The sequence below is a fragment of the Sphingobacterium sp. genome, from assembly GCF_032065005.1.
Lineage (GTDB): Bacteria > Bacteroidota > Bacteroidia > Sphingobacteriales > Sphingobacteriaceae > Sphingobacterium.
In genome coordinates, this window is the sequence record NZ_DAMBMM010000001.1 from 236,766 (window position 1) to 294,436 (window position 57,671).

Annotated in this window: 45 protein-coding genes (2 of these 45 cut by a window edge); 15 read left to right on the forward strand and 30 right to left on the reverse strand. The window is 38.7% G+C overall.

Going from position 1 to position 57,671, the window contains the following annotated elements:
* Positions 1-424: the start of a ligase-associated DNA damage response exonuclease gene (locus RT138_RS01045; RefSeq protein ID WP_313189132.1), read on the reverse strand. The gene continues 581 nt to the left of window position 1, outside the view; 424 of the gene's 1,005 nt are visible here — the first part of the coding sequence; the start codon lies at positions 422-424; the stop codon falls past the left edge of the window.
* 19 nt (positions 425-443) lie between these two features.
* Positions 444-905, reverse strand: coding sequence for a MaoC family dehydratase (locus tag RT138_RS01050; protein ID WP_254527532.1), 462 nt, complete (start codon positions 903-905; stop codon positions 444-446).
* 421 nt (positions 906-1,326) lie between these two features.
* Between RT138_RS01050 and RT138_RS01055 the strand changes: the two genes are divergently transcribed.
* The gene (locus RT138_RS01055; RefSeq protein WP_313189133.1) at positions 1,327-1,785 is read left to right on the forward strand and encodes a hypothetical protein; all 459 of its coding nucleotides are present in this window, start codon (positions 1,327-1,329) and stop codon (positions 1,783-1,785) included.
* 43 nt (positions 1,786-1,828) lie between these two features.
* On the opposite strand, the gene RT138_RS01060 is transcribed toward RT138_RS01055, so the two are convergent.
* Together RT138_RS01060 and RT138_RS01065 are read right to left on the reverse strand one after the other, a co-directional pair.
* Positions 1,829-2,227, reverse strand: a complete 399-nt coding sequence (locus tag RT138_RS01060) for a hypothetical protein (RefSeq protein ID WP_313189134.1) — start codon at positions 2,225-2,227, stop codon at positions 1,829-1,831.
* 137 nt (positions 2,228-2,364) lie between these two features.
* Positions 2,365-2,571, reverse strand: a complete 207-nt coding sequence (locus tag RT138_RS01065; protein ID WP_313189135.1) for a PLDc N-terminal domain-containing protein — start codon at positions 2,569-2,571, stop codon at positions 2,365-2,367.
* 198 nt (positions 2,572-2,769) lie between these two features.
* Between RT138_RS01065 and RT138_RS01070 the strand changes: the two genes are divergently transcribed.
* On the forward strand, positions 2,770-4,071 hold the full coding sequence (locus tag RT138_RS01070) for an esterase-like activity of phytase family protein (protein WP_313189136.1): 1,302 nt from the start codon (positions 2,770-2,772) through the stop codon (positions 4,069-4,071).
* Between the two features lie 1,126 nt (positions 4,072-5,197).
* Here RT138_RS01070 and RT138_RS01075 read toward each other — a convergent pair.
* The 7 genes from RT138_RS01075 to RT138_RS01105 all read right to left on the reverse strand — a co-directional run bounded on the left by RT138_RS01075 (position 5,198) and on the right by RT138_RS01105 (position 16,936).
* Complete coding sequence (locus RT138_RS01075) at positions 5,198-5,488, reverse strand: hypothetical protein (RefSeq protein ID WP_313189137.1); 291 nt, start codon at positions 5,486-5,488, stop codon at positions 5,198-5,200.
* 155 nt (positions 5,489-5,643) lie between these two features.
* The gene (locus RT138_RS01080; RefSeq protein ID WP_313189138.1) at positions 5,644-6,879 is read right to left on the reverse strand and encodes a DUF3883 domain-containing protein; all 1,236 of its coding nucleotides are present in this window, start codon (positions 6,877-6,879) and stop codon (positions 5,644-5,646) included.
* Positions 6,879-8,870 carry a hypothetical protein gene (locus RT138_RS01085; protein ID WP_313189139.1) on the reverse strand — a complete coding sequence of 664 codons (1,992 nt, stop codon included), beginning with the start codon at positions 8,868-8,870 and terminating at the stop codon, positions 6,879-6,881. The genes RT138_RS01080 and RT138_RS01085 overlap by 1 nt, the downstream gene beginning before the upstream one ends.
* A complete protein-coding gene (locus tag RT138_RS01090) occupies positions 8,854-12,573 on the reverse strand; it encodes an Eco57I restriction-modification methylase domain-containing protein (protein ID WP_313189140.1) in 3,720 nt (1,239 codons plus the stop codon). Before RT138_RS01090 ends, RT138_RS01085 begins: the two co-directional genes overlap by 17 nt.
* An 11-nt stretch (positions 12,574-12,584) precedes the next feature.
* The gene (dinD, locus tag RT138_RS01095; protein ID WP_313189141.1) at positions 12,585-13,445 is read right to left on the reverse strand and encodes a DNA damage-inducible protein D; all 861 of its coding nucleotides are present in this window, start codon (positions 13,443-13,445) and stop codon (positions 12,585-12,587) included.
* A gap of 5 nt (positions 13,446-13,450) precedes the next feature.
* Complete coding sequence (locus RT138_RS01100) at positions 13,451-16,717, reverse strand: helicase-related protein (protein ID WP_313189142.1); 3,267 nt, start codon at positions 16,715-16,717, stop codon at positions 13,451-13,453.
* On the reverse strand, positions 16,718-16,936 hold the full coding sequence (locus RT138_RS01105) for a helix-turn-helix transcriptional regulator (RefSeq protein WP_313189143.1): 219 nt from the start codon (positions 16,934-16,936) through the stop codon (positions 16,718-16,720).
* Between the two features lie 55 nt (positions 16,937-16,991).
* On the opposite strand from RT138_RS01105, the gene RT138_RS01110 reads away from it, so the two are divergent.
* Positions 16,992-17,390, forward strand: coding sequence for a hypothetical protein (locus RT138_RS01110; protein ID WP_313189144.1), 399 nt, complete (start codon positions 16,992-16,994; stop codon positions 17,388-17,390).
* Positions 17,391-17,527: 137 nt separating this feature from the next.
* Here the strand turns inward: RT138_RS01110 and mnmE are convergent, their stop codons facing one another.
* Positions 17,528-18,904, reverse strand: coding sequence for a tRNA uridine-5-carboxymethylaminomethyl(34) synthesis GTPase MnmE (mnmE, locus tag RT138_RS01115; RefSeq protein ID WP_313189145.1), 1,377 nt, complete (start codon positions 18,902-18,904; stop codon positions 17,528-17,530).
* A 418-nt stretch (positions 18,905-19,322) separates the two neighbouring features.
* Here mnmE and RT138_RS01120 point away from each other — a divergent pair, with 418 nt between their 5' ends.
* Entirely contained in the window at positions 19,323-20,555 is a 1,233-nt protein-coding gene (locus RT138_RS01120) for an MFS transporter (protein WP_313189146.1), read from the forward strand.
* Between the two features lie 256 nt (positions 20,556-20,811).
* Here the strand turns inward: RT138_RS01120 and RT138_RS01125 are convergent, their stop codons facing one another.
* Entirely contained in the window at positions 20,812-23,472 is a 2,661-nt protein-coding gene (locus RT138_RS01125) for a DUF5916 domain-containing protein (RefSeq protein ID WP_313189147.1), read from the reverse strand.
* 2,362 nt (positions 23,473-25,834) lie between these two features.
* On the opposite strand from RT138_RS01125, the gene RT138_RS01130 reads away from it, so the two are divergent.
* Complete coding sequence (locus tag RT138_RS01130; protein WP_313189148.1) at positions 25,835-27,193, forward strand: Gfo/Idh/MocA family oxidoreductase; 1,359 nt, start codon at positions 25,835-25,837, stop codon at positions 27,191-27,193.
* 9 nt (positions 27,194-27,202) lie between these two features.
* Here the strand turns inward: RT138_RS01130 and RT138_RS01135 are convergent, their stop codons facing one another.
* Positions 27,203-28,171 carry a YafY family protein gene (locus RT138_RS01135; RefSeq protein ID WP_313189149.1) on the reverse strand — a complete coding sequence of 323 codons (969 nt, stop codon included), beginning with the start codon at positions 28,169-28,171 and terminating at the stop codon, positions 27,203-27,205.
* 7 nt (positions 28,172-28,178) lie between these two features.
* Positions 28,179-29,015 carry an MBL fold metallo-hydrolase gene (locus RT138_RS01140; protein WP_313189150.1) on the reverse strand — a complete coding sequence of 279 codons (837 nt, stop codon included), beginning with the start codon at positions 29,013-29,015 and terminating at the stop codon, positions 28,179-28,181.
* A 203-nt stretch (positions 29,016-29,218) separates the two neighbouring features.
* On the opposite strand from RT138_RS01140, the gene RT138_RS01145 reads away from it, so the two are divergent.
* The 3 genes from RT138_RS01145 to RT138_RS01155 all read left to right on the forward strand — a co-directional run bounded on the left by RT138_RS01145 (position 29,219) and on the right by RT138_RS01155 (position 31,244).
* Entirely contained in the window at positions 29,219-30,343 is a 1,125-nt protein-coding gene (locus RT138_RS01145) for an aldo/keto reductase (RefSeq protein ID WP_313189151.1), read from the forward strand.
* Between the two features lie 62 nt (positions 30,344-30,405).
* Positions 30,406-30,858 (forward strand): putative quinol monooxygenase, encoded by a 453-nt coding sequence (locus tag RT138_RS01150; RefSeq protein ID WP_313189152.1) that lies wholly within the window; start codon positions 30,406-30,408, stop codon positions 30,856-30,858.
* 146 nt (positions 30,859-31,004) lie between these two features.
* A complete protein-coding gene (locus RT138_RS01155) occupies positions 31,005-31,244 on the forward strand; it encodes a hypothetical protein (RefSeq protein WP_313189153.1) in 240 nt (79 codons plus the stop codon).
* A gap of 770 nt (positions 31,245-32,014) precedes the next feature.
* Here RT138_RS01155 and RT138_RS01160 read toward each other — a convergent pair.
* The 3 genes from RT138_RS01160 to RT138_RS01170 all read right to left on the reverse strand — a co-directional run bounded on the left by RT138_RS01160 (position 32,015) and on the right by RT138_RS01170 (position 37,454).
* On the reverse strand, positions 32,015-32,146 hold the full coding sequence (locus tag RT138_RS01160) for a hypothetical protein (protein WP_313189154.1): 132 nt from the start codon (positions 32,144-32,146) through the stop codon (positions 32,015-32,017).
* Between the two features lie 121 nt (positions 32,147-32,267).
* The gene (locus tag RT138_RS01165; protein WP_313189155.1) at positions 32,268-34,457 is read right to left on the reverse strand and encodes a glutamine synthetase III; all 2,190 of its coding nucleotides are present in this window, start codon (positions 34,455-34,457) and stop codon (positions 32,268-32,270) included.
* Between the two features lie 201 nt (positions 34,458-34,658).
* Complete coding sequence (locus tag RT138_RS01170) at positions 34,659-37,454, reverse strand: prolyl oligopeptidase family serine peptidase (RefSeq protein ID WP_313189156.1); 2,796 nt, start codon at positions 37,452-37,454, stop codon at positions 34,659-34,661.
* A gap of 99 nt (positions 37,455-37,553) precedes the next feature.
* Between RT138_RS01170 and RT138_RS01175 the strand changes: the two genes are divergently transcribed.
* Positions 37,554-38,288: an SIMPL domain-containing protein gene (locus tag RT138_RS01175; protein ID WP_185212470.1), complete on the forward strand. Its 735-nt coding sequence runs from the start codon at positions 37,554-37,556 to the stop codon at positions 38,286-38,288.
* Between the two features lie 906 nt (positions 38,289-39,194).
* Here the strand turns inward: RT138_RS01175 and RT138_RS01180 are convergent.
* The 7 genes from RT138_RS01180 to RT138_RS01210 form a co-directional block, all read right to left on the reverse strand.
* Entirely contained in the window at positions 39,195-39,590 is a 396-nt protein-coding gene (locus tag RT138_RS01180; RefSeq protein WP_313189157.1) for a PepSY-like domain-containing protein, read from the reverse strand.
* 92 nt (positions 39,591-39,682) lie between these two features.
* Positions 39,683-40,126 (reverse strand): PepSY-like domain-containing protein, encoded by a 444-nt coding sequence (locus tag RT138_RS01185; protein WP_185212466.1) that lies wholly within the window; start codon positions 40,124-40,126, stop codon positions 39,683-39,685.
* A gap of 81 nt (positions 40,127-40,207) precedes the next feature.
* Positions 40,208-41,485, reverse strand: a complete 1,278-nt coding sequence (locus RT138_RS01190; RefSeq protein ID WP_313189158.1) for a HAMP domain-containing sensor histidine kinase — start codon at positions 41,483-41,485, stop codon at positions 40,208-40,210.
* Positions 41,485-42,156, reverse strand: a complete 672-nt coding sequence (locus RT138_RS01195; RefSeq protein ID WP_313189159.1) for a response regulator transcription factor — start codon at positions 42,154-42,156, stop codon at positions 41,485-41,487. The genes RT138_RS01190 and RT138_RS01195 overlap by 1 nt, the downstream gene beginning before the upstream one ends.
* A gap of 61 nt (positions 42,157-42,217) precedes the next feature.
* Positions 42,218-44,302: a TonB-dependent receptor domain-containing protein gene (locus RT138_RS01200; protein WP_313189160.1), complete on the reverse strand. Its 2,085-nt coding sequence runs from the start codon at positions 44,300-44,302 to the stop codon at positions 42,218-42,220.
* A gap of 37 nt (positions 44,303-44,339) precedes the next feature.
* Positions 44,340-45,629, reverse strand: a complete 1,290-nt coding sequence (locus RT138_RS01205) for a BamA/TamA family outer membrane protein (protein WP_313189161.1) — start codon at positions 45,627-45,629, stop codon at positions 44,340-44,342.
* A 99-nt stretch (positions 45,630-45,728) separates the two neighbouring features.
* Positions 45,729-46,619, reverse strand: coding sequence for a pyridoxal-phosphate dependent enzyme (locus tag RT138_RS01210; protein ID WP_313189162.1), 891 nt, complete (start codon positions 46,617-46,619; stop codon positions 45,729-45,731).
* A 64-nt stretch (positions 46,620-46,683) separates the two neighbouring features.
* On the opposite strand from RT138_RS01210, the gene RT138_RS01215 reads away from it, so the two are divergent.
* Together RT138_RS01215 and RT138_RS01220 are read left to right on the forward strand one after the other, a co-directional pair.
* Entirely contained in the window at positions 46,684-47,715 is a 1,032-nt protein-coding gene (locus RT138_RS01215; RefSeq protein ID WP_313189163.1) for an RluA family pseudouridine synthase, read from the forward strand.
* Between the two features lie 15 nt (positions 47,716-47,730).
* Positions 47,731-48,588 carry an aminotransferase class IV gene (locus RT138_RS01220; RefSeq protein WP_313189164.1) on the forward strand — a complete coding sequence of 286 codons (858 nt, stop codon included), beginning with the start codon at positions 47,731-47,733 and terminating at the stop codon, positions 48,586-48,588.
* 2 nt (positions 48,589-48,590) lie between these two features.
* On the opposite strand, the gene RT138_RS01225 is transcribed toward RT138_RS01220, so the two are convergent.
* Together RT138_RS01225 and RT138_RS01230 are read right to left on the reverse strand one after the other, a co-directional pair.
* On the reverse strand, positions 48,591-49,049 hold the full coding sequence (locus RT138_RS01225) for a DUF1572 domain-containing protein (RefSeq protein ID WP_313189165.1): 459 nt from the start codon (positions 49,047-49,049) through the stop codon (positions 48,591-48,593).
* Between the two features lie 148 nt (positions 49,050-49,197).
* Positions 49,198-49,788, reverse strand: coding sequence for a YceI family protein (locus RT138_RS01230; RefSeq protein ID WP_313189166.1), 591 nt, complete (start codon positions 49,786-49,788; stop codon positions 49,198-49,200).
* A gap of 349 nt (positions 49,789-50,137) precedes the next feature.
* On the opposite strand from RT138_RS01230, the gene RT138_RS01235 reads away from it, so the two are divergent.
* The gene (locus tag RT138_RS01235) at positions 50,138-50,725 is read left to right on the forward strand and encodes an ankyrin repeat domain-containing protein (RefSeq protein WP_185212448.1); all 588 of its coding nucleotides are present in this window, start codon (positions 50,138-50,140) and stop codon (positions 50,723-50,725) included.
* Between the two features lie 30 nt (positions 50,726-50,755).
* Here RT138_RS01235 and RT138_RS01240 read toward each other — a convergent pair whose 3' ends face one another.
* Positions 50,756-51,376 (reverse strand): hypothetical protein, encoded by a 621-nt coding sequence (locus RT138_RS01240; protein ID WP_313189167.1) that lies wholly within the window; start codon positions 51,374-51,376, stop codon positions 50,756-50,758.
* 270 nt (positions 51,377-51,646) lie between these two features.
* On the opposite strand from RT138_RS01240, the gene RT138_RS01245 reads away from it, so the two are divergent.
* Positions 51,647-52,303 (forward strand): suppressor of fused domain protein, encoded by a 657-nt coding sequence (locus tag RT138_RS01245; protein WP_313189168.1) that lies wholly within the window; start codon positions 51,647-51,649, stop codon positions 52,301-52,303.
* A 21-nt stretch (positions 52,304-52,324) separates the two neighbouring features.
* Positions 52,325-53,989 (forward strand): AarF/UbiB family protein, encoded by a 1,665-nt coding sequence (locus tag RT138_RS01250; protein ID WP_313189169.1) that lies wholly within the window; start codon positions 52,325-52,327, stop codon positions 53,987-53,989.
* Between the two features lie 133 nt (positions 53,990-54,122).
* On the opposite strand, the gene RT138_RS01255 is transcribed toward RT138_RS01250, so the two are convergent.
* Complete coding sequence (locus RT138_RS01255; protein WP_313189170.1) at positions 54,123-55,859, reverse strand: thiamine pyrophosphate-dependent enzyme; 1,737 nt, start codon at positions 55,857-55,859, stop codon at positions 54,123-54,125.
* Between the two features lie 162 nt (positions 55,860-56,021).
* Complete coding sequence (locus RT138_RS01260) at positions 56,022-56,921, reverse strand: DUF3078 domain-containing protein (RefSeq protein ID WP_313189171.1); 900 nt, start codon at positions 56,919-56,921, stop codon at positions 56,022-56,024.
* Positions 56,922-57,290: 369 nt separating this feature from the next.
* Between RT138_RS01260 and RT138_RS01265 the strand changes: the two genes are divergently transcribed.
* Positions 57,291-57,671, forward strand: the 5' portion of a protein-coding gene (locus RT138_RS01265; RefSeq protein WP_313189172.1) for a BT0820 family HAD-type phosphatase. 45 nt of this gene lie beyond the right edge of the window; only the first 381 of its 426 coding nucleotides appear in the window; it begins with the start codon at positions 57,291-57,293; its stop codon lies off the right edge, out of view.

A 57,671-nucleotide genomic window follows, 5' to 3' on the forward strand; every position in this document is an offset into this window, starting at 1 on the left:
GCCAATTGTAGATGGGCAGACCAAAGGTGCTTTCAGAAATGAACTCATGGCAACGGACCGGTTCAAAAGGGGTGGAGAGGCCATCATCTTGGATTTTATAGTCCCCGGAGACAACCGTCACTTTCCCCTGAAATTCCAATCGAACCTGTGCCGAACCAATTAAATGCCCTGCAGGGTGCAGAGAAACCTTTACCGAATTGATTTCGATAGCTTGGTTGTAATCCAGGGTCTGTACCTTAATATCCTGCCCTAACCGCAGTTTCAGTATCGGAGCCGTCAGTTCATGGCATAGATACCGCTTCATACCTATCCGGGCATGGTCTGCGTGTGCATGCGTAATAATGGCATAATCCACCGGCAACCAAGGATCAATATAGAAGTTTCCTTGAGCACAATATATCCCTTCTCTCCGAAATTCCAACATAGGCTCAAGGCTTTAGGTCCTAGTCTTTAAAACTGTACAGAAAGATTACATCACCTACATAGACAGGTTTGTCAGATTCCTCACTCATGAGTTTAGCTTGAATGGTCGCTTTCACCGTACCACGCAGGTTGTTGATAGACTTTACCAAAGCATGCAATCGAACACGGGTATTCACTTTTACAGCTTGTCCGAATTTAAGGTTTTCAATACCGTAGTTGATTTCCATCTTCACATTCCTGACATCCGCAATCTGCTTCCATAAATGGGGGATAAGGGATAGGGTCAGGTAGCCATGGGCAATGGTGGTTCCAAATGGGCCTTCATTCTTCGACTTCTCCTCATCTACATGTATCCATTGATGGTCCAATGTAGCATCAGCAAATAAGTTGATCTGTTTTTGGTCGATTAAATGCCATTCAGAAAGACCTAATTCTTTCCCTTCATAAGTTTTGTACTCTTCGTAATTATTGATGATTACCATAGGTATTATTAGTATATAAAAATAAGCTAGTGATTTTTTTTGATTAATTAAAGGTTTTTAATCTATGTAAATCCCAATCAGCTCAGTCAGTAGGGTTTAATTACCCTAATTTCTAACAATTGATAGCTCCATATGTTTGCATAGGAGCATAGGTTTCCCTAAATGAAATGTGAATTGTATATGGAGTTATTTGAAAATGCGTATTTCCTTTATCAATGCGTTATATAATAGACAAACTTACCTAGAGCTTCTGCTAGCTTATAGACCATCAATACAACAATCAAAGCTGCAAATCCTAGTATGATTTTTTTATTTTTCATAATCCGTTTTTATAATTGGTTATCATAATTCGGTATTCGTTACATAATTTACTTAATTTATGTAAAATTCTTTTTTCAGGCATTAATTTATCACAGATTTCATGCAATTATTCATTCCAAAAATAGAGTTAGACAGCTTAGATAAATCTGAATTGGACATCTACCAAGGTTTAGATGCTGAACCATATGGCTTGGACCTGGCGACAAAAGTCTGCAAAAAGCTAATGCAAAATCCTGGAGAGCATACAGGCCTATATTTTTCCCATCGTGATTATTGCGGACTGGGACTGTATTATATCGACCTGCAATTTATGCTGGGCGTGGTCAATGATGGTTATGGACCGGAGCCCTTGCTGGCAAGCTGCGAATCAGATCCTGATTTAGTAAACTGGCTGAGTCAAGAATCCGATCAAACCATGTCGCTATATGGAAGTCACTTTAATAATCAAACCATTACCAAGTCCCGATTGGAATGGTATCTCGAAGAAAATTATTCACCTACCTGGAATATGTACTGTTTGTATATGAATGATAGGCGGGGTCAGGGAAGAACAAGATAATATTTTGAATAAAGCCTAATCCGAAAACTAGGCTTTAATGTTATTAATTGATTTTTTTACCGACAAATAGGATCTGTTTAGTTGCTTTACTACCAAGCGTAGATACCGACAATGAGTTTTCGTCTTTGATATATACGAATACTCCCTTTGGATCATCGTCATCATTGCTCATCGTACCGTTCTGCTCATAGACATCAAAAGTTTCCGAAACACTTCCCGAAGCTGCATTTGTTGTGAATTTTAACTGGTCTTCACCCGCTTGGGTAACTGTTACGATGCTATTGTCATAACTGGTGAACTTGCCGTTAGAAAGATGAATGCTCAAATCTCCCTGATAACTCCCCACTGCATCAATAGGCTTCAAATTACTGTCTTTGCTACAAGACGTAGTTCCAATAAGACCCAATGCAATAAATAGCATAAAGTGTAATTGCTTTTTCATATTAAGTAGATTGTGTGATTTCTTGACAGGAAACAATTTCCCTGCCAAAGATAAAAATCTATGATTCCGGTAAATGGTAAAATAGGGGATATACCAAAGAAAATAAAGGAAATCGGAAATGTTAAGCTAAATATAGGCTATGCTGCTTTTTTGGAATTGTTCAAGGCTAAGTAGATAATTGAACCAAGTACATTAAAAACCAATACGACCAATATCCAGACCACTCTTTGGCCACTGGATAGGTCTCGGTTCGTGACGATATGGTAGATGGAAAAGACCGTAATAAATAACATTATTATCCAAATCGCACTAGCTAATAAACTGCCTATGAAAAGTAAGTTCATAATGATTGATAATTATGGTGATTGAAGTTATTATCATGAATTTAAAAAGAATTGTTTGGGAATCAAAATAGGGAAGGGACTATTAAGAGAGATATTTATTGGAGTGAATATTTCTAGCAATGATAATAAATTCACCATTGCTTAACATCTGTTTCATATTCAACATCTTTATTTGTGCCAATTTATTAAGCTATATTAATGATAAAACAAATTCACACACTAGCGACTGCTTTAACCTTTATTGCAGCACTAACTTCTTGCGAAAAAGATCAAGATCCCAACAAGACCAAAGTTGTAGACTATCCTGCTATGGCGGAAGTAGAAACTCCAAATGTACTGATGACGAACAAAGATGGCGTAAAAGTCTATAATGGTGGTTTTGGTTCCGCTGTAGTGGCAGACCCCCATGATCCGGAAGTATTTTATATGATGACAGATCGAGGAGCCAATGTAGCTGGACAGGCTAAGAATGCTATTATCATTGGAAAGTCGGACTTCGCTCCACAGATTGGAAAATTCAGGTTGAAGGAAGGGAAATTAGTCCTGGAGCAAGTAATCGAGTTGAAGAATGAAAAAGGTGCCAAGTTAAATGGTTTACCGAATCCAAAGGGAATGGGCTCTACGGGCGAAATTCCTTATGATCTGAATGGACAGCAATTGGCAGCATCGGCAGACGGTATCGACTCTGAAGGTTTGGTAATCGCAGCGGACGGTTCGTTCTGGATCTCGGATGAATACGGTCCGCATATCGTCCATGCCGATATCACTGGAAAGACCATTGAACGTATCAACCCTTTTGGAACTGGCTTCGGCGGCCGTAAAATTCCTGCTGTCTTTGCCAATCGCAGAGCCAATAGAGGGATGGAAGGCTTGACGATTACCCCAGATGGCAAGACCTTGGTCGGTATTATGCAATCCCCGATGTATAATCCCAGTTCGGCTGCCGTATCAGGTTCTGTCGTCATTCGTATCCTGACCTTTGACATCGCATCCGGAGCTACAAAACAATACGCTTACCTGATGGACAACCCCTCACTTACCGGTGTAAGTGAAATATTGGCCTTGAGTAATACGACCTTTCTAACCTTGGAAAGAGATGGTCTCTATGGTGCTGATCCTGCAAAACCTGCACTCTTCAAAAAGATATTCAAAATCGATATCAGCAAAGCGACTGATATCTCGGATGCCTTAAATGCTACTTCAGGGAAATTGTTTAAAGGAAAAACAGTGGAAGAACTAAAGGACCAAGCTGGACTGGCTGCTGCTGGTATTACGCCAGTTACAAAAACGCTTGCCATCGATTTATTAAAAGATCTTCCAGAGGTCTATCCACACGATAAGGCGGAAGGTCTTACCATGTTAAAAGGAAATATTCTGGTGGTTTCTAATGATGATGATTTTGGAGTTGTCGATAATGGAAATAGTGGCTTTGCCCAGAAAGTCCTTCCAAGTACCAAGAGTGTGGATAGGAATAGATTATATTTCATTAAAATGAAATAAGAAGGAGTATTGTATTTTTATAAAATAAATGAGGCCGTATCAAAATATAATTGATACGGCTTTTTTATTTTGTGGTGTGATGATGTTTTTAGAAGTGTTCAACAGTTCAATGGTACAAATTCTAAACGTCTATTATTACTAAGGTTTCCAGCTTATTTTGTGATAAGCGAAATAAACTCACCAACGATAAAACCAAATCTATAAATAGCAACTGCTGATAATAGGACTAATATTGCTACAACTAACTTACTGTTCTCGATTAATATTTCAATTGCTCTATTCATAGCCTTAAGTTATTAAGAATTGTTGAATATTTGAAGGTGCTTTCTGATTTATTCTGATCGGTGGTTACTTTTTGAACTGGTTTTTTTTACTAAAAAATTAATGGTTATCAATTAATTTTTAATGCTGATATGGATATTTCATAATCGAAAAAATTGCAAATAAAAGTAATGTCATAATTTTTTAGAATATTTTAGAGGTAATAAATTGAGAGTGAAATGTTGGGTATATTTAGGAAGTAATAACAGGGGTATGGTTTTGTTTTTCTATAATAATTTTCCGATACAAAAAGTACTTAAACCTGATTATCAGGACTTTATTTTAAAATAAATACAAATAAGAATCAAATTTTCAGGATTTTATTATTTGATAAGTCGTCTAGATATTTTAATTAAAATTGTTTGATTTTAAATCTTTGTATACTTTTCCCTTTTTAGAAAGTTGAAAAAATTTAACTTATTCATGTGAAGCTAATAAATTATCTTGACCATTCTATATTTTCATTGCATGATAAATAGTTCCAATTAATAACTTTTGAATTTTCATTAATAAAACGAAAAGTAAAGTGATAGACTTACCTGTTTTTGCAGATCCTTATATTCTTTTATTAATTCCAATCCAAATTTAACATTTGAATTCAATGATAACTCATTCCAATCTATGTAATCGAAATATTTCTTAATATTATGTACATTCCACTGTATTCTACCAGATAAAATTTTCCAGTCCATATTTTCATTAAGCAGAAAATATTCTAATAAAACTGGATGATTATTATGTAAACGACAAAATAATCATTCATCCCATGGATTGGTTCGTAGAATGTTTATACAAACTTCAAAGCCTAAACGAACTTCACATAAAAAAGACTTTTAATATCTATAAAATTACCAAATGCAGCAATAAATCTATCATCTATAACTATTTTTGATTTTATTTTATAAAAAACATTCCAATCAATTGAATTCTTTAACTCCGTTATTAATTCTACATGCCATTTAATATTTTTGTTATCCATAAAATGATAACTTTCAAAATTAATCTTATTTTTATTTGCTAAGATTTTCTCTCTTTTGAAAGGGTAAAATTTAGAAATCAAATCAATTTTTAATTGATTGTAAAAAAATAAATCCATTAATTAATATACCATATAACTATAATCAAAGTATCCATTGTTTTACCCCAATAAAATATGTACAAATTTTTTTGCTTTTCTCCATAGAAAGCAAAATTGCCATAACTAGCTACTGGTGTAAATGGAATGATATTTAATGGAATTTGTTGAATTGATTATTGTTTTACATTTATTGAAACTTTAAAATTTATAGGGGTAAAACTAATTTTACTATTTTGAGGATTGAATGGGTTTTCAATTATCCAGATTTTCGGATTGCTTGAAAGAATTTCATACACTACATAAACATAATAATTGTCTAACTCTTTGGCTGTATTCAATTCATTGATGGTTAAAAAGAAATCAACATTACCGACTTTTGCTCTTGTAGCTTTTACTTCAATATATCTCTTAGCTTCGTCTTCTTCAAAAGAAAGTATATCATAACCCAAGGCATCTGATTTTAAAGACACTCTATCAACACTTTCAGCTAACTTGTCTCTTCCTATATTTCTTAATCGTTCTCTTTCAAATTCTTCAACTATCTTTTCTCCTCTGTCACCCAATTTTTTATTCACCCTGTTTTGTTTTTCATAATCAGTTTTGCCTGATGTAGCCTGCCTTGTCGTAATATTATTAAATGTATCATTCTGTACAATAGTTAATTTAGCTTCTTCAGCAGTAGGCGTAAATGGAAAATCAAAATCTCCATAATCTTCTAATGCAATTACAATTGGAGCAGGTTTCTTTATTGGTCTTTTGGGATAAACATTGTATAGAAAATATGAAAACAAATCTGTACTCCAATTTTTCATCACAACATCATTGTTTTTAAAATCCAATAATGTTTCTCTTTTTAAAACCGGGTCTAATCGAAGTGTTTTTTTTGTATCTAAATCATAAAATTTTAGAAAATACTTCAAATGCTCGTCAGAGAACACGTTTAAGAACCTATCGGGGTAATAAACAGAAAGTATTTTGCCTTTAAACATTGGAGAAAGCCTACTCTGAAGAATAGTATCAATGTCATTACTTGCACCTGCTTCTATCAATTGTTTAATAGCAGGTATTATGTTATTGTAAGCAGTAATAGAATTGTTGCCCCAAATTTTTGTCTCTCTATATTTAACTGTGCTATCGTGCTTTGTTCTGCCATAATATATTCCAAACTTATCTGCTGTTGCTCCAATTATTCTGCCAAGACCATCTAATTCTCTTTCGATTTTATAGCAAAATGTATGTTCGCCTTTGCCTATTACATAATCTTCAACCTTTAGGTTTGATAAAGCCTTTGCACTAAACTGGTTAGCAAATGCGGTACGAAGTTTATACAAATGTTTCCTCTCCTCCAGAACATCGTCCATTCTTTTGATAAAATTTGCCTGTGCTTCTCTAAGGTCGTGTAGGTTCATTAGTTATTTATTTCGTTAATTAAAACAGCCAAACTCTTTCTATCTGCCAATGTAAAATCGCTTAGATTGATTGGGGTTGGAGGTGTGATAAAATGAGTTATTCGTTCAATTCTTTTATCCATTTTTAATTCTTCATTCTTGGCAAACTCAATCTGTGCATCAGTTTTGACTGCTCCAGTTACTACATTAGCTAAAAAAGGTGTACCATTTCTTGAATAGGTCACCAAGTTATGTTTTGGATTTGATAACCTTGGGTCTTGACCTGGTATTTGTACAGCATACAGATTATCTTTTAGAATAAATTCAGCGGAATAATTCAAAGCTGCATTTGTATAAAATAAACTAGCTCTCATACCACATAAAAGTTTAATGGTAAGCTTGGGTAAGCTGTCGAGTATTTCATATATCTCAAATGCTTTTTCAACCTCAATCTTATACAAAGGACTTTTTAAGTCGAAATGTGATGCTGGATTAAAAACAATGTCCTTAAACTGAATTAATTGATGTCTAAGAGCATCTGGAAGTAAATCTGTACAGCCATTATCATCATAATAGTCAAAAAGCTGCCTTAACTCGTGGTCTAAATCTCTGGTGGTTTTTCTCACAGTTTCGGGTAACAGTTCTTCCAACTTTTTTTCAATGGCTTTTCTGATGTTGTTCCCCGCAGAGTAAAAATCAAAGCTATTTTTGTATGCTGTAGCTCTACTAATGTAATCCAGATTTTTGTCTATAATGATAGGCTTATTGGTATCACTACAATACATTTCTTTGAGTTCCCAATTAGAAATATTATCCCATTCGTTAATCTTTAGCTTTATAAATTCAAACAAGCCTTTATCGTGGGTTAAAAAGAAAACTTGATATCTGGACAGATAATTTTTGAAAATATAATCTACTACTTTGGTACGGTTGTTCATATCCAAAGAAATCATCAGGTCGTCTAAGACCAATATTTTTACTTCTGCATCTGTAGGTCTTTTCTCTAATACTGCAAGGCGAATGGCTAAAATAACAGCAGTTAATTTTGCTTCATTAAAGAATGAATGTATTCGATGAACTTTATTCGCTTTACCATCGTAGTTTCTGTTCTTTAAAATAATGGCTATTTCCGGGGCATTAAAAGTTTTAACGCCTATAGTTTCCTTTTTTTCTTCTTTGAGTTCAACAACAAAATCAAAGTTTGGGTAACCCAATTCTTGTAGAATGATATTACCTCTGGTATTGATGTGGGTTAATAGTTTTTGTAAAGTTTCTTTTATTTTGGCTACTGCTATTTTAACGTCTTTAACCTGATCCTTTGTAAGTACGTAAGTTTTCTTTTCATTCACATCCTCCTCGTAAAATGCTCCATTCTCTAAAAATTTAATGAGTGCCTGCGCTTCTTGTACAGTATTCTCTTCCCAATCGCCAGTTGTTTCATTTTTTATCTTAATAGTACAAGGGTCATCAAACTTCACGTATGGAAATACCGTGTATCTGAAATGATGATACAAATTGATTTCTTCCGAATGTGCGTAGTTAAACGCATTATATAGTGTTCTATAATTGATAAAATCGGAAGCATAATTACTGATTTGAGCTACTTGCTTAGTACGAATAGCTACCTCATCATAAGAAATAATGTAATCTTCCGTTGCGTCATCTTTTATGCTGAACTTGATGTAGGCATTTTCTCCTTTCTTTTCATTGGGAACTGCTTGTTGGGCGGCATTAATGTTTAGCAAACTCTGCTCTCCATCGTATTCAAAATACTTTTGTATTGCTGCATCATTGGGTTTATTGGCACATTCTAGCAAAGTATATAAGGCCCAATAAAACGAAGATTTACCGCTTCCGTTTTCTCCATATACCAATAGATGTTTACCATCTATTTTTATTGGCTTGTTATCTGCATCTATAGCAGGGTAAAACTTGAAGTTAGAAATTTCTACTTCATCTATATATTTTCGAACAGCAACTTCTGGAACAGGCGGATTAATGGGTGCTGGCATTGATACGTTTTATAATGTCCGGACTTTTGATATTACTAAGCAGAATACGGTTACGAATGGGGTTGTCATGCCCTTGTAGCCAATTGTAGCAGTCGCCTATTATTTTGGCATTGGCTTCTTTGTTGGCATTATCGCTGGTATCTATGGGTTTAAAATGTTGGGTGGTATCTACAAACTGCAACACATCTATTTCCAACGCTTGCATATGTTCTTTAAAGTACAATTCGTACACCATCATATTGGCTACATCTTCAAACACTGGGGCTATGCTTGCATTATCGGTAAAGTTGTTTACAGGTGGTTGGGTAATATCGTTTAGAAATATTAAGTAATCTGCTATTGTTTCATACTTTGAAATAATATTTTTAATATTCGTTTTCGGTATTGGTAGCAGTTCAATGTACATCTTATTCCATTGATTTGTCCCTTGACCGGTGCTTGATGAAATTTTATCCAAATACCATTCGATTACTTTAGAGTTCAGAAATACAAGCAAATATTTCAAATCCTTTCCACTCATAAAATAAGATGGATTGGAAATATATGTATGCTTATTGTCGTATGCAAATGCAGGCTTGTCCGTGATTGCAAGCCACACTAACTTTTCCTCTTCTAACGATAATAAATATGCACAGTCTCGAATATTAGTCCAATGGACACCTTGATCAGATCTATCAACTAAAGTTTGGTAAGTACCATCTTCATTTCTATTTGCAAGTGGCGAATTTTTATCTTTATACTGAAGTAAGTGTTTATAAATTGCAGGATAGTCATTAGGTACATCAATTCTTGGCAAAGCCTTTACCCCTTTTTTTGTGTTTTCTTTAAGTCCATTATGAGGATAAATGGCATAATTGTCATTAAAGTGATAACCCCATCTAAATATTTCTCTTCCACGTAAAAGTCTTTTGATGATTTTCTCACTATTAGGATCTTCCTCAATTAAATCTTTACGTTTTTTATCATCAATATAAAATGCGTCATTATATCCAGTTAACATACCACGATAAAACTCAACATCCCAGTTTTTTAATTGTACACCATTCTTTTCGATTTCAGTTTTAATAATAAAATCGTCTTTACTCAAAATAATCCATCCATCATCTGAAGGTTCTTCTATTTCAATTGCATTGTTTTGAAAATACTCGTAAATATTTGTACCTAAGCTGTAATCAGCCTTTACTGCAACGGCTTTAAATGGTGATGACTGTTGGCAATTTTTACTGAGTATAATATTAGTTTCAACTGTAGCAGTTCGGAATATTTTGGTGTCTTCAAAATTTAGTAATGAAATTGTTTGCGTTTGTTTTGAAAGAAAGCTTCTAAGTAATTCACCAAATTTTGTTCGCATCCAAGTATTACTGGTGATATAAGTAAGTATACCATTAGACTTTAATAAATTAAAACCTTGTTCGTAAAACAAGCAATAAATATCACTGGTACGACTAAACGTTTTATAATTAGCTCTTTCCAATTTTCGTAAATCATCCCCCATTTTTTGCAATTGGATATACGGTGGATTGCCTATTACTATATCAAAACCTCCATCAGCAAACACATCGTCAAATAATAAGTGCCATAAAAAGTATGGCTTTGCAGTTTTGTTTTCTAATTCGTGCAGGGCTTTACGGGTATTGTTGAGGGCTTCTAAATCGCTGTGTAATTTTTCTATTTTGCGTTTGGTTGCCTGCTTAATTGTAGGGTCAGTTAATTTAGGAGCATTGGCTATTTGTATGGTTAAGGCATTTTGCCAAAGCTCTAAATTGTAATCAATATGGTTGTGTATGGTTTGGTTTACTTTTTCTTTTTTCTCGGCTTTTTTTATAGGGTCGGTTTCTATAAAAAAATCGTACATTAGCTGTTGCAAATCATTGTCCCTTAAAACCCTATTGTCGGTTAATTTTAATTGTGGGTCAATAATATTACCAAAAAGGTCTTTAGTTGGTTCGTAAATGGTAGTGGTTTTGCTAATGGTATGTACCTTGCTTAAATCTATTTCTTCAAAACGTTCTAACAAACTATTACCCTGCATAATTTTATAATCCAAGTTGGGCAAGGGTTGTGGTACTTCTTCATCCACCACCAGGCTTAGCCAAAAGCGTAAGCGAGCAATATCCACTGCACCGTTTTCTAAATCCACTCCATAAATATTGTTGCGGATTATATCTTTTTTTACCTGGGCTTTATCCAACGTAAGGTCAAGGGTAGTTTTGGCTTTAAATATTTCTTGCAACATACCCATAGGAAAAGCACCAGAACCAATGGCTGGGTCGCAAATTTTTACTTTGTCTAAAATAGCTTCAATGCGTTTGGCATTGGCTACAATAAAATTCTTTTTATCGGTACGATTGCCAATATCGTCTTTACGAATAAAGGTTTCAATGGCTTTAGTTGCTTGGCTCTCATCTTCAGCACATTCAGGCAAATGGGTACGCAAATATTGTATCAGGCTTTCCTGACACATATAATGTACAATTTCCTTTGGTGTATAAAATGCTCCTTTGTCTTTGTTTTCCTCCAACAAATTTTCAAAAATATGCCCTAACATTTCGGGGTCAATGCCTACTTCTTGCTCTTCTGGGCTGTTTTCATCAATGGTAAAATTGTATTGGCTAAAGAAATCAAACAGGTCTTTGAAGTAATCAACTGGAAAATTGAATGCATTGGTTTGAGGTAATTCATCATCAAATAAACCACCGTTTAAAAAAGGTGCTCTGTAAGCATTTGCTTTGGTAATAGGATTGGTATAATGTAATTCTTTTAGCATTACATCATTTTCCTTTCTACGGTCTGTATTCAGTATTTTAAAGAAAAGGATTGTTAAGCCTTTGCTGTAAAATGTTTGCTGAGTTGGAAAGTGACTGAATAGGTTTAGCATAAAGTTTTTATCACCACCTTTCCACACCTCATTATCAGCAGGGCAACCCATCCAACCTTTCTTTTGTAAAAAATGAAGGAATACTATTCTGCCCAACATTTTCTTTACAAAATCACGAATAGGTTTTTGTTGTTTTGTTAATTCTGTTTCTTCAGTATTTAAGAGTAATGCTGCATATTCTTGCTTGTTAGCAATGTATTCCCAAAAGCGTTTGTAATGAATATCTTTATACTTTTTGAAAAACTCATTATTTAAAGCCTCCACAGAAAATGTTTCTGTTAAGTCTTTTAAACTAATACCCTTATGTGTTTCAAAGACTTTAAATGAAGGCACTTTACCTTTTAAATCTAATAAGCGTAATGTAGCTGTAGTACAACTTTCGTTTGCTCCTAAAATGAAAGAATATCGCTTGGCATTGGTGCTTTGCTGTATAAAGTTTCCATCCTCATCAATTGTAGTTTGGCTGCTGATAAAAGACAAACGATAGTCCAACTGTGTATCGTCATCACTATGATAAAAAACCAATAAACCGTGGTATTTATCTTGGTCTATCAATTTGAAAGCAATATCTCTTAATGCAACTCTGTTTCTTGCAATTTGAATATCGGCAGTAGTTTTAATATCCAACACTGCAATATTTTTACCATCGCTTAAAGCAATAGATGCAAAACGTTCTATTGATTTGGCATTGCCTTTTTGAACAACAATTTTTTCGGTTTGTGTTTCAATGCTTATTTGTTGCCCAAATAATTGCAACAACCATTCCATCCAATTTTTTTGTTGGTAGGGTAATTGAAGATTGTATCGTAATGAGTTAAAATCCATTTTAAAAATTGTTATTTCTTTTTAGGCGAAATTTTCTTAGGCTCTTTGCTATCCAATTTTTTTTGCACTGACTTTATGCTATCAGCTACTGGCAGATTTTCAGGCATTGTACCACCAATTTCCTTGATGGTTTGGCGTACTTTACGTCCTACTTCAAGGTGAGTTTGATTGGCTTTTTGCTTACCCTTTATGTTTTCGTTGCGAAGTTTTTCCTCGGTTTGAGTAGCCCTGAAAAGATTAGCTGCCAATTCTGTACTGCCCATATGGTCTAAAATATTTTGGCTCTTTTTTAGGTTTTTATTTTTATGAATTCCTTTTGCATCCAGCCCACCATACAAACCCATATAACCGTGATTTTGAAATATGGCATAATCTAACCCATCTTGCACACCTGCATTTTTTGCAGCAGCAGCTAAGTAGGTATTATGCTTGCTCATTTCATTTCGTAAAAAAATACGCTTTTCGTCTTCAGTGCTTAGCTGGTTGTAAGCATCCATTTGCTGTATTTCCTGTATCCGGGTTTGAACGGCAAAATAGGTTTGCCCTTGTGCCACCACTTCTTTGCTGGGGTCGGCATTTTGTACAATCAAATAACACATATATCGGCTAAGTTTGAAGCTTGCATAGGTATGTGTTGCACCCGAACCCACAGCTACCACCTCGTTGGCTTCAACGAGGTGGTCTGCTACTTGCTGTCCACTTTTTTTACAGGCTTCCGCAGCTTTTTCAATTACACCAGTAAAGTTTCTAAAATCAGTATAATCCAGCGTTTTAGATAGTTGCCTCGCCATCCAAAATTCGTTTCCGTTTTCATCGGTGTTTTTGATTTGTTCAAAAACCGAAAGTCCGCTTTTACTTATTTCTTTTGCCATATAATTTAGTTATTGAAGCTTTCGCTGATGATAATTTCGGGTTTAAATTCTTTTAGGTTAAAAATGGGCTGCATTGTTTGCATACCATCATCTTCTACTGCTTGCAATGGGTATTTATTTAAAACCTTTACCACCTCTTCTAAAAGTATGGCGGGCTTTAATGGCGAAGCCTTTACCGCTTTAGCCAGTTTGTTTACATCTCTTTGTAGGTTTTGAAATTTACCAAGCCTAATGGCAGCTTTAGCATTTAACAATAGTTCTTTTTCCTGCGGATTGGCAATTTGAATATTGGTTAATGCATCTAAGAAGGATAAGGCTCTTTTTTCATTAGGACCCTGTGTGGTGTCTATTTTACGCTCTTTGCTTTTTTCTTCCTCCAATTTATTTGCAAATAATGCAATAGCACTTTTTACTTGTTCGTGGTGATGCTCATTAAGCGGGATGGCTTTCTCCGTGACTTTAGCGTAGTATTCCTTTTCGGCTTGTAGAAAAGTCAACTCGTCAATATCTCCATTTTCCTTTACCAATAAAAAAGCATCTCTTTTTTCGTTACGAATAAAAGTGATGGTAGCCCCTTTGAGTACGGGGCTTTTTCTGCCAACTCTTGCCCTCATTGGCATATTTTTTATTTGCTTAAATAAGTCGGGATTATCTCTCTTGAACTTACGCAGTTCTAAAAGTATTCTAAGCTTTTCGTCTTTCTCTTCATTTACCGTTTTATCAAACAAACCAAAACTTTCTGTAACCTCATCTTGTGAATATATTTGGCTATCCTCACCCATAGCACTATGAAAAGCCTGCAATTTCATTATGGCTTTTTTCTCCAGTTCTATATCACTATTTACTTTTGCCGTAGGGAAAAAATTAAAGATGTGAATGTTATTTGCTTTAGAACCGATACGATTTACCCTACCTATTCTTTGCATTAGTTTGGTACTATTCCACGGTGTATCATAGTTTATAATAATGTTGGCACGGTGCATATTTACACCTTCTGCCAAAACCTCTGTACTGATAACCATATTGTAATCATCCTTTTGATCTGTCAGTGGAATATTGGCATCGAAGTTGGCTTTTACAAAAGGAAATCTGTCTTTACGAGTTTTGCTATCCACCACCAATATTTTATCAAAACCAGCTTTCTTTAATTCATCAGACAAATAGGCTGTTGTTTCTTTACTTTCAGAAAAAACCACCAATTTTTCTTCCTTATTAATAGTTTTATCGAATAATTTTTTGGCAAGATATTCTTTGAAAATATCCAGCTTAGGGTCTTGTGTAATGTTTGCCCATTCGCTCACTAATTCATCCAACAGCACTTTATCTGCTTTTAAGCCAGTTAAAAAGCCAGGCTCGAAATCATCGGCATTGCAAATTTCAATCGTATGGTCCGTATCTGCTAAATCGGTTAGTAAAGCAATTAACTCTTCTTCTCTACCTTCATTGATATAATCATTTACGCCTAAATTAGGAGCAATGTAAATTCTATCGTTTTCAAACATCTGCACCATTGCATTTGTAGCGGACGAAAACCTGTTTAAAGACTGTTTAAAGGCATAAAAACTGCTATCAATACGTTTTACCAACATTGTTTTCATAATGAAAGCTAACTGCGTAGAAATCATATCTGCCTTTTGATATTTTCCTTTTTTATGAGGCTTTAAGTATTTAATGGCTTGGTAGCGATTGTAGGTAAGCCCTTTGGTTGGATGGCTCAAATATAAAATAGTCTTATCGTACACCGCATCTAAATACTCATCTAATTGGTAAAATATTTTTTCGGGTTTGTTTACAGCAGGAAAAATAACGCCTTGTTCTTTTAGGTCTTTGGCATATTCCTCGTTTTCTGAAAGGTCAGTTCTGGTTCTACGAACTGTAAGCGGTTCAATTACTTTTACTCTAATTTTTTCGTAAATACCTTTTACTCCTGCCGTAACCTTTTGAATGTCTTTTTCTGCTTTTAGTTTTTTGTAAGCATCAATTTGCCCTCTAAAAAAGTGTTGCAAATTTCCTACCTCTAAAGAAGAGTTTTTGGCATCTTGAAATAGGTAAACAAGATTGGCAATATCTTCTGGCTTATTGTTTAATGGAGTAGCCGAAATAAGCATCACTCTTTTTTGTTCGTATGTATCGTTGGTTAACTTTTTACGGGTTGGCGACTTGCAAATATTTTGAAGATGGAAATACATTTCAGCACTATCGCTTCTAAACTTATGGGCTTCATCCACAATAATCAAATCGTAATCGTGGTGTTTATTTATTTTGTGCAAACTACCTGAGGTAACAATTTTGTAATTGTGCAAACCGAATTTTGAGAGTGTATCCTCCCAGTTCTCCTTAATAGCAGGTGGGCAGATAATTAGCGTTTTTGACAAATAGGAAGGAAAACCATTTGTATAAAAAAACTTTTTGGCAATTAACGTTGCCACAATTGTTTTACCTAAACCAACAACATCAGATAAAAAAAAGCCGTGGTGTTTCATCATTTTATTAAATCCATCGGCAACTGCATCTACCTGATAAGATAGTTTTTTGAAGTCTTTTGGTAAATCTTGAATTGAATTAGGATCAAAATCAATACTCCTTCCAAAGTACTCAATAAGAAACTTCATATACACTTCTAAGGGTGTAAACTCATCGTTGAGGTAGGTTTCTTTTTTGAGTTTTTCTATAAATTCCTTTCCTATTTCGATACTTTCATTCCAAAGTTTGTCGAACGTTTCTGTGGCAAAATCAATGTCTGTATTATCCCTTAATTCTACATTAAATTCAAAATTTCTTTCTAAACCGTTATCAGTTAAATTGCTTGAACCAGTTATAACAGAACCATAGCCGTGACTATGTTTTTCCTGTTCTCTGAATATGTAAATTTTTGCGTGTAAATTTTGCTTGGGATGAACTTTTATTTTAATTTTTCCAGTAGCTAAATCTTGTATCAGCTGCAACATTCCTTCCTCTACATCTTTATCATATTCGGCTTCTTGAATATTCTTTTTTACTTCTTCAAAAAAATCATCTCTACTTTTAGCTGGGTCTTCTATAAATAGTAAGCCTCTTTTATTTGCTTCGTAAACAAGATTGTCAATATTAATACCAACTAATACTCTAATCTCTGCTGATTTTTCTACGAATGGTCGAATACGGAAGTAGCCTGATGCTCTAAAATACCCTACCAAAGCATCAAAGAAATAAATATTACGGTACTTAAATATTCCTTCAATTTTGCTTAGTAGTGTATTTTCATTTTCGTTAGTAAAAAATTTTGTATTCATCTATTTACTTGAGTTCAATAAGTCCTTAATATCTATATTTAATAACTGTGCAATTTGTACCATTGTTTCTATTGAAGGTTGAACTTCATTTGTACACCATCGCGAAATTGTAGTTTCACTTTTACCAAGCCGCTCTGCTAACCATTTGTTAGTTCTATTGGTATCAGCTAGTACTGCCTTTAATCTATTAATTTGCTTGTGTTGCATAATAATCAACATTTGATGTAAAAATACTTACAAATTATTATATTTACTGTATTAATCAATTATTAAAATGAAAAAGCAAACATTACTTAAACTTGCAGAATTAGGATTTAAATCTTTAGTAAATGGAGTACCTCTATTAGATCAATCAACCGATTCAAATAGTTATTCAATAGAACAATTATTAGAAAAAGAAGAATCTGAATATGAAAATGTAGAAATAAAAAAGAGATATTTTGGATATTGCCATCCAAAAAGTTATGGAAATAGTCTATACTTATATCATTTAAATAATTCTATTGATGAATTGAAAAGTAAACTTTTAAATATTGATGGTTATACATATTACGGGATTCTGGATTTATACGAAAACGAAATTGTAGATTACAATGATACCTTAGGGCTTGAAGAGGTAGTGGTTAGACTAACTGAAATGAGATTAGCGATTGGTATTCAATTACTTAAATAATCTTGACAATGAAAAAATATAAGGATTTAGATTGGAAACGATATGAGTTTATAACTAAATATATTATAAAACTTTTGAGAATAATAAATATTCTTTTTGTGTATCGCTATTTCAGGACTAGACATTGCTAATCTCAGTCACTTCCCGATACAAAACTTACTAAAAATATTCTCCAGCAAGTCATCCGTAGTCACCGTCCCGGTAATCTCCCCAAGATGGTGCAGCGCCTGTCTAATATCCATCGCTAGAAAATCCGATGTAATCGGGTTATCGATCCCATACAACACCTTCTCCAGCGCTTCCTGCGTATGCTGCAAAGCTTCCACATGCCTGATATTCGTCACCATGACATCATCCGTGTTGATATTAGAAAGATTCACCTGGTTCAGCAACTCATCCTTCAGTTCATCGATGCCGATTTGGTGCTTAGCCGAAATATAAAGCGGATTCAGTACCTCATAATCCTTTTTCTGTTCTTCCGAGAGAAGATCAGACTTATTGATAATGGTCACAAAGGGGATATTCAAACCTTTGACCTCATCGATCTGCTCCTGTACGGCAGAGATCTGGTCTTGGGTAGGGTCGAAGAGGTAGATGATCAGTCGGGCCTGCTTCATTTTCTCACGGGTCCTTTCCACGCCAATGGCTTCCACTACATCTTCCGTATGACGGATTCCGGCGGTATCGATAAAGCGGAAAGTCACGCCATGTATATTGATCTCATCTTCGATGGTATCGCGTGTCGTGCCGGCGATATCGGAAACAATGGCTCTTTCCTCGTTCAACAGGGCATTCAATAGGGTAGACTTGCCTACATTCGGTTTTCCTGCAATCACCACTGGAACGCCATTCTTCAGCACATTCCCCTGTTCGAAGGAACGGATCAGTTTGGCTATGACCGAGTGGATCTGTTGGATCAAGGCTTTCAGCTGGTCACGATTGGCAAATTCCACATCTTCCTCCGCGAAATCAAGTTCCAATTCGATCAGAGATGCGAAATGTACAAGGTCCTCACGTAATTGCTTCAGCTGATTGGAGAATCCACCGCGCATCTGCTGCATGGCTATCTGATGGGAAGCCGCCGAATTGGAAGCAATCAGGTCTGCAACCGCTTCCGCTTGGGATAGGTCCATTCCACCATTCAGGAAAGCCCTTAAGGTAAATTCACCGGCACGGGCCGCTCGAGCACCTTTCTTGATCAGCAGGGTGATAATGCGTTCGATGATATAGGCCGAATTATGGGTCGATATTTCAATGGTATCCTCCTTGGTATAGGAGTTAGGCCCCACAAAGAGGGTCACCAAAACCTCATCGATGATATGTTCGCCATCGCGGATGGTTCCAAAATGCACGGTATGCGAAGCTTGCTTCGTCAAATCCTTACCTTTGAAAACCTCATTGACCAAGCTAATGGCCTTGGAGCCCGATAGACGGATCACTGCAATTGCGCCATTGGCCCCAGGAGAGGTCGCCAAAGCGATAATAGTATCTTGTGAAATTAACCCTGTAGACATATCGCAAAGATAAGAATAGTCGGGAGTATTTGGAATGGAGCTTATGGATCCTGAGAGGAAACATAATTAAAAGTTTTAGAGATCCTAAGTCTGCAATTGGTTTTTACATCGTCTTGAAATCAAAAACTGTATTGCTAGTTCTATTGGGATTCAGCTTGGTCTCATTCGAGACATATTTCGAAATTTCCGAATATGTCTCGAATAAGGGTAAAGCAAGACTCGAAGAGTATTCAGAAGCAGCATCCAAGCCAAAATCCAAGATTTTTGCCCAGTCTTATTCATTAAAAATTTGAAGGAATATTGAAGGTCGGGAATTAGATTGTCAAAATTTCAATACGGAAATGCAAGTGCTCGAAGCAATCCCTACCTTTGCTCGGCTTAGAAGATTATTACACATACTTAGCCGAGCATTTTTTATATGGAAGAATCCACTAAAGCACCGCTTTCTGCATACCAGAAATTGGTGATTTTCATACTAGCTTTTACCCAATTTACCGTTGTCCTGGATTTTATGATCATGTCTCCAATGGGGGATATGCTGATGAAAGCGATCGACCTAAAGCCTTCTGAATTTGGGGTGGCCGTTTCTGCCTACGCTTTCAGTGCCGGGATTTCAGGACTTCTGACCGCAGGATTTGCCGATCGTTTCGATCGAAAGAAACTGCTGCTGTTCTTCTATACCGGATTTATCATCGGAACTTTTCTCTGTGGTTTTTCGACCAGTTATCCCATGTTGGTGGCTGCTCGGATAGTGACCGGTCTGTTCGGTGGAGTAATCGGTTCCATTTCCATGGCGATTATCACCGATGTATTCACCTTGGACCAACGTGGTCGGGTGATGGGTTTTGTGCAGATGGGTTTTGGGGCAAGCCAGGTATTGGGGATTCCAATCGGACTCTATATCGGTAATGCCTGGGGTTGGCAAAGTGCTTTCCTGATGATTGCCATCGTAGCGGTCCTGATTGCCCTATTGATCTTCCTGAAATTAAAACCTATTATCGAACATATCGGCCTGCAGAAGAAACAATCTGCCCTGCAGCACCTATGGGGGACCTTTACCCGCAAGGAATATAGGATCGGCTTTATGGCAACCGCCTTACTTTCTGTTGGAGGTTTTATGATGATGCCATTCAGCAGTGTTTTCGCCGTGAACAACCTGCATGTTACCCACGAACAGCTGCCACAGCTGTTTATGATCTCAGGAATTGCTTCTCTATTGATAATGCCGATGGTCGGTATGCTCAGCGACCGTTTCGATAAGTACAAGATCTTCGCCATCGCTACCACCTGGATGATGATCATGGTCTTGATCTATACCTCCCTAGGTCCTACGGCCTTCCCGATCGTGGTCGTATTGAACATCTTGATGATGATGGGGATCCTAAGCCGAGTAACGCCTTCTTCAGCCTTGGTGTCCGCAGTCCCTGAAAAAGAAGACCGTGGCGCCTTTATGAGTGTCAGCGCATCCCTGCAACAGATGTCGGGTGGGATAGGAGCCATTATCGCCGGCCTGATCATCGTCCAACAAACCAACGAAAGCCCAATTGAACATTATACAACCCTTGGTTACATCGTCGTTGTGATCAGTATTATTACGTTGGTTATGATGTATGGTGTGAGTAGGTATGTCAGGAATAAGAGTATTAAGTAGTTAGTATTTAGTATTTAGACGGTTGAACCAGATCATGGTCTATCCTCCCATCCCATTAATCCTGGTTCAAATGCATGGACGGGCGAATGCAATTCGCCTCTGCCAAACGTGATAATTTATACCTGAATGAAATTCTGGCAATGATCCTGTTTCCTGGTCTCGACGATCATCGAGCGAAGCCGAGATGCCGCTCGATGATCCTTCGGAATACGGTAGAGGTCATCTCGACGCCGCTCGATGAGCTTTGCAGTTGTTCCTACCAGCCGATCCAATAGTTCAGCTTCAGCATAAAGGTATTCGTCGGTGCAATTCGCCAGATATTATCGAGGTTGCTGCCCCAACCGGGTTGGTAAACAGGCATCCTTCCGGATCTGTTATGCTCCCAAACGAGGTAAAGGGTTGAACCCGGCAGGTATTCCCAGCGTGCTACCAAATTGGAACGGAATTCATTGAAACTGAAATTTGGATCCTTGAAGCTTCCTGCTTGTGCACCGGTGCCTACACTGTACATACCATCCGCATAACTGATCTGCTCCGGACTGAATTCCCGGAAACGCTCGGAATAGGTTCTGGATAGGGTATTTGTGGCGTACTTAAATCGATCGTATTGCGCTGTCGATGTAAACGGTGAGCCATAATATTGAATGGAAAGGTCAGGGGTAATGTTGCCCTGCAGCCTAAAGGTAAAGCCATAGGTTTCCTGCCGCATCCTTCCCATCACATAAGTTGATTCATCAGCATTGATGCTAGGGAGCTCACTGGTGCTTACATATTGCAGGTTATCCTTGTTCCAGGCATAGTTGAACTGCGTAACCAAATGTATATGATTACCTAAGCGGAAAGTCAGGGACGGTCTGATTTCATTGTATCTTGTTTCTCCGTCCAGGAAATGCTTGCCGTCGTAGTCAACCTTGATGAAAACACGTTTTGCACGGTCGGAGTTCATGGAGAAAGTACTCGTAAAGTTCGGGTTATAGCGAAGGTCATAACCACCGCGGAGCATGCGACTGTCAACCGAGTTCCAGCTGAAGGCTTCCTTTAGGTCCATTTCTATCCTTCGCTTGATGGTCAAGCTTCTAAAACGGACTGCAAGGTTATTGTCCATGGCCTTGCCACCGTAGTTCCAAACATTCCTTTGGGTCAAGGTAATGCCGGCAGCGCGGAAAGGTCCCCAAGGATCGGTCTTGCGGAAAGCAAGTTCCGATTCGTTCAGTTTATAGTCGGTTTGTTTAAGGTAACCGACCTCATTTAAATCAAAACCAGGGGAGGACCAGCTGAAGGTTTCAGCATAGTTCCATTGGGCATTTCCCTTTTTCCCGGCCTTGATGTATCCGCCGGTACCGCTAAGGGAAGTGGCGTCTGGATTCATGTTGAGGTATTCGGCTCCCGATTTTCGTTGGAAGAAGTGCGTAGCATTGGTCTTTGTAGCCATTAGGGCGTCTTTCGTCCCCGAAAGCGTACTGTACATGGCTTTGGTTTCCACGTAATACAGACGATTGGAGAAATACTTGGTGAAGTCTACACCAGCGGTAAAAGCATCTTTAACAAGGAACTCCTCTAGATGCGGAGCATCCATCTTACGGTTCACCGAAGTGATCATACCTCCCAAAAGGGTATTACCATCCCAGTTTTTCTGCACCCTGGCTACGGTATAGTTGGTCAATGGTTCGGTTTGGATTTTTTCTTCCCCGGAACCGAGCTGGGTCACCTTTTGGGAAGTCTTGGCGGTTATACTTTCTAAGATCCCTATGGTAAGACCTTTGCGGTTTGTTCCGGTAAGTTTCATGGCACCAAGGATGGGCACGAAATCGGTGCTGCTGGCAAAGATCTGCTGATTGTCAACCAATGGGTATTGGTATCGAGATCTGGAACCAATCCGTCGGGAATAGAACATCATTCCGCCTTCATTGTTGTCAAACTCCAAAATATGCTTTCCTTCCAAAAAGAAGGGTCTTTTTTCCTCATAGAATACCTCGTATGCTGTGAGGTTCATCACCGAAGGGTCCAGCTCCACCTGACCATAATCAGGATTGATGGAGAGGTCCATGGTATAATCCGAAATGGCGAATTTAGCATCTAAGCCGGCATTTGGCTTCCAGCGGTTACCATCTTGATAGGGACTGTTTGCAATCTTCGGTTCGCGGATCAGTTTGTTCATTATATAGGGCAAGAACTCAATCCCTTTAGGTTTTGGTAGGTCCTGCATGCCATGCATGGTTCCGAAGGAGAACACATGCCCATTGTTCTTGATCGGGATCATGGACCAGTTCTGTACCTCGTTATTTCGGCGGATTATCCGGCGGACATGCAGCCCCCAGATACCGTCATCGTTCTTTTGGTTGTATCGGATCTGGTTGAAAGGGATTCTCAGTTCTGCCGTCCAGCTGGAATCGGCCAGGTCTTGATGCGTACGGCCTTCCCAAACGGCATTCCAGGAAAGGTTGACCGATAGTTTGTCCGTTACCGTAAGGTCTGTTTTATTACCACCGAGGTTGATATTGAATTCCACGGCAGCGCGGTAATCATGGTAGGGGTCGAAAGCAATACTGATCAGGTCGCCGTTACTGTTATCGTCCCGGTTCCCGTTAAATGCGTTCATGGTTTCAGGGTGGATATCCTTGCAATAAACCCCAACATAGATGTTCTTGTCATCGTAAAAGATCTTCATTTTGGTCCAAGAGCCGGTATGAGCCCGTTCAAAGGGGATAACCTGGGAAAATTTCTCCGACCAGACCCCTTGGTTCTGCCAGAGGTCTTCATCCAGTTTTCCATCGATTTTAGGTTGATGGTCGGTGATTTTGCTGGCCTGATAATCCCGTTTGTAGGCATCCTCAAAAGATACAACAGGTTTACGCTCATCTTGACAGAAGGCAAAGCTTATATGGAAGAGTAAGATTAATGACAGTACGTATTTCATCGGTTGAGTTTAGGAAAACACGAGGTTTTAAATCGATCGTGCCAAATGTATTAAATTATTGATTAATAATAGGGGAAGGGATGTTTAATTTCTGTTACTAGGTTCAAATCTCCCAATCCTTTCCGACTCCATGTGACATTCATTGTTGATTTTTTTGTCCCTGATTATCAGTTGAATATACTTTTATTTAATATGTATATACTTATTAATTTTATTTGTATGATATTCTATGTTATTTTTGTGATATAAACGGTAAAATATTACCTATAGCACTGCTTTATACCTATGAAAATCAATAAATTACAACATTAATAAGTTTTTATTATTTTTGTTTGTCCAGTATGTTTATACAATAACGAGTTAGCGCGTTAGGACATAAACGAATAATCAACCAGTAATATTTACTGAAACCTAAGATTCTCGTTTAGTAAATTGAATTAATGTTACTTGTGGGGGATTATGAGGGTGATTCCCCATTAAGTAATATTTGTCCTTATCAAATTTTTTGAATCCCTCTTTAGCATTTTTATTCTGAACGATCAGTGAGGAATCTGTACGGTTCGCCCCCTCATGACCTTGTCATTCTCAATCGAAGATTGAGGACCCGTTCGCCATTGCCATCCGTAATTGATTAAGGCTGTAAAATTCCGAAACCCTTCTTTCGAACCATTGACAAGTTGAATTTCAAATAATTTTCTTCGTTACTTTTGAAGCCCAAAAGTAACCAAACCGACGAAGGAGCTCACGGATACCAATTCTCTTCGTTACTTTTGAAGCCCAAAAGTAACCAAAAGGCTTCGGCTCATTTAAGATGGCTTTTCGCACCATCCACTACACATGAAAAGAATGCCTTGATGTCGGGAATATCTTCCTTCAAAATTCTCCTTTTAGATGGAGAATTTTTTGAAAGCATTCCAAGGCCAATCCCATCGCACAGGTCTACGGCATTCTTTCCATTTTTCCGCCATTGGAAATGAGCCTGAGGCTAAAGGGCTTCCTTCGGAAGGATGGAGTCTGTTTTGAAAACCCCCAGCGCGGGTGAAATATTTTTCATTAGTTTTGGTTAAAAAAGAAAATAGTTCTTTCGCTGTGCTCAAGATGACAGCAATCCTAAAAAACATCAAAAAATAGATTCTTCGCTGCTCTCTGAATCCCTCTTTAGCAATTTTATTCTGAACGATCAGTGAGGAATCTGTACGGTTCACCTCTCCACGATCCTGTCATGCTGCACCGAAGGTGCAGGACCTGTTCGCCAATGCAATTTTTCTTCAAAAACAGCTGTGTAATAATTTAAATGTTTTGAAAACCCCCAGCATGGTTGGAATCTTCGTAGAAGGGTGATTTGTTCTTCGGCCAACCCACAGCGTGGGTGAAATATTTTTCATTAGTTTTGGTTAAAAAAAAATAGTTCTTTCGCTGTGCTCTGAATCCCTCTTTAGCATTTTTATTCTGAACGATCAGTGAGGAATCTGTACGGTTTACCCCCTCATGACCTTGTCATTCTCAATCGAAGATTGAGGACCTGTTCGCCAATGCCATCCGTAATTGATTAAGTCTGTAAAATTCCGAGATCTTTCTTTCGAACCATTGACAAGTTGAATTTCAAATAATTCTCTTCGTTACTTTTGAAGCCCAAAAGTAACCAAAAGGCTTCGGCTCATTTAAGATGGCTTTTCGCACCATCCACTACACATGAAAAGAATGCCTTGATGTCGGGAATATCTTCCTTCAAAATTCTCCTTTTAGATGGAGAATTTTTTGAAAGCATTCCAAGGCCAATCCCATCGCACAGGTCTACGGCATTCTTTCCATTTTTCCGCCATTGGAAATGAGCCTGAGGCTAAAGGGCTTCCTTCGGAAGGATGGAGTCTGTTTTGAAAACCCCCAGCGCGGGTGAAATATTTTTCATTAGTTTTGGTTAAAAAAGAAAATAGTTCTTTCGCTGTGCTCAAGATGACAGCAATCCTAAAAAACATCAAAAAATAGATTCTTCGTTTTACTCTGAATCCCTCTCATCAGCATTTTTATTCTGAACGATCAGTGAGGAATCTGTACGGTTCCCCCCCCCCTCATGACCTTGTCATTCTCAATCAAAGATTGAGGACCTGTTCGCCAATGCCATCCTTATCCTCGAATCCTGTTCCCTGAGCGGCGTCTCGACGAATATCGAGCGACATCTCGACTTCGCTCGATATTCGTCGAGATGTCGCTCGATGAACTGTCGAAGGGCATCCTGGTTCAAAAACACCAATCCTCACAAACCAGAAATGTCTCAAATCTCAAATCTCACTTCTCACATCTATTGTCTATTATTTAATTTTTGCCTATCTTAAAAGCTATAAACCTTAAAACCTCTATCCTTATGGGAAACATAAACCTCAATCGTAGGCAATTTATTTTTGGAACTGGTGCCTTACTGTCCATTGCTGCCTTGCAGCAGGCGGGCTTTGCAGCGGAGATATTAAAAGCTAGAACGGTAGCCTTGATAGGTGCCGGTTGGTATGGTAAAAGTGACCTGTTCAGGTTGCTGCAGGTAAGTGATGTAGAGGTGGTTGCGGTTTGTGATGTGGACAAAAAGCATCTGGAGGAAGCCGCAACGTTGATTTCCCAAAAGCAGAAATCCAAAAAGGTGCCAAAGAAGTATTCAGATTATAGGAAGCTGTTGGCAGAAAATAAGCTTGATCTGGTGTTGGTCGGTACGCCTGACCATTGGCATGCCCTGATCGGAATTGCAGCCATTGAATCAGGAGCACATGTGTATCTGCAAAAGCCCATCAGTGTGGATGTTATGGAGGGTGAAGCGGTAGTTGCAGCGGCAAGAAAGCATAATAGAAAGGTTCAGATCGGAACGCAGCGTAGAAGTACGCCGCATATGATCGATGCCAAGGAAAATATAGTGGAGAAAGGTTTGTTGGGTAAAATTTCGCATGTGGAAATGTGCTGTTACTACCATATGAAGAGCAATGCCAACCCGCCAGAAGAACCGGTTCCGGATTTCTTGGATTATGAAATGTGGACAGGTCCTGCGCCATTGCGGCCTTACGATGGGCTTCCGCATGGTGGCTGGTGGCGCGCATTTATGGAGTACGGAAATGGGATAACGGGCGATATGTGTGTGCATATGTTCGATACGGTGCGTTGGATGTTAGGTTTGGGCTGGCCCAAAAAGATATCGGCAACAGGCGGGATCTATGTGCAGAAAGAAGCGAAATCCAATATCGCCGATACGCAGACCGCTATATTTGAATACGATGACCTGAATTGCGTGTGGACCCACCGTACCTGGGGTACGCCGGCTGATCCGGAATTTCCATGGGCCTTTGTGATCTATGGCGATAAGGGAACCCTGAAAGGAAGTACCATGAAATGGGAATTTATCCCAGAAAAAGGGGAGAAGATTGTGCGTGATGTGGTCTATGAAAGAGAGCAGTATCCAGAGGACCTGAAGGAACCTCGGATTGAGCTCAATGCCGCACCAGCGACACGCGGTCAGATGCGGAACCTGCTTTCCGCCATCGATACCAATACCTTGCCGGTTGCTGATGTGCTTCAGGGACATATCTCTACAGCATCCTGTATTTTGGCAAACCTGTCCATGGAATTAAATCGTCCATTGGTCTATGATCCGGAGAAGAAGGTCTGTGTAGGAGATGAGGAAGCTACAAAGAGATTGAAAAGAGAATATAGGGCACCTTGGAAACATCCATACCAAGGCGCTTAAAAAGAGATACTATTTTATGTTGTTTTGTATAGCCTGAAAGAGTTTATTAAAGCTGTGCTTAAGCTCTTCAGGCTCTTTTATTTCTATCTTGTCGCCAAACATCATGAGCCATCGCGGAAACTCATGTTCTATGTCGCGACTTTCAAAAACCATCTCTATTTTATCCCCAACCTTAACTTCAGATACAAATCCATAAGTATTTCTTTGCCAGCGCATAAAAGGAGCGAAGTCACGGCTAACCAGAATCTTGGATTTGATCTTGGGTAGCTCGGGTGATTTCTGGTTCGACATGTATTCATCAATGCTGATATGCCTTTTGCTGAACTTGTTTTCCAGCGCTGTGACCTGTGCAATCCGATCACTCCGGAACTGCCTGAAGTCCATTCGTTGCAGGCAATAGGCAACGATATACCAAAAGCCTATCTCGTGGACAATGCCTATTGGTTCAATTATCCGTAGAATGGCTTCGTCATCCTTGATGCCTTGGTATTCAATTTGGATCTGGGTTTTATTGGCAATGGCTTCAATGGCGGTGCTCAATACATGCGGGACCTTTTCAGGGAAGATAGGTACATGCTGTTTGCGCATGATGATCTGTTCCTGCATGTTGGTCACCAGGTCTTGGTCGTTGCTCTTTAAGATCGCCTTGATTTTCATCAATGCGGAAGAGTAAAGCGAGAAACCAGCTTGATCAAGGTATTTCTCGGCTAATTTTTCCGTAGCGACAAAGCAAAGGGCTTCTTCCTTACTGAATGAAACCGGCGGAAGACGGTAGCCGTCCATAATACTGTAGCCCATTCCAGCTTCGCCAATCAATGGAACGCCAGCCTGTTCCAGGCTTTTGATATCCCTATAAATGGTACGAAGGCTGACATCAAATCGATCGGCCAATTCCTGCGCCTTTACAATCCTTTTAGATTGCAATTGAATCAATATCTCAACAATACGGTCGAATCTTTTCTTGATATCTACGGACATGAATAGCTTAGATTTCGCTTAATTTAAAAGTGTCTTTCAGTCTAATTCCTTTTTCGGTGTACTGCAAGGTTGCGCACTCATTTACGGAGTCATGCTCGAAGAACATGATATATTCATTATCAACGATCTCTTTCCAGTAATCTTGTCTTTCCTGCATGGTTACCAGTGGTCTCACATCATAGCCCATGACATAGGCAATTGGAATATGTCCAACAGAAGGCAGTAAGTCCGCCATGTAGAGAATGGTTTTTCCTTTGTATTGGATCTGCGGAAGCATCATGGCTTCGGTATGGCCATAGGCAAAGCGCATATGGATCTCAGTGTCGTATTGAGGACTTTCGATATCGATAAAGTTCAGTTGCCCGCTTTCTTGGATCGGCATAATGTTCTCCTTCAAAAAAGACGCTTTCTCCCTTGGATTAGGATTAACTGCCCACTCCCAATGGTCCTTATTGGACCAATATCTTGCATTTTTGAATGCCGGCAATAGTTTTTCACCTTCTCTTTTAATGGCATCACCACAATGGTCAAAATGCAAATGGGTCAATATTACGTCGCTAATGTCATCACGGTGGAATCCAAGTTTAGCTAAGGACTTATCCAGCGTATCGTCGCCATGCATATGCAGATGGCTAAAGAATTTTTCATCCTGCTTGTCACCGATCCCTGTATCGACCAAAGTCAATCGCTTTCCATCTTCAATAAGCATCAAACGGTTAGCCCAGGTACATAAGTTCTTATCGTCAGCAGGATTCGTTCTCTGCCAGAGGCTTTTTGGTACAACACCGAACATGGCGCCACCATCTAATTTAAAGAATCCAGTATCTATACTATGTAGTTTCATTTGTGATTGCTTTAACGGTTCCCAACTTGGCAGATCAGCCAAGTATTATAAAAATGATGTTTTAAGTCGGCTAAATCAAGTATAATTTAAGATTTCCGGCATAATTGCACATATATGTAATTTTGGTATTTAATTCTGTAATCCATATAAGCTTTTAATTGTTTATTGTACAGACCTTTGGAATACACTAAACAAAAGAGAAAATGAGAACAAACAATCGCAGAGAATTCCTAAAGAGTGGTGCCTTGGCCGGATTGGGACTGATCAGCTCCAATGTTTTATTTGGCAGTACGACCATGGAAACGAATATGAATAGCAATTCTAATCTCCAAGAAAAGGGAATGCGGATTTTAGGTTCGGGAAAACATCAATTAGCGGTGTCCGCATTTGGCTTAGGCTGTATGGGCATGAGTTATCACCGCAGTTTTGTTCCTGACCGTCAGATGAGCATAAACCTGATTAGAAAAGCAGCAGAATTAGGCTTAAATTTCTTCGATACCGCCGAAGCTTATGGTCCGCGGATCAATGAAGAATTAGTAGGAGAGGCCTTACAGCCTATTCGTAAGGATATATTGATAGCAACTAAGTTTGGCTTCGTGGACGGGGTTCCGGCCAAAGGCTTGGACAGTAGACCAGAAACTATTAAGAAGATGGTTGAACAATCCTTAAAACGCTTGAAGACAGATTATATAGATTTGTTATATCAACATCGGGTTGATCCAAATGTTCCGATGGAAGATGTTGCCGGAACGGTAAAGGAATTGATCGAGGCAGGGAAAGTCAGGAACTTTGGCCTGAGTGAAGCAAGTGCTGAAAATATCAGGAAAGCCCATGCTGTGCAACAGGTAACGGCCTTGCAAAGTGAGTATTCCTTGGTTACTCGCCAACCTGAAACCACAGTGATACCTGTTTGTGAGGAATTGGGAATAGGTTTTGTTCCTTACAGTCCATTGAGCCGTGGATTGATAACGGGTTATATCAATGAACGGACGAAATATAATGCCGATAATGATAACCGTCCAGCCTTGCCACGCTATCAAAAGGATGCCATTATTGCCAATTGGCCTTTGATCGATGTGCTTAAGGATTTTGGAGATCATAGAGGGCTGACTGTAGCTCAGGTGGCATTGGCATGGATATTGGCCCAAAAACCTTTTATAGTTCCCATTCCAGGTACCACTAAACTGGCACACCTGAAAGAAAACCTGGATTCTCGGGAGTATCAATTTGATCCGACTGAATTAAAGGATTTGACAGCAGCACTGGATAAGATCAAGATTGTAGGAGAAAGGGCTGTCGGTCAGCAGGCAAGTCAGATTAATAATTAAGAATTGCAGGCACAACAATATTGCTACTTTTTTGATTATTATTAGTAAAAAATAGTCATGCTATGGAAATGAAAGTTTATTTGAGGAGTTTTTTGGTTTTTTTAATGCTTTTTAGCTGTGGAAATCTCTTTTCTCAAGAAAAATCTGGGGATTTAGTTGGAAATAAGCAAATTCACTTGGTCAGGATAGCAGAAATTGATGTAATTCCAGAATATTGGGAAGAATATAAGGAGATTGTTCTGTATGGAGCTAGAGAGTCCGTAGAGAAGGAGGAAGGGGTCATATCGATCCTTCCCATGGAGATCCAAGCCGAGAAACATAAAATCAGGATCCTGGAGATCTATAGGGATCAAAAAGCCTATGAGGACCATATCAAGTCCAAACATTTTCAGCATTATAAAACGTCGACCTTAAAGATGATCAAGGATTTGAAACTGGTAGATATGAATGCCTTGGATGTTGGACTTATCAAGAAGATTTTTATTAAAGAAAATATCAGGGAGAAGAAAAAGTAACTACCGTAATTGTGGTATCTAATACCGTAATAAGTATAAAAATAACAAGGCTAAAAGCGGGATATTTGAGGAGTTAGTTTGTTATTTTATTAAAGAATAGCATCAATTGAGGGGAAAGGGAAATTCCCCTCTTTTTTTGAACCAGGATGCCCTTCGGCGCCCCCCTCGACTCCGCTCGGGGTACAGCTCAGGGTATGGGATGGGGGGATGGACCAAGAACCGGTTTTGAACCAGGATGCCCTTCGACGCCGCTCAGGGAACGGGATTGGAGGATGGACCAAGATAATTCCGATGGTCGAGCGGAGTCGAGACCCGGCACAGGATTGTTGATTTGGGATTGGTTTTTCAATATCGATACCGCATACGCTCACCACTTACAAACCTAAAATAATTTCAATCATAGGGTGAATAAAACCTTTATCCAAACCTTAAAATCGACAAAAAATAGTTTTCTCATCTTACGATTTCGAAATGACAAAATCTTCCTAAAATAAAAACAATAGATTCTTCGTTTCACTCTGAATCCCTCCCTGTAAACTTCCAATTCTGAACGATCAGTGAGGAATCTGTACGGTTCTCTATAAAAAATGTCTGTCATTCTTTACTGAAGGTAAAGAACCTGTACGCCAATGGAATTATGGTTTGTATCGTTCCGAGATCGTTCCTTCGTCACGATGACACCGGAAAGGGAATGAACCGGGGGCTAAAGGACTTCCTTCGGAAGGAGGGACGTTTGTAGAAAACCCACAGCGTGGGTGGAATCTTTATAGAAAATAGATGGACGAAAAGACCAACCCACAGCGTGGGTGAAATATTTTTCAGTAGTTCTTGTTAAAGAAAGAAAACAGTTCGTTCGCTGTGCTCACGAAGACATCGATCCAAAAAATAAGAAAATAGATTCTTCGTTTCACTCTGAATCCCTCCCTGGAAACTTCCAATTCTGAACGATCAGTGAGGAATCTGTACGGTTCTCTATAAAAAATGCCTGTCATTCTTTACCGAAGGTAAAGGACCTGTACGCCAATATAATCGGCAATATTTATTCAAAATACGCCCCTACGCATTTTGCCGCCTTTTCAGGAGGAGTAAGGCCATAATCATGGTCCATCCTCTTATCCTTGGATCCTGGTTCAAAACCAGTTCTTGGTCCATCCTCTCATCCATTCCATCCTGGTTCAAAAAGCGGGCGTATGCCATACGCCCCTACGCATTTTGCCGCCTTTTCAGGAGGAGTAAGGCCATAATCATGGTCCATCCTCTCATCCTTTCCATCCTGGTTCAAACCCATATCCAATAAACCCCTACGAAAGTGTCTAAAAACTGAGTTTTGTTCCCTCTTTTCCCCACAAAAAAGGGGCAATCTTTTCAGATTACCCCTTAATGGTTATTGTTTCTTGTTTAGTTAATGCTTAGTGGATGAAAAGCAATTCGCGTAATTTTGGCAATGGCCATTTAGCGTCATCAACGATTTTTTCAAGTTTGTTGACGTGGTAGCGGATTTCGTCGAAGAATGGTTTTACAACCTCGTCGTAAGCGATCGCTTTTTCACGCATGTCGTCGATGGTATTTGCTTTTTTACGGGCTTGACGCATTTCCTCTGCTTGTTCAAGGATAATGTTCACGTGCTTGGATATACGCTCCACATAGTTTAGTTGTGAACTGTATGCTTCCTTGCTCAGACCTAAGTCCTTAAGACCTTTTACGTTTTCAATCAATTGGTTTTGATAGATCAAACATGCAGGGGCAATCTGACTGGTTACTACATCACCAATTACACGAGCCTCGATTTGAAGTTTCTTGAAGAAGTTCTCCAACAAGATCTCATGTCTAGCTTCAGATTCACGTCTTGAGAAGATACCTAAAGTTTCGAAAAGCTCTAGAGATTCTGGTTTCACATAGATATCTAGGGCTTTTGGTGTAGACTTGATGTTAGAAAGTCCTCTGCCTGCCGCTTCAATTTCCCATTCTTCACTATAGCCATTTCCTTCGAAACGGATTGCTTTTGAATCTTTGATGTACTTACGGACAACATTTAGGATCGCAAGATCTTTCTTAATTCCTTTTTTGATCTGTTTGTCGACTTCATTTTTGAATTCAATCAATTGCGTAGCAACGATTGCATTCAAGATGGTCATTGGCAATGCTGAGTTTGCAGAAGATCCAACTGCGCGGAACTCGAATTTATTGCCGGTGAAGGCAAAAGGAGAAGTACGGTTACGGTCGGTGTTATCCAATTTCAAATCAGGGATTTTTGGAATACCGTGCCATAGGTTTGCATCAGCCTTAACTTTTTTGGCAACGCGAGCAGATTCTACCTCTTCTAAGATTTCATCCAATTGAGACCCTAAGAAGATGGAGATAATCGCTGGAGGAGCTTCGTTGGCACCTAGGCGGTGGTCATTGGAATGACTTGCAATAGATGCTCTCAATAGGTCGGCATGCTCATAAACAGCTTTGATGGTGTTGACGAAGAACGTCAAGAACATCAAGTTGTTTTTAGGAGTTTTTCCTGGCGAAAGCAGGTTCACACCTGTATTGGTGATCAAGGACCAGTTATTGTGTTTTCCGGATCCGTTTACACCGCTATACGGTTTTTCATGTAGTAACACCTTGAAGTTGTGACGAATGGCAACTTGTTCCATTACGTTCATCAACAATTGGTTATGGTCGATAGCCAAGTTGATCTCTTCAAACATAGGAGCACATTCAAATTGAGAAGGGGCAACCTCGTTGTGACGAGTTTTCAAAGGGATACCTAATTTCAGGGCTTCGTTTTCAAGGTCCACCATGTAAGCTAATACACGCTCTGGAATCGCACCGAAGTAATGGTCCTCTAATTGTTGTCCTTTAGCTGACATGTGTCCAAATAAGGTTCTTCCTGTCAATTGTAGGTCAGGACGAGCGTTATATAAGGCAAGGTCAACCAAGAAATATTCTTGTTCGATACCCAAAGAAGCATTTACTTTGGTAACGGCTTTATCAAAATATTGAGCAACATCAGTTGCAGCTTTGTCAATAGAAGCGATTGCTTTTAATAAAGGCGCTTTGTAATCTAGGGATTCGCCAGTGTAAGAAACGAATACGGTAGGGATACATAAGGTTTTGCCAGCACCAGTTTCAAATATAAAGGCAGGGGATGAAGGATCCCAAGCAGTATAGCCTCTAGCTTCGAAAGTATTGCGGATACCGCCGTTCGGGAAAGAAGAAGCATCCGGTTCCTGTTGTACCAATGCATCCGCGTTGAATTTCTCGATTGCGCTTCCATCCGTGTCCGGTTCAAAAAAAGCATCGTGTTTTTCAGCAGTTGATCCAGTCAAAGGTTGAAACCAGTGGGTATAGTGCGAAGCACCATTTTCTAGGGCCCAAGTTTTCATGGCTTGCGCGATGTAGTCCGCTAATTCTCTGCTGATCTGTTTTCCTTCGTCGATAGATGATTTTAATTCGCTAAAAGTAGACTTTGAAAGGTAATCTCTCATTTTAGAGATGCTGAACACATTTTTATTGAAAATGTGAATTGCGCGTTCTGAATTTACCTCAGTTGTTTCGTTGAACATGTGCTTTGAGGCAGTTTCAACTGCGGCTAGTCTGGAGTTTAACATGCTGTTAATATTAGATATACTTAAGTTTTTGTTGATTACTGATTTTTTCTTCTAAATTTTTATCAAAAGTATAGTAAAAACATTTTACTTGGATAAAAATTTTGAAAAAAAATGTAAAAAAGTACGTTTTTTAGTGTTTTTTAACAAAAACAGGCGGTAATTCTTGAAAATTACCGCCTGTTTTGAGTTTCTATTGTAAAATTAGTTGACTTCAAGTCCCCAATCTATACCTTTTTCTGTTGCTTTGACTCCTTTCTTGATCCAATTTGCTGCTGGTTTTCCTTTTAGGAAGTGATCGAAGAATTGAGCTTCGCGAATTTGGATGTCTTTTCGGTTCTGTCTTTGGATTAGGTTGTGGTCATCGCCGTTATAGTTCAATAACCAAACCGGTTTATTCAATCTTCTCAATGCTGTAAAGAATTCAATCCCTTGGTACCAAGGCACAGCTCCGTCATTGTCGTTGTGCATGATAGCTACAGGTGTGTTGACCTTATCCATAAAGAACAGTGGCGAGTTCTCTATATATAAATCTCTAGCCTCCCAAAGTGGTTTTCCGATTCGGCTTTGGGTATTCTCATATTGGAACTGTCTGGACATTCCCGTTCCCCAACGGATTCCACCGTAGGCTGAGGTCATGTTAACAACGGGAGCACCAGCCCATGCTGCGGCATACATATCGGTACGGGTAATCAGGTGTGCAACTTGATAACCACCCCAGCTCTGTCCTTGGATTCCCATTTTGGTAGAGTCCACCCAATTGTTGTTTCTAGCCAAATGATGCATACCCGAATTGATAAACTCTTCAGCTGATCTTCCTGGATAGCCAGTTTCATAACGGATGTCCGGTGCGAAGACCAAATAGCCATTACTTACGAAATAAGGGATATTCAAACGGGATGGAGTAGGAGCCGGCGCTTGGTAGCCATATAACCCATCTGATAGCGTTTCGTAGAAATAGGCAATAATAGGATATTTCTTATTCGGATCGAAATCTTCAGGCTTATAGAGGATACCTTCCGATTTATAGCCTTTTGGCGTGGTCCAATGTACCAATTCAGCCGTTCCCCAGTTATAATTCGCCTGTTGCGGATTAATATCAGATAGTCTGGTTTCGTTTTTGAAGTTTGCTAATAGATATAAATCCGGTGAATGCTGATAATCCTCTTTTGTATAAATAAGCTTATTCAATTTTTCATCAGCATTAAGCATTCTATAAGTATGCGGACCAGACCATAGTTTGCTGATCTCTTTTTTGCCTAACTTATAGAGACCTTGGTTTTTGTCGATTTTATTGAAACCATTTAAGAAAACAGTCTTAGATTCATCGATCTGGTTGTAATTGATCCTTGGGTCATCGTTCCTATACAGGTTTTCCATACGATAGACCATTTGGTTTTGTCTTCCAAGGCCGTTGGTTAAGTTGGTTTTGTTCTTGCCATCAAGGCTTAACTTCCAGATATCATATCGATCATTGATATAGATGTATTTGCCATCCTTTGACCATCCAGCGATTCCATAGGGACCTGGAGCGGCAGGGACATCATTTTCTTCATCCACAAAGCTGACCTGCAAGCCTTCATTCAGTTGCTTCGTGCTTTCAGATGCAATATGGAAGCTGTACCAATTGCCATTGCTGCGGTTGAAATAAACGATATAATCGCCATTCGGTGCTAATGCTGCATATCCTGAGTTGGATTTTGTGACCAATTTATTTTTGCCTGTCAGGGTTGAGATTGCGTAGATATCAGAACGCATGCCACCTTCCCATTGGGTTTCTATCCTGTATTCCTTGTCGGAAGTCGCCATTGCCCATTCGTTGTCAGCATCGCCAGTCAAGGAGATTCTGTTGAATGTTTCATCAGATAATGGGATCACATTTCGATTGGATGCCAGATTGACCATTGCGGTATAGTTCCTGGAAAGGTCCCTTCTTAGGTTAACCAATTGCATAGGTTGCAGGTAATCATCTTGCCAGTGCCAGATATCCACTTTGGCATGTTCGAATTCCACCAAGGTGGTGTCCTTTACCCTTGGAATTGGAGCCAATCCGAAAAACAGTCTTTTTCCAGATTTGCTAAAGGTTAAGGAGCCATCACCTGATACAAACCAGTTTTGAGGAATCCCATTGGAATTTCTATCAGCCAATATCACGGCTGAGTCTTGATTTGCGGTATAGTAATAAAGCTTATATTCTTTAAGCAGGGATTTTTCAGGAGTCTTGTCTGCCAAGAAGCTCAATTGCTTCGTAGCATCATCAAACTGAATGTTCTTATAGGTCCCTTTCCCTGAGCTTATTTTCTTTTTAGATTTGTTGGCCAGGTCCATAATAAATAGACCGGATTCATTTAAAGAGTCTTTTTCTGGGCCCTTAATGGAATAGACCAAGAATTTCCCGTCATCACTCCATTCGTAACTATCGGCTTTTAAGATATTGCTTGTGTCAGCCGTATTTAAGTTGAGGACAGTTAAGGTAGGGGTAGGTTTTTCTTTTTTGGATGCAGATTTCGTTTTACTGCTGTCCGAGCTTTTGGGGATGATGGTTTCGTGCAGGAAGGCGACGAAGTCATTTCCATCCTTTGCGATTTTATAGGATTTAACCTGTGCAAATTTGCTGTACTGGTTTTTCGCGATATTAAAGACCAAAAGAGAGTCCTTTGGCATTTCATCAGGTTTCTTCTTCTTGATCTTTGCCTGTCTTACTTCCTGAAAAGGGGCTTTAATTAAGCTAAGCAAATGTTTTTCATCCTTGGTCAGCTTAAGGTCTGCACCTCTAGGGATTTGAAGCAGTTGTTGATTGTTTGCATTTTTTAAAATGGAAGTCGCATCACCTTCTTGTGGAGTAATGCTATAATAAATCAGATTTCCAGATTTGCTGATCTCAGGTTTATTGATAACATTCCAGGAATCATAAACAGTGTGATCAATTGGTTTTTTCTGTGCATAAGTTAGTGAAATTGCACTTAAACCAAATAGTATTAAGCCAAATTTACGTTTCATATAATTTGATGTTTGGAATTTCAATAATACCCAAAATTTGTTAACTTAGGTTAGGTTAAAAGATAACAATTTTAGTATAATCGCATTAATTCACTTTATATGAAAAATACAGGTATTATAATCAGTATTATCGCCGGCCTATCCATCATTGTATTTGCCATGATCTTTGGTAATGCCTATAAGTATAAGTACAGAAATTCCAATACGATTAATGTGACCGGTAATGCGATGACTAATTTTGAGTCTGATATCGTGAAATGGTCTGCAGTGTTCAGCCGTAAATCCATGGATTTAAGTGAAGCCTCCGAACAATTGAAGCGAGATCGTGAATTGGTGAAGGATTTTTTGGTTCGCCAGGGAATCAATGAAAAAGAGATTCTGTTCAATGCCGTTAATATTGCCCGTGACTTTACCTACCATACCGACCAAAACGGAAATAGCTTCAATACCTTTACCGGATATAGCCTTTCGCAAAATGTTTCCATTGAATCAAAAGATTTAGATAAGGTTGCCAACGCTTCGCGTGAAATCTCCACCTTGATCTCGCAAGGGGTAGAGTTGGCCTCCAATGCTCCTAACTACTATTTCTCTGGTCTTGAAGACTTGAAATTGAAGTTAATCTCTGAAGCTTCCCAGAACGCAAAGGTAAGGGCAGAAAACATCGCTAAAGAAGCCGGTTCTTCCTTAGGCTCCCTTGTGAAAGCCGATTTAGGGATCTTCCAGATTACCGGTCAGAACGAAAATGAAGAATATTCCTATGGTGGTGCCTTTAATGTGACCTCAAGAAAGAAAACCGCGAATATTACGGTGAAGACTAGTTATTTATCTGAATAGGATTTAGTATAAAGTATTTAGTATTTAGACTTTGTTGGACTTGGATATTGAGATAGGGCAAGCCAATGAAGGTTGATTGGCTAGAAACTGGGCTTGATGCCGCTTGGGGTACCTCATCTTCGGTTAGCACCCTGGGGTCATCCTGACGCAGGAAGGGTTTTGGAATATTACATACCAAATTTTGGGAATAATTGCATTGGGGAATATTTTCTTCATCTTCGGTTAGCACCCTAGGGTCATCCTGACGTAGGAAGGATCTCGGAATATTACAAACCTTAGTTTCTGAAGAATTGCACTGGCGTACAGGTCCTTTACCTTCGGTAAAGGATGACATGGGGGTGGAGAGGTGAACCGTACAGATTCTTCACTCACTGGTCGTTCAGAATCAAAATGTGCTAAAGAGGGATTCAGAGCGAAGCGAAGAATCTATTGTTTTTATTTTTTTAGGATCGTTGTCATCTTGAGCACTGCGAAAGAACTGTTTTTTTTCTTCAAGAAGATTTATTGAAAAACATTTCACCCCCGCTAGGGGTTGGCCATTACACACAACCTATTTCTACAAAGATTTCACCCAAGCTGTGGGTTGACATAAAGCAATAGTTTATGGATAATATTGAGGTTTCTCTGAATTATCTCAAAATACATAACTCCAAAATCAAATATATCAGCTTTTGCATTGACGTACAGGTCCTTTACCTTCGGTAAAGGATGACATGGGGGTGGAGAGGCGAACCGTACAGATTCTTCTCTGATCGTTCAGCCTTAAGGGTGACACGGAGAAAATAAAATAGAAGCATTGAACGGAGGTAGGTTCTCGGAAAAAATAGATATAAATAGAAGGTCCTTTGAATAACCAAAGGACCTTTTTTTGTCTAAATACTAAATACTTTCTACTAAATACTCCTTCTAAGGATCTATTCTAACGAATTTACCGTCTTTGTCGAAAACCAGGTCTAATCCGTTTGTTAGTTCGACATCGTAGCCGTGTTTTTCTTTTTCAATGCTATTGATGCCAGCATTAGCATAGTTTTGTTTTACATAGTCTCTGATAGCTGCAGGGATCAAATTATCTGGTAATGTTGCTGTATCGGCTTTTGCGTCGATATCTAACCATTGACCATTTTTGTCGAATTTGATCTCGATTCCGTTATCAAGGAGTACATCAAATTCTTTTCCTGAAAGGCCTTCTTTTTCTTCAACTACGGATAAGATTTTCACGCCTTTGAAGTTTTCGTTTAAGAATTGATTTGCACTTTGTGGAAGCTGATCCTCAGTAACTACGGACTCTTTATCACAAGACATCGTTAAAGTAGCGAATGATAGAAGAACAGTTAGTGCTAGAAGTAATTTTTTCATTTTAAAGTTTTATTAAGATTATTGTGTGAGTATTTCAATTAGTCATCAATCTTGATGAAGTCTGCATTTTTGTTGAATTTAACTTCGATTCCGTTGGTTAATTCAACCTCATATCCCTTTTTTTCTTTTTTGATCTGTACGATATTGTTGTCAGGGAAGCTTTTCTGAACATAAGATTTGATTTTTGCAGGAACGATGTCTTGAGGTACTGCAACAGTATTTGCATCTACTTCAGTCCATTCACCTTTGCTATCAAATTCCACCTCAGTTCCACTAGCAAGCACAACCTTGTATTCAATAGGGGATAATGTTTCCTTTTCAGATTTTGTCAAGGCAACTTTATCATTTGCATAATGCTTTTGAAGGAAGTTTTGCGCTGTTTTAGGCAAGTTTGCAACTTCAATTACTTTTTCTTGAGCCATTGCTTGGAAAGATGATCCAGCAATAAACAATAACATCAGTGTTTTTATTAGATTTTTCATATCGTTTAATTTTTTGTTTAATCAAATTTCTATGTCAAATCTGGAAAGAATTGGGAAAAAGGGGATTATTTTGGAATTATTTCAAATTTTTAGTTTAAAATGTTGTTCTGCTTGGGCATATCCGTATTCAATTCGGATATGAGGGTATTTGTCCAGGATCGTCTGGACGATCGAAAGACCAAGTCCATTGGATTGGCTGTCCTGATTGCCTTTATGGAAGCGTTTGAAGATATACTGAGGGTTTAAAGCTCCATTTTCGCTGCTATTGGCAAAATCAATCTCTCTTTTGTTTACCGTTATTCGGATAAACCCTTCTTTATAATTGTATTTTATGGCATTCCTAAGCAGGTTGGAAATCAAGATATGGGCAAGGTCAAAGTTGAGATTAGCAATAAATTGATCATGCTGGATAAAATCGACTTTCAGTTCCTTGAATTGAATGAAATCCTCCAGTTCTTCCAGTTTCCTTTTGATCAGGTCATTGAAATTGACCTCGGTGCTGCTGCTGTATTGATTGTTTTCGATCCTGGAAAGCATAAGCAAGGATTTATTCAGGGCCACCATCCGGTGAAGAGCCTGTTTAGCTTCTGCAATTTTAATGGTTTTTTCCTCAGGGAGGTCACCTTCTTGCAGGAGTAGGTCTAATTTGCCTATAGTAATGGCCAAAGGTGTTTGAAGCTCATGGGATGCATTCTCTAAAAACAGCTTTTGTTCTTCGAATAGGCCTTCATTGCGGTCAATCATTTGCTTAATCTGGGTATTTAGCTCTTCAAACTCCTTGACCTTAGTGACGGTAGGTTCGAAGGTCTTGCTATGACCAAATCGGTAGTTGCTAAGGTTTTTTAAGATATTTTGAAATGGTTTCCAGCCCTTGCTCATCACGAAATAATTGATGATCAATATGCTCAAAACGATTACGAGGTATAAAACTGCAAGTGCTATAGCGAGATTGATCAGGTAATCATCCTCTTCGACTGTGGATGTTCTGATGTCCAGGCCATAGGCTATCCGATCTTTTGAGTAGAAGCCCGTTTTTAAGATTCTGTATGGTTCATCTTCATCATCATAGGGCATATACATAAATTCCCTTGAAAAATGGTTTTTGTCGATATCTTCCTTGGCTTCAATGGGGTAGATCTTGAACTGGTTTATCCCATATTCCTTGTTATTATTGATAATATCGGGATTGTTGTAGGCTTCACGGATAATTTCTAACTTTTGATTCTTTAGGCCATCATCGATGTTGTCATAGACTTCATCCATCAGGAAGGCATAGAACAGCAATGCCCAAACTGCCATAATGATCAGGATGGCAATGGCCAGAAACTTATTGGTGTAATATTTTATTGAAACCGACATTATACTAATTTATACCCGACCCCATAAACTGCCTGAATATCCATGTCCGCAGCCGATTCTTTTAGCTTCTTGCGGATATTTTTAATTTGTGAATAGATGAAGTCCAGGTTGTCCGCTTGATCGGTATGGTCTCCCCAAACCGACTCAACCAAACTGGTTTTTTCCAGTAACCTGTTAGGCCTTAATAGGAAATAGTGAAACAGGTCAAACTCCTTACGGTTAAAGTTGATGGGGCTTTCGTTGATTTGGACAATTCTGCTCTCTGGATTAAGACTAACATTTTTATATTTAACCCATTGTTCACCCTCATTGGAATTCCTGCGGATAATGGATTTCACCCTAGCCAGCAATTCAGCAAGGTGGAATGGTTTGGCGAGATAATCGTCCGCCCCAATCTCTAATCCCAAGACTTTGTCCTCAACAGAATCTTTCGCTGAAAGGATCAGCACCGGTTGCTTTTTATGCTCCTCCTTAAGTGCCCGCAGAATATCAAGTCCACTGCCACCGGGGAGCATGATATCCAGCAAAATGCAGTCATATTGATAGTTCATTGCTTTTTCTAGGGCTGTATTGTAATCTGTTGCTGATTCAATTAGGAAGTTTTCAGATTTAAGGAATTCTTCCATGGTGAGCAATAGCTCTTTCTCGTCTTCAATAATTAGTATCTTCATCTTATATCAGTTTACAATAAAGCCAATAGATTCTGGAAAGAATCTGGAATAAGCAATAACCTTACAGAATTACTTTGACTCCGGCATAGAAATTCCGAGTAGGTGCGGCATTAAAATAACGGTTACCCATTGCATTTATGTCATTTCCGAGGCTGTATTTTTCGTTGAGGATATTATCGGCGCCTGTGAATACCTGTAATTTATATCTACTGGAGATAGGGGTTAGCCAAGATATTTTGGCTTGCAATACATGGTATTTAGATGCTGAAACTGTATTGGCATCGTTTAATGGAATGCTTGAGGTGAAATTGTGCAATATGTTTAAATCTATATCCTTTATGAACTTGAAGGATAGTGTATTTGCCCATATCCAATTCGGAACGGAGGTAACTTTGTTTCCATTAAAATTGTTATCCCCAATCACATACTCCTTGAATTTATAATCTTGGTAAGTTAGGTTGCTGGAGAGAATCAAGCCATTTAAAAATGCTGCGTTTTCATTGGCTATCAGCTGAGTCAGTACCTGTGCTTCGACTCCTTTTTGATCAATACTACCTGCATTTTGGAAAAATTCATTTCCAGCATCGTTCAGTTGTCTGATGATACCATTTTTCATTTGGTAGTTATAGGCAGCAAGATCTGCAATAAATCTACGGTCATGGGTTTCGAAACGAATTCCAGCTTCATAGTTTACACCGGTTTCTGCGTTGAGGTTTTGGTTGATCTGATTGTCTGAGGATCTTACTTCGGCAATAGTAGGGGTTGAGTATCCTTTTGAAATGGAAGCCCTGATAGCGAAGTTATCTGTTGCGGCATAGGATAATCCCAATCTAGGCATCCAGCTCTTGTCAAAGTTGATTTCTCCATTTACATTGACCTCGCCTTCAGCTGTTTTCTTAAAGTTTATATCGTTAAAGTTCAAACCAATAGATGCCTCTGCTGTAAGTTTTTGATAAAGTTTGGTTTTGAATCTATAGAAATAGAAATGTTGAAAGTTTTCTAGCTTGTCATCATCAGTTAGGTTACCAATTTTTCCCAATTTATTGCTGTAATTCTTGACATTGTACCAGCCTTTTTGTCCTTCGCCTCCTAATTGCATCTCCCATTGGAAATCTTGCTTATCGATATTTTCGTAAGAGAAGTATGTCCTAAAACCTAGGTTTTTCTCAATTCTGGATTCGTAATTGGTAATAAATGGATTCTCAAGGTCGGTATAACTACCAAATATGGAAACCACATTTTTCAATCTATTTGTTATTTGGTATTCATTGGTAATACCGCCTATAAATGTTTTATTGTAAATAGCAGCTTTTTGATCTTTAGCGCTTTGGAAAGGTCCGCCAGCTGGCCTGAACTGTGTTGGATCCTCATCATATTGTTGTTGGGTCAATGCGCCAGGAGTTTGATAGCCCATGTCGGTATAAAGGGCGAATCCCTTTAATTTACCTTGGGTATTGTATTTCCATTGATGCGCTGTCTGGAAAAACAATTTATCCATTGCGGTATGCTGCCGATAGCCATCTGACCGTAAATAAGCTTGGTCAAATGAGAAGTTATAGTTTTCATTGACCTGATGGTTAATCTGCAGTTGTTCATGGAATAAACCGAAGGAACCTCCAGAAAGCATTAAGGATTTTTCATTGTTGACCTGTCCGAAACCTTCAGGAATAAAGCGGATGACACCCCCTGAATTTGGACCATATAATGAACCATCTGGACCTTTAATGATCTGGATGCTATTGATCCCTACAGGATCAAGGATATTTAGATAGGTGTTCCCGCTTGCGTCGGTAAAAGGGATTTCATCTAAATATATCTTGGTGTTCCTGACTCCAAAAGGAGAGCGGAGCATACTTCCCCGAAGTGCTAGACGGTAGCTACCGGGTGATCTTTCTTCCATCCTCAATCCACTGGTCGTATTGATTGCACTCAAGAAGCTGCTAGGAGCCTGAGATTCTATCAATTTTTTGGATACAACCTTTGCGGAGGTCGTTAGATCCAACATGGCCTGTGAATTGAAATGGGCTTTTATTTCAATAGGTGCAATTTCGTTGATACTGGTATCCTTTGAAATGGTTTGTGCATTTGCCGATAAGAAAGAAATGGTCGCTGAAAGGCTGATTAAGCCAAATTGTTTAAAATACATGAAGGTTAATATTGTTAAAATATTAATATATAAATAATTAGAATGCTTCGTTTAAACCCAAGAATAAACCATGCTGCCCAAATTTACCAAAAGCATAATCAATACAAAGGTTAGTTCGGGTCGCTTTGTTAAATAATAGTCTCAGGCCGGCACCAGCAGCTGGTTGCCAAGTCTGGAAAAGCTTGGTTCCCATTTTATCATTTGCAGTTTGGATATTTGCAAAGACGACACCGCTTAGGAACTGGTTCCTTAAAATTGGGTATCTATATTCTACTTCAGAGTAAAAGAAGGAAGTTCCTTTGAAATATCCCATGGTATATCCTCGGCCGCTACGGGCGTAAGTGTCTTTGGCAGTACCGGGAAGATCGATATATGGAAGTTTGCCGCCTAGGTTATAAGATCCAAAGTTCCAAAAAGCAATGACATGGTTGGGTCTATCCGTAGATAATTGCCAATATTTTCTGAAATCTGTCTGTAATTGATAGGCATTATGTGTGCTCCCCAGCCAAGTTTGGTTCATGCGAAGGACCATATCTACATAATAGCCTTTGTAGGCAGAGTTAGGGTTATCTCTGGTCATATATTGCATATTGACCATAAAACCGTTGTTGTTTACGCGGGTGGGATCAAAATCATTCCATCTGCTGTAAATTTCTACAGGTGACATGTTTTCTTGGCTCCCAACCGTACTTAACTGTCTTTTTAGTTCGAAAAATACACCAACACCAACGAAAGCTCCGGGGAATAATTGTTTATACACCCGCTCATTGATGGTGTAAGCCATATATTTATTGACATATCGTTGTCTTTCCGGGTTGTTCAGGATGAGTTCTTCTTCAGTTGGGTTCTCTAATGTTCCGCCAATTCCGAGTCCGTAATCAAGTCCTACCGCTTTTGCTACCATGGCCCCGCCCTTTATGTTCCATTTGTTGCCAGGGGTGTAGATGTCATGCAGGAGATAGCCCACGATAATACCACGGGTAGTAGCGCTTAATGCGGTGGCAGCAATGGACATGGTGGTATTGGGTTCATTACCGAGTACTTTTCCACCAACAGCTTTTATTCCAATTTGGGCGCCGATAGAAGGGTTGTAGTTAATGTTGGGAAGGTAGGAAATTGCAGATCTTTTACCAGAAGGTTTTTTGTTGTCTTTTTTGAAAGGATTGATATCCCTGAATGCATCGACAATATCGTATAAATGGGCGGTAGGGAGTACACTGTCCCTTTGTTCTTTCGTACTAACCGTATCGTGGATTTGTATTTGAAGCGCGAAGGATGGTGATAGAGCTAAGACAAATAATAGTAGTAATAACAGCTTTATGCGCATTTTATTTTTTTATTATTGGTTGATTTAGTGGTAAATGCTGATCCATTTGGCCGTAAAAATATTATTAATAAGTGATTTCACTTTAAGATTAATGTCATTTTACTTGTTAAAAAGATCGAGGTATCCCAATAGACCCGTTATTCCACCTGTATGAATAACCAATATTTTGCTTTTCGGTTTGAAATAATCTTTCTCCATAAGATCATAAACCGCATACAGGAGCTTTCCCGTATAGGTAGGTTCGACCATGATTCCAGTGGAGCTGACAAATTTTTTGATAAAGTCGATCAATTCTGGTTTGGTCTTCGCATATCCAGAGAAATGATAATCCGGGTGCATGATAATCTTTTCGGTCGGCACATTCCATTGTGAGAAATCTGCCAACAAGCCATCGGCTCCTTTTAAAATAGGGACAGAATGGATTTGGGATTTGAGTTTTTCTTTTTCAATCCCTAGTTGAAGTCCAGCGACCGTAGTGCCTGTTCCTGAGGCTACAAAGATATGTTCGTATTCTTGTTTGAGTTCCGTGATTAGCTCCGCACAACCTAATAGTCCGCGTTCGGATTTTCCACCTTCATCAATAAATAGACTGTTTAGTGGGTCGTGGTTTTTTGAGAAAAACTCGGCTTTGTTTCTATAAGATTCTCTATCTACGAAGTTGAGCTTGAGGCCGAATATTTTGCACATATCCAAAACGGGATTTCGTATTTCCTCGCCACGGACGTAGGCGGTTGCCTGGAAACCGAAAGTTGCAGCTGCAGCAGCACAGGCCAAGAGATGGTTTGACCAAGCGCCTCCAAAAGTCACTAAATGATTGATGTCTTTTGATTTAGCATATTCCAGTTGATATTTTAATTTTCGCCATTTATTCCCCGAAATAAAGGGATGAATTTTATCATCACGTTTGATAAAAAGACTGATTTCTTTTTCTTGGAATCGGGAGTCGGATATTTCTTCTTCGGGGCTGAAAATTTGAAATGGCAAATGCATGGGATAAAATTATGCTTTTTTCTTGCAGGAAAAAGAATGATTATAAAAATGCTATTTTTGCAGCATGACAGATCATTTGGATAACGAGCAAGAGGAGCAGGAGCTCTATGAACATTTAAGAATTGTTGCGGATAAAGGGCAGGCCTTGTTGCGCATCGATAAATTCTTGATGAATAGGGTTGAAAACACTTCACGCAACCGGATTCAAAATGCAATAGATGCTGGAACGGTGAAGGTCAATGATAACGTCATCAAGGCAAGCTATAAGGTAAAGCCTTTTGATGTCATTACCGTGGTATTGCCCGATCCGCCAAGAGATACCGAGGTATATCCAGAGGATATACCCTTGGATATTGTTTATGAAGATGATGACGTATTATTGGTTAATAAAGAGGCTGGTATGGTCGTTCATCCTGGTTTTAATAATTACACCGGTACCTTGGTCAATGCCTTGACCTTCCATCTCAACCAGTTGCCGACCCTTCCGGGAAATACCGGACGTCCTGGATTGGTCCATAGGATTGATAAGGATACTTCGGGACTTCTCGTCATTGCCAAGAATGAATGGGCGATGACCTTTTTAGCAAAGCAGTTTTTCGAACATAGCATCACCCGAAAGTATGTAGCCTTGGTTTGGGGGGATATTGTTGAGGACGGAACCGTATCAGGATATATTGGTCGGAACCTAAAGGATAGGAGGATCATGGATATGTACGAGGATGAGGAGAAGGGGAAATGGTCAGTTACACATTACCGAGTTCTGGAGCGTTTAGGCTATGTTACCTTGATCGAATGTCAATTGGAGACAGGTAGGACTCATCAGATCCGTGCCCATATGAAATCCATTGGTCATCCACTATTCAGTGATGAATCCTATGGTGGTGATAAAATCTTAAAAGGTACTTCATTTTCTAAGTACAAGCAGTTTGTTGAGAATACCTTTAGCTTACTTCCCCGTCAAGCCCTGCATGCCAAGAGTTTAGGATTTATTCATCCAAAATCTAAAGAATTTTTGCATTTTGAGGTACCAATGCCGGAAGATTTCCGTTTAGCATTAGAGAAATGGAGAAGTTACAGCTCAATTAATCAAAGTTAGATTCTAAAAATATTTATGCCCACACATTTTATTAACTACAACGGTACTGTGGTACCTCAAGATATGGCTATACTAGACGCTGATAGCCGCGCATTCCGTTATGGAGATGGTATTTTTGAAACCATGTTATGGAAGGATGGAGATGTCCGTTTTCTGGACCTCCATTTGGAGCGCTTGGCTGAAAGCATGGGGATGCTGCATTTTGATGATGCCGACCAATTTGATTCCTTTTTTATCCGCAGTAAGGTGGAGGAGTTGCTTCGCAAAAATAATATGGTGGGACAGCAAGCCCGCGTTCGCCTTATCGTCTTCAGGCAAGGGGGAGGGCTGTATAGTCCGGAAACCAATAAAGCGGCCTATATTCTGCAAGTAGAACGAAAACCAGAAACCTTAAGGGATAAAAAAACGGGTTTAATCATTGATATATATACCGAGTACAAAAAGGCTTATTCAGAGCTATCTAAGATAAAGTCCAATAATGCCTTGATCTATGTGATGGCAGGTCTTTTCAAGAAGAAAAATGCCTTTGATGAAGTCTTGATCCTTAATCAATCTGGTAACCTTTGTGAGGCTTTAGCCTCCAATATTTTTATCTATTATGACAAAGTGCTCTATACGCCAGCACTATCGGAAGGATGTATTGCAGGGGTAATGCGTCGCGTAGTGATGGATATGGCGCAGGAGCAAGGTATAGAGGTTGTTGAGGCTGAAATAAAACCTGATATTGTCAAAGTAGCGGATGAGATATTCTGTACCAATGCCGTTGAAGGGATTCAATGGGTGATGGGTTATAAGCACAAACGCTATTTCAATAAGATTTCAAGGATTTTCCAAGATAGGTTATTGTCTTGGTCCTATGAGACTGAGGAGTAAGATCACATTAGCATTTTTTTGAGGAGGATTACTTGTCCAAGGTGATAATAGGCATGTTCAATCTGTCCATCGATATTTCTTAAGTAGGAGCCATATTTTTCATCGAAGAAATCTTGCTGCAGTTGTGCATCATTGATTTCCTCAATGGATTTGGCGAGGATTTCAGATTGATAGAATAGATCGTCCTTTAATGTTTGCCATTCTTCATTGTTTTTTAAATCAACCTTGGGAAAGCTAAGTGAATCCTTAATATCCAAGTTTCCGCTTTGGAAAAACTGGTTTATCCCCTTGATATAATAATGGACATGGAAACTGAGGTCATATATTCGGTTGATATTGGGGATTTTTTTCATGGCAAGTTCGAAATGGATACCACTCAATTCTTTTTGCCAATTGCTGTTCGCGATCCAAGTCCCGGAAAGCATGACTTCCCTGAACCTATTTGCTAGGTACTTACACATAAGGAGGTTTATTGAATAGCTTAAATGCTGTTTATGAGCCAAATATAACAAAGAAAAAGGGATAGTTTTTGCTATCCCTTCCTAATTAATATATAGTTATTTGTGATTCAAGGCTATAATCAACGTGGATTAATTTTCCCCTTAAGAGTTAGTTCTTTACCAATTCCACATTTACTGTGATGGCTACTTCAGGAGCGACTGCGTCGATTCCTGCAGCGGTTTTGTCTGCATATTTAATATTGTAATCAAAACGGTTGATTGAGGTGGTAGCTGTAAATCCAGCTCTAGTTTTTCCCCATGGATCTAGGATAGTACCATTGTTTTGGATCACATCAAAGGTTACATTTTTTGTTACGTCTTTAATTGTTAGATCTCCTGTCAGTTTGAATTTACCTTTGCCAGCTTTTTTAAGTGTGGCATTCTTAAGGGTCATTTTTGGGAATTTCTCTGCACTGAAGAAGTCATCGCTTTTCAGGTGCTTGTCCCTAGCTTCAATTCTAGTATCAATGCTGTTCACATCAATATCAAATGAAACAGTAGCATTGTCAAAGTTCACAGAATCTTTAGATTCTACTTGACCTTCCAATTTGGTAAAATCTCCATCAACGAAAGAGATTCCTAAGTGTTTGATTTCAAAACGAGCATTCGTATGTGCAGGGTCAACAGACCATTTTGTTTGTGCGAATGCAACGTTGCTAACTAAAATCAGGGCTGTAAAAAAGCTTAATAGAGTTTTCATATTCATATATTTTTAATTTCGTTTTTGTTTATTACTGCAAATTTTGGGATAAAATTATACTTGCACATTGATCTATGATAATAAATGAAAATAGATTAAAAATGTTTTATTTGACTAGGATTTGAAGCCGATTAGCTACAATAAAATATAGATTGGTTTAGGCTGTGATGTAATGTAAAAATTAAATATATTTATTGTGATTTCAGGTAAGAATGAGCTTATTATTGAAGTTAATAAATTCAATGAAGATTGGGTTGATAGAGACTATTTAATAGAAGGTTTTGAAATATTAATAACTGGCAATAAAGTTGTTTGTTCAAAATCTGAAAAAATACAATGAAAAGCAAAGATGAAAATAGGATCAGAGATTGAAAGTGCAGTAAGGCGGGGAGATACTGTCTACCTTGAAAAGAACCTCATTGATAGCCAAGTTAATGACGTTAATGAACAGTCGCAAAACCTATTAATGATTGCGACTTATCAGAATGATTATCCAACGGCTGCTTTTTTGGTTAAGCGGGGGGCGGATCCCAACCAACAGGATGAGCTGTTGAACAGTCCCTTTCTATATGCGGCAGCATCAGGATATTTAGATTTAGTGAAATTATACCTTGCCTATGGGGCGCGTTTTGATGTTTTTAACCGATTTAACGGTACGGCATTGATTCCTGCTGCTGAAAAGGGATATGTTGATGTAGTTCGGTTATTATGTCACACGAAGAACTTCCCGATAAATCATATTAACAAATTAGGTTGGACTGCTTTGCTAGAGGCAGTTATTCTTGGGGATGGTAGCAAGGATTATGTGGATATTGTAAACATACTTTTGAAAGGGGGAGCAGATAAGTCTATCGCTGATAAGGATGGTGTTTCTGCTTTGGAGCATGCTGAACAGAAAGGCTTTTCTGATATCGTCGAAATATTACAGATGTATTAATCATATATAAACATTGATAAAAGGGTTGGATCATGATTTTTTCTTGATTACTTTTTCGACTCTTTTCCGTTTACTGTCTTTTTCGATTTCATCTAATCTGCCCGATAAAGTTTCGATAAATTTCTTGGAATATGCAGATGTTATTTTGGGACTGACCAGCTCAGCATACATTGCTAATTGGTTAGTAGGGCACTGCAATAATTGTTTGATGACTGCATTGAAAGCAAGCTCCTGGTACCGTGAGAGGCTTAATATATTGGTTAAAATAGTAACATAATTGTCCCTGGTAATCACAGAACCTTGTTCTGCTGCATTTTCAAGTTTAATGAGGTTATTGACGATATGGTCGGGCTCGAGTAGGGATATTGTTTTTAATGCCGTCATAGCTCCCCATTGAAGTCTGTTATTTTTACTGCTAAGGGCTTCCATAAAATCATTCCAATAGGCAGAAATCAATTGAGGGGATGTTTCTCCTATCTCATAAAGAACTTTGATGCTGTCATTCTGTAGGTCTTTTTGTTTGCCTTGGATAAGATGTAATAGTTCCTCAATTGCATTTTTATCCTTATTTTGAACTATTTCCTGAGCCAATTGAATGTTTGGTTCTTCATCGCGTCTACCTAGCACAGATGCTAATCTATCTTTTATCATGTTTTCAAGGTTTGATGATGTAATATACAAGAAAACGGAAGTGATTTCCATAAAAATTGAAAATCTCAATTACTGAAAATCCTGTTAATTTTTGGATTATGATTTTCGATTATTAACTTATAACCAATTGAAAACTGAACATTTTTTAAATTATGCATTTTAATGAATGGCTTGATTTTAGATGTATTTCAATGAATAATCAGGGGGAAAGCATTCCTGTTTGTAAATAAGCCCAAACAATTGCGTGAAATAAATTATTAAATAAGCAATATGACTAAAGAAGAATATTTATCGAAATATAACGAGGAAGATACGGTAGGTTGGACAGCAATCGATGAACAGCTGGCGAAAGTGTATCCTGGAATTGAACCTAGGCATTATGGACCTTTATGTGGATTGCATTTTGCTGCAGGCGGAACTGATCCTATTGACGGTATAAGCGTTTATGATAATAAACAAGATCCAGCACATTTACATTTGGTAACATATGGGATGAGTGAGCTTTACTATAATCCTGAAATGGCGAGTAGCGAATTTAGTAAATGGGGTTTTGAATTCACCTTTAGATTGGTGCCTTTTGCTGAAGATCAAGGTGATCCAGGATGGGCGATGCAGGTTTTCAATAATCTTGCCCGCTATGTTTATCAGAGTGGAAGATGGTTTGAAGAGAATCAGTTCATCCCTGCAAAGGGTCCCATTCGATTAAATACGGACACTGCAATTGTAGGTTTTGTTACCACACTTGACCCTCAATTAGGACGAATCATTACGGCGCATGGGGAAGTCTCATTTATCCAATTGGTAGGAGTTACGCAAAAAGAACTTGACTTCCTGATGGAGGCAGCTTCAACCCAAAAGGTTGCTGATTTTATTGGTGAGATGAAAACGGGTAACCCATTGTTGGTTACGGATTTAAATAGGAAATAGAATGGTATCCTAAATTTCAATATGAAGCATATCAATGGTTTTCAAAAGATTAAGCGTGTTGGACAAATTCTAAAAATCCTTTCGAAACATGGATTTGATGAAGTTGTCTCCAGATCCAACCTAGACAGGATATTACCGGATAGTTTCTTGTTCTGGAATAATCATGCTCGAAAGGTATTTGAGGAAGATTTTAATGTAAGGGTCCGGTTAGCAATCGAAGAATTGGGTCCAACATTTATTAAGTTGGGACAATTGCTGAGCAATCGCCCAGATATTATTCCGAAAGATCTGCAGGAGGAGCTTATCAAACTGCAGGATGAGGTTGCTTTAGAAGGTATTGATATCCGAAAAAGGTTGGCAGATGAATTAGAGGTTGATCTTGATGAACATTTTATCTCCATCGATGAAGTTCCTATCGCTTCAGCCTCAATTGCTCAGGTATATCGAGCTACTTTAAAAAATGGTAAAGAGGTCGTATTAAAGGTTAAAAGAGAGGAGATCGATGAAGTTATTCAAGCAGACCTGGATTTTATCAAAGATTTAGTCAAGCTACTTCAGCGGAAATATGAGGTAGTCTATAAAATGAACCTTTATCAGATCGTGCTTTCTTTTGAAAGTTCCTTGTTGAATGAACTTTCGTTCACCAATGAAATAAATAATATCGAGCGGTTTAGAAGAAACTTCAAAGAGAACAAGGATGTTTATGTTCCTAAAGTTTATAGGAAATATAGTACAGATACCTTGATCTGCATGGAGTATATAGATGGGGTAAAGGTTAATGATCTAGAGGGATTTAAGCGATATGGGTTATATCCAAAGTCGGTATTACAAAATGTATTAGATCTTTATTTGGAACAGGTATTGATGCACGGATTCTTCCATGCCGATCCGCATCCTGGGAATGTTTTTGTCAACCATCGCGGTCAGATTGTTTTTATAGATTTTGGTGCCATGGGGTTTATGATTCCAGAGGATAGAAAGATCATAGAAGCGATGGTCCTTGATTTTTTGGCAAACGATGCCAAAAGCTTGATAAAAAACATAAAGAAACTTTCTGTTGCCCACCATATCGAAGATGAAAGGCGGTTGGAAAGGGATGCTTATGAAATATTTGAGATGATCAAACAAAATGCACTTGATGACATTGATATTTCAGTGATGTTGCAAAAATTAAATATCGTTTTGCAAAGTAATCATATCCTATTGCCAGATTTTGTTTACCTCTTACTTCGTGGAGTTTCAATTTTAGAAGGTACAGGTCGACAATTAGATGCAGACCTGAATGTCCCTGAAAGTATTGAACCCTTTGCGAAAAAGATTGCAGCTGAGAAATTTTCTTCAGAATACATTTTAGGGCAATTGAAGGAGAAAGCCAAATTTGCCAAGGATGTCCTGACAGAAGTGCCTTTGGATCTGTTGACCATTCTAGAAAAGGTAAAAGAGGATAAAATCACCGTAAACCACAAAATGCAAGATTTTGATAATCTTCAATTGATCCTACATAGGATGGGGAATAAATTCCTGTTATCCATTTTGGCCATGACCTTTGGAGTAGGAGCAAGTATCCTTGCACATGGTAGGGTTGGTTATCTGATCTGGGGAATTCCTGTACTTTCATGGTTTGGCTTTATCATGAGTTTTATCTTATGTTTCGCCTTGTTGAGCCATTTGTATAAGAGTAAATAGGTATTAGACATGAGACATAAGACAAAAGACATAAGACAAATGTCCATTTTCCATCCCTAAATAGGGTTGACCGTTTTTAAACTTTTTGAAAGATAGTAGGATAGGGCAAACTGATAGTTTGCCCTATTTATATTTAGAATATGCTTTTTAAGTGTTTATAGTTTGATTTGATGGTTTCAAAGACTTCGTCCATTCGGCCTCCAAGGATGAGTTTTCCCATACTTTCTGTCATGCCCACGACTTGATTTGCACTGATGTGGGACGGCATTGCCAGTGCACTAGGGTTGGTGAAGATGTTCAATAGGAATGGACCATCGACGCGTAGGGTTTCCGCGATGACCGAACCTACCTCTTCAGGCTTGTGGATATTCATAGCTGGAATGCCGAAGGCTTCCGCCACTTTAGCGAAGTCTGGGTTTTGCATATCAGTTTGGTTATCAACCAATCCAGCTACTTGCATTTCAAGTTTTACCATACCTAGAGCTCTATTGTTAAAAACAATAAGCTTTACGGGTAGATTATATTGTTTTATGGTTGCTAAATCCCCTAACAGCATCGAAAGGCCACCATCGCCACACATAGCTATGATCTGTCTTTCAGGATGGGCTAAAGCCGCTCCAATAGCCATAGGCATGGCATTAGCCATGCTGCCATGGTTAAAGGATCCAAGCATCTTACGGTCGCCGGTTTGCTGTATATACCTAGCACCCCACACACAGGTCATTCCAGTATCAAGGGTAAAGATGGCATTAGGACTTGCATGCTTGTTGATCACATCGGCAACGAATTCTGGTTGAATGGCATCATTTGTGCCAATATCGTCCACATACTCATGAAGGTTTTCCTGTACTTTCTTTGCAAAATTGCCCAATGAGTCCAGAAAGGCACTGTCCACTTTTTCTTTTAAAAGCGGTAATAAAGCAAGGATGGTTTCTCGGATATCGCCTACAGCTGCAAGGTCGAGCTTACATCTTCTGCCGAGCCTTTCTTCCGCTGTGTCAATCTGGATTATTTTGTTGTCCGTAGGCATGAAATCATCATAAGGCATATCAGTACCTAACAATAGCAGTACATCCGCTTCTTTCATGGCTTGGTAGCATGACGGGATGCCTAAAAGGCCAGTCATTCCCACATCATAGGGAGGAGGCAGCTGTGCATTCATTTTTCCCCGAAAGCTATAGCCTACTGGAGCTTTTAGTTTCTGTGCCAGGAGCTGTAATTCTTGTCTAGCACCTATTGCTCCAATTCCAGCATAAAGAGTGATTTTCGATCCTTTATTTAGGAGGTCAGCGATTTTTTGAAGTTCATAGTCCGAGGGTCTTATTATTGGGTTACATCGGAAAATTTGAGTTGAGGTTATTGATTCTTTGGCCTTTAATTCAGAAACATCGCCAGGTAATCCGATGACACTAACTCCCTTTTGAGAAATTGCATGTTGAATTGCAGATTGAATGATACGGGGAGCCTGTTCCGCCGTAGTAATCAATTGGTTGTACCCGCTACAGTCATCAAATAGTTTATAGGTGTTTGTTTCTTGGAAATAACCGGTTCCCATTTGATTGGTTGGAATAGTTGATGCGATCACTATCATAGGTACATGCGCTCGATGGGCTTCATAGACCCCATTGATTAAATGCACATGCCCAGGTCCACAGCTTCCTGCACAGCATGCTAAACCATCCAACTCTGCCTCAGCGGCAGCGGCATAAGCACCAACCTCCTCATGCCTAACATGGATCCATTGAATTCTACCATCTTTTCTAATTGCTTCATTGAAAAAGTTCAAACTATCACCTGTTACTGCATATACTCGTTTAACTCCCGCTTCAACGAGCATTTCTACCAATTTTTCTGCAACTATTTTAGCCATTTTGAATAAGATTTTATGTTTTGTTTCCTTTATTAAACAACAGGTTTTCAGTCTTTTGGTTTCTGGCAACTTGAAAATATTCGAATTGAAAGAAGGGGAAGGGCACAAAAAAAGCGGCCTATTAGCCGCTTTTAATAGATTTATTAATTTTCTGTAAGATTCTTAAAACTTATAAGTGACACCCGCTCCAAGAATCTGTCTAACTTGTAGTCCTGGGCCTTTAGTGCCGTCGCTTTTCGGAACATTCACGTTGTCATCATATACCAGTTGAACGGCCGCATTTACTGTAATGAACCTATTTACCTGTAGATTTAGGTTTGCCAAATAGTCAACATCAATATTTTGAGGATCCTGAAGGTAATTTGAATATAATTTCAAGATGTTTTCAAATGTAATGTTTTCCATTAGTCCGACTTTATAGTAAGCATCTAAAGCTGCACCAAATTCATTTCTTGAGAATTTATCAGGGTCAACACCGTAATCCGGTCTTAGGCTTTCAGCTCCCACCATCACAAACCTTGCAGATGCCGGAGAGATATTGATTTTGAAATTGTCTGATTCTTTGAATGCCATACCTGGACCGAAGCTTAAATATGCAGGAGCAAAGGGAGCAGAAATCTTTCTGCCTCTAGTTTGACCCTTATATTCATAACCATTTGCAAATTGGGTGTTGAAGTTCATGAAAAAGGTGTAATACCATTTTTCAGCAGCTTGGTAGCCTAGTAAACTGTTAATAGCGAAACGGTCATCGTTTTTTCTCCAATCTGTTTCTTTTTGGTAGGTCTGTCCATAGGCAGCGATCAATTTATTATCCCAATTCCATTTGTCTTTTTTGTAATTGAAATCGTAATTGAAAATTAGATTTCCCGCCAAGGAGTTTACACCACCTGCAGCCCAGTTAGAAAAGGAGCTTTGGTTTAATAGGAAGGTGTTTTCACCCATGATGGTCCAAGTTTTGGTTGTGTCGATCTCTAGGATTTCCTCACCTTCAGACTCTTGAGCTGAGACTTGCAAACTAAGGAAGGTAACAGCAGATAAAAAAGCAACTTTTAATACTTTCATGATTGATAATTATTTTGTGAATAGTTGTGAAATTTGCGGCGCTAAATTATTAAAACTTAATTTTTATCCAAGGGATAGCTGTGGGGGAAGGGGATTCGGCTTATTAAGGTATTTCAGGAAATTAAAGGATAAGGTTGATTTAAATTCAATGAGAGTAGTTTATTAGGTTTTTAATGGTTGCCTAATTAAATTTTGAAAAAATTGAGCTATTGTAACTTTTACAAAATTATATTTTGAATAAAAGGATTTTTCATTATGAAAAAACGACCTAATTTGTCTCGAATTAGTCTTAAAAATCTGTATATGTGTTGGCTGAATTCAGTAAGATTTGGACTGGAATTTGTTGTAATAGATAAAAAATATTGAAAGATGGTAATTGCGGTTGATTTTGATGGAACCATTGTTGAACATAGATACCCAAGGATTGGGAGACCCATTCCTTTTGCAATAGATATTTTGAGGCAATTACAGAATGAGCATCATATATTGATATTGTGGACGGTGAGGGAAGGTGAATTGTTACAGGAGGCCATTGATTATTGTAAAGATCAAGGTTTGGAATTTTACGCTCATAATTCGAATTTTCCTGAAGAGGACCGGAGTAAAGGTCCAAGAAAACTAAGTGCAGATTTATTTATTGATGACCGAAACTTTGGTGGTCTACCAGATTGGGGGGTGATTTATCGGGCAATAACTAAAAAAATGGCACATGATCTAGCGTTTGATACCGATGCGGTTTTCGAAGAAGGC

Bases quoted from the DNA above. Each gene is read 5' to 3' on its own strand.
- RT138_RS01050 (WP_254527532.1), bottom strand. From the start codon at position 905: ATGGTAATCATCAATAATTACGAAGAGTACAAAACTTATGAAGGGAAA.
- RT138_RS01055 (WP_313189133.1), top strand. From the start codon at position 1,327: ATGCAATTATTCATTCCAAAAATAGAGTTAGACAGCTTAGATAAATCT.
- RT138_RS01060 (WP_313189134.1), bottom strand. From the start codon at position 2,227: ATGAAAAAGCAATTACACTTTATGCTATTTATTGCATTGGGTCTTATT.
- RT138_RS01065 (WP_313189135.1), bottom strand. From the start codon at position 2,571: ATGAACTTACTTTTCATAGGCAGTTTATTAGCTAGTGCGATTTGGATA.
- RT138_RS01070 (WP_313189136.1), top strand. From the start codon at position 2,770: ATGATAAAACAAATTCACACACTAGCGACTGCTTTAACCTTTATTGCA.
- RT138_RS01075 (WP_313189137.1), bottom strand. From the start codon at position 5,488: ATGGATTTATTTTTTTACAATCAATTAAAAATTGATTTGATTTCTAAA.
- RT138_RS01080 (WP_313189138.1), bottom strand. From the start codon at position 6,879: ATGAACCTACACGACCTTAGAGAAGCACAGGCAAATTTTATCAAAAGA.
- RT138_RS01085 (WP_313189139.1), bottom strand. From the start codon at position 8,870: ATGCCAGCACCCATTAATCCGCCTGTTCCAGAAGTTGCTGTTCGAAAA.
- RT138_RS01090 (WP_313189140.1), bottom strand. From the start codon at position 12,573: ATGGATTTTAACTCATTACGATACAATCTTCAATTACCCTACCAACAA.
- dinD (WP_313189141.1), bottom strand. From the start codon at position 13,445: ATGGCAAAAGAAATAAGTAAAAGCGGACTTTCGGTTTTTGAACAAATC.
- RT138_RS01100 (WP_313189142.1), bottom strand. From the start codon at position 16,717: ATGAATACAAAATTTTTTACTAACGAAAATGAAAATACACTACTAAGC.
- RT138_RS01105 (WP_313189143.1), bottom strand. From the start codon at position 16,936: ATGTTGATTATTATGCAACACAAGCAAATTAATAGATTAAAGGCAGTA.
- RT138_RS01110 (WP_313189144.1), top strand. From the start codon at position 16,992: ATGAAAAAGCAAACATTACTTAAACTTGCAGAATTAGGATTTAAATCT.
- mnmE (WP_313189145.1), bottom strand. From the start codon at position 18,904: ATGTCTACAGGGTTAATTTCACAAGATACTATTATCGCTTTGGCGACC.
- RT138_RS01120 (WP_313189146.1), top strand. From the start codon at position 19,323: ATGGAAGAATCCACTAAAGCACCGCTTTCTGCATACCAGAAATTGGTG.
- RT138_RS01125 (WP_313189147.1), bottom strand. From the start codon at position 23,472: ATGAAATACGTACTGTCATTAATCTTACTCTTCCATATAAGCTTTGCC.
- RT138_RS01130 (WP_313189148.1), top strand. From the start codon at position 25,835: ATGGGAAACATAAACCTCAATCGTAGGCAATTTATTTTTGGAACTGGT.
- RT138_RS01135 (WP_313189149.1), bottom strand. From the start codon at position 28,171: ATGTCCGTAGATATCAAGAAAAGATTCGACCGTATTGTTGAGATATTG.
- RT138_RS01140 (WP_313189150.1), bottom strand. From the start codon at position 29,015: ATGAAACTACATAGTATAGATACTGGATTCTTTAAATTAGATGGTGGC.
- RT138_RS01145 (WP_313189151.1), top strand. From the start codon at position 29,219: ATGAGAACAAACAATCGCAGAGAATTCCTAAAGAGTGGTGCCTTGGCC.
- RT138_RS01150 (WP_313189152.1), top strand. From the start codon at position 30,406: ATGGAAATGAAAGTTTATTTGAGGAGTTTTTTGGTTTTTTTAATGCTT.
- RT138_RS01155 (WP_313189153.1), top strand. From the start codon at position 31,005: ATGCCCTTCGGCGCCCCCCTCGACTCCGCTCGGGGTACAGCTCAGGGT.
- RT138_RS01160 (WP_313189154.1), bottom strand. From the start codon at position 32,146: ATGGGTTTGAACCAGGATGGAAAGGATGAGAGGATGGACCATGATTAT.
- RT138_RS01165 (WP_313189155.1), bottom strand. From the start codon at position 34,457: ATGTTAAACTCCAGACTAGCCGCAGTTGAAACTGCCTCAAAGCACATG.
- RT138_RS01170 (WP_313189156.1), bottom strand. From the start codon at position 37,454: ATGAAACGTAAATTTGGCTTAATACTATTTGGTTTAAGTGCAATTTCA.
- RT138_RS01175 (WP_185212470.1), top strand. From the start codon at position 37,554: ATGAAAAATACAGGTATTATAATCAGTATTATCGCCGGCCTATCCATC.
- RT138_RS01180 (WP_313189157.1), bottom strand. From the start codon at position 39,590: ATGTCTTGTGATAAAGAGTCCGTAGTTACTGAGGATCAGCTTCCACAA.
- RT138_RS01185 (WP_185212466.1), bottom strand. From the start codon at position 40,126: ATGAAAAATCTAATAAAAACACTGATGTTATTGTTTATTGCTGGATCA.
- RT138_RS01190 (WP_313189158.1), bottom strand. From the start codon at position 41,485: ATGTCGGTTTCAATAAAATATTACACCAATAAGTTTCTGGCCATTGCC.
- RT138_RS01195 (WP_313189159.1), bottom strand. From the start codon at position 42,156: ATGAAGATACTAATTATTGAAGACGAGAAAGAGCTATTGCTCACCATG.
- RT138_RS01200 (WP_313189160.1), bottom strand. From the start codon at position 44,302: ATGTATTTTAAACAATTTGGCTTAATCAGCCTTTCAGCGACCATTTCT.
- RT138_RS01205 (WP_313189161.1), bottom strand. From the start codon at position 45,629: ATGCGCATAAAGCTGTTATTACTACTATTATTTGTCTTAGCTCTATCA.
- RT138_RS01210 (WP_313189162.1), bottom strand. From the start codon at position 46,619: ATGCATTTGCCATTTCAAATTTTCAGCCCCGAAGAAGAAATATCCGAC.
- RT138_RS01215 (WP_313189163.1), top strand. From the start codon at position 46,684: ATGACAGATCATTTGGATAACGAGCAAGAGGAGCAGGAGCTCTATGAA.
- RT138_RS01220 (WP_313189164.1), top strand. From the start codon at position 47,731: ATGCCCACACATTTTATTAACTACAACGGTACTGTGGTACCTCAAGAT.
- RT138_RS01225 (WP_313189165.1), bottom strand. From the start codon at position 49,049: ATGTGTAAGTACCTAGCAAATAGGTTCAGGGAAGTCATGCTTTCCGGG.
- RT138_RS01230 (WP_313189166.1), bottom strand. From the start codon at position 49,788: ATGAAAACTCTATTAAGCTTTTTTACAGCCCTGATTTTAGTTAGCAAC.
- RT138_RS01235 (WP_185212448.1), top strand. From the start codon at position 50,138: ATGAAAATAGGATCAGAGATTGAAAGTGCAGTAAGGCGGGGAGATACT.
- RT138_RS01240 (WP_313189167.1), bottom strand. From the start codon at position 51,376: ATGATAAAAGATAGATTAGCATCTGTGCTAGGTAGACGCGATGAAGAA.
- RT138_RS01245 (WP_313189168.1), top strand. From the start codon at position 51,647: ATGACTAAAGAAGAATATTTATCGAAATATAACGAGGAAGATACGGTA.
- RT138_RS01250 (WP_313189169.1), top strand. From the start codon at position 52,325: ATGAAGCATATCAATGGTTTTCAAAAGATTAAGCGTGTTGGACAAATT.
- RT138_RS01255 (WP_313189170.1), bottom strand. From the start codon at position 55,859: ATGGCTAAAATAGTTGCAGAAAAATTGGTAGAAATGCTCGTTGAAGCG.
- RT138_RS01260 (WP_313189171.1), bottom strand. From the start codon at position 56,921: ATGAAAGTATTAAAAGTTGCTTTTTTATCTGCTGTTACCTTCCTTAGT.